Source organism: Syntrophotaleaceae bacterium (assembly GCA_041390365.1).
Classification (GTDB): Bacteria; Desulfobacterota; Desulfuromonadia; order Desulfuromonadales; family Syntrophotaleaceae; genus JAWKQB01.
Genome location: JAWKQB010000003.1, coordinates 172,171 through 229,841, shown reverse-complemented (window position 1 = coordinate 229,841; position 57,671 = coordinate 172,171). Strand labels below are relative to the sequence as shown.

Annotated in this window: 48 protein-coding genes and 1 pseudogene (2 of these 49 only partly in view); 40 read left to right on the top strand and 9 right to left on the bottom strand. The window is 49.6% G+C overall.

Annotated features, from left to right (window positions below):
• From R2940_13500 to R2940_13420, 17 genes are all read left to right on the top strand, one after another.
• A protein-coding gene (locus R2940_13500) for an SLBB domain-containing protein (GenBank protein MEZ4600798.1) crosses the window boundary here: on the top strand, positions 1-645 show its 3' end. Its footprint begins 1,863 nt before the window's first position; only the last 645 of its 2,508 coding nucleotides appear in the window; the start codon falls outside the window, past its left edge; it ends in the stop codon at positions 643-645.
• Between the two features lie 500 nt (positions 646-1,145).
• Entirely contained in the window at positions 1,146-1,526 is a 381-nt protein-coding gene (locus tag R2940_13495) for a GxxExxY protein (protein MEZ4600797.1), read from the top strand.
• A 705-nt stretch (positions 1,527-2,231) separates the two neighbouring features.
• Positions 2,232-3,464 carry a Wzz/FepE/Etk N-terminal domain-containing protein gene (locus R2940_13490; protein ID MEZ4600796.1) on the top strand — a complete coding sequence of 411 codons (1,233 nt, stop codon included), beginning with the start codon at positions 2,232-2,234 and terminating at the stop codon, positions 3,462-3,464.
• Positions 3,465-3,570: 106 nt separating this feature from the next.
• Positions 3,571-4,476: a sulfate adenylyltransferase subunit CysD gene (cysD, locus tag R2940_13485; protein MEZ4600795.1), complete on the top strand. Its 906-nt coding sequence runs from the start codon at positions 3,571-3,573 to the stop codon at positions 4,474-4,476.
• Between the two features lie 89 nt (positions 4,477-4,565).
• The gene (gene cysN / locus R2940_13480) at positions 4,566-6,452 is read left to right on the top strand and encodes a sulfate adenylyltransferase subunit CysN (GenBank protein ID MEZ4600794.1); all 1,887 of its coding nucleotides are present in this window, start codon (positions 4,566-4,568) and stop codon (positions 6,450-6,452) included.
• Positions 6,453-6,935: 483 nt separating this feature from the next.
• Positions 6,936-7,700, top strand: a complete 765-nt coding sequence (cysQ, locus tag R2940_13475; GenBank protein MEZ4600793.1) for a 3'(2'),5'-bisphosphate nucleotidase CysQ — start codon at positions 6,936-6,938, stop codon at positions 7,698-7,700.
• Positions 7,701-7,759: 59 nt separating this feature from the next.
• Positions 7,760-9,088 (top strand): flippase, encoded by a 1,329-nt coding sequence (locus tag R2940_13470; GenBank protein MEZ4600792.1) that lies wholly within the window; start codon positions 7,760-7,762, stop codon positions 9,086-9,088.
• A gap of 158 nt (positions 9,089-9,246) precedes the next feature.
• Entirely contained in the window at positions 9,247-10,140 is an 894-nt protein-coding gene (locus tag R2940_13465; GenBank protein ID MEZ4600791.1) for a sulfotransferase, read from the top strand.
• Complete coding sequence (locus tag R2940_13460) at positions 10,100-11,077, top strand: sulfotransferase (protein ID MEZ4600790.1); 978 nt, start codon at positions 10,100-10,102, stop codon at positions 11,075-11,077. Before R2940_13465 ends, R2940_13460 begins: the two co-directional genes overlap by 41 nt.
• Positions 11,028-12,446, top strand: a complete 1,419-nt coding sequence (locus R2940_13455) for an O-antigen ligase family protein (GenBank protein MEZ4600789.1) — start codon at positions 11,028-11,030, stop codon at positions 12,444-12,446. The genes R2940_13460 and R2940_13455 overlap by 50 nt, the downstream gene beginning before the upstream one ends.
• Entirely contained in the window at positions 12,439-13,800 is a 1,362-nt protein-coding gene (locus R2940_13450) for a hypothetical protein (GenBank protein ID MEZ4600788.1), read from the top strand. The genes R2940_13455 and R2940_13450 overlap by 8 nt, the downstream gene beginning before the upstream one ends.
• 2 nt (positions 13,801-13,802) lie before the next feature.
• Entirely contained in the window at positions 13,803-14,789 is a 987-nt protein-coding gene (locus R2940_13445) for a sulfotransferase (GenBank protein ID MEZ4600787.1), read from the top strand.
• A gap of 87 nt (positions 14,790-14,876) precedes the next feature.
• Complete coding sequence (locus R2940_13440) at positions 14,877-16,091, top strand: glycosyltransferase family 4 protein (protein ID MEZ4600786.1); 1,215 nt, start codon at positions 14,877-14,879, stop codon at positions 16,089-16,091.
• An 11-nt stretch (positions 16,092-16,102) separates the two neighbouring features.
• Complete coding sequence (locus R2940_13435; protein MEZ4600785.1) at positions 16,103-17,053, top strand: radical SAM protein; 951 nt, start codon at positions 16,103-16,105, stop codon at positions 17,051-17,053.
• A gap of 35 nt (positions 17,054-17,088) precedes the next feature.
• Complete coding sequence (locus R2940_13430; GenBank protein ID MEZ4600784.1) at positions 17,089-18,189, top strand: glycosyltransferase family 4 protein; 1,101 nt, start codon at positions 17,089-17,091, stop codon at positions 18,187-18,189.
• Between the two features lie 227 nt (positions 18,190-18,416).
• The gene (locus R2940_13425; protein MEZ4600783.1) at positions 18,417-19,832 is read left to right on the top strand and encodes a sugar transferase; all 1,416 of its coding nucleotides are present in this window, start codon (positions 18,417-18,419) and stop codon (positions 19,830-19,832) included.
• Between the two features lie 21 nt (positions 19,833-19,853).
• Positions 19,854-21,608, top strand: coding sequence for an SLC13 family permease (locus R2940_13420; GenBank protein ID MEZ4600782.1), 1,755 nt, complete (start codon positions 19,854-19,856; stop codon positions 21,606-21,608).
• A gap of 13 nt (positions 21,609-21,621) precedes the next feature.
• Here R2940_13420 and R2940_13415 read toward each other — a convergent pair whose 3' ends face one another.
• Positions 21,622-22,881, bottom strand: a complete 1,260-nt coding sequence (locus tag R2940_13415; GenBank protein MEZ4600781.1) for a sigma-54 dependent transcriptional regulator — start codon at positions 22,879-22,881, stop codon at positions 21,622-21,624.
• Positions 22,882-23,330: 449 nt separating this feature from the next.
• Here R2940_13415 and R2940_13410 point away from each other — a divergent pair, with 449 nt between their 5' ends.
• The 10 genes and pseudogenes from R2940_13410 to R2940_13365 all read left to right on the top strand — a co-directional run bounded on the left by R2940_13410 (position 23,331) and on the right by R2940_13365 (position 32,105).
• The gene (locus tag R2940_13410) at positions 23,331-24,353 is read left to right on the top strand and encodes a sulfate ABC transporter substrate-binding protein (protein ID MEZ4600780.1); all 1,023 of its coding nucleotides are present in this window, start codon (positions 23,331-23,333) and stop codon (positions 24,351-24,353) included.
• Positions 24,354-24,382: 29 nt separating this feature from the next.
• The gene (gene cysT / locus R2940_13405) at positions 24,383-25,216 is read left to right on the top strand and encodes a sulfate ABC transporter permease subunit CysT (GenBank protein ID MEZ4600779.1); all 834 of its coding nucleotides are present in this window, start codon (positions 24,383-24,385) and stop codon (positions 25,214-25,216) included.
• 11 nt (positions 25,217-25,227) lie between these two features.
• Complete coding sequence (gene cysW, locus R2940_13400) at positions 25,228-26,112, top strand: sulfate ABC transporter permease subunit CysW (GenBank protein ID MEZ4600778.1); 885 nt, start codon at positions 25,228-25,230, stop codon at positions 26,110-26,112.
• A complete protein-coding gene (locus tag R2940_13395; protein MEZ4600777.1) occupies positions 26,103-27,230 on the top strand; it encodes a sulfate ABC transporter ATP-binding protein in 1,128 nt (375 codons plus the stop codon). Before cysW ends, R2940_13395 begins: the two co-directional genes overlap by 10 nt.
• Before the next feature lie 291 nt (positions 27,231-27,521).
• Positions 27,522-28,580, top strand: coding sequence for a dTDP-glucose 4,6-dehydratase (rfbB, locus tag R2940_13390; protein MEZ4600776.1), 1,059 nt, complete (start codon positions 27,522-27,524; stop codon positions 28,578-28,580).
• Positions 28,581-28,582: 2 nt separating this feature from the next.
• Complete coding sequence (rfbD, locus tag R2940_13385; protein ID MEZ4600775.1) at positions 28,583-29,476, top strand: dTDP-4-dehydrorhamnose reductase; 894 nt, start codon at positions 28,583-28,585, stop codon at positions 29,474-29,476.
• 1 nt (position 29,477) lies between these two features.
• The gene (gene rfbA / locus R2940_13380) at positions 29,478-30,359 is read left to right on the top strand and encodes a glucose-1-phosphate thymidylyltransferase RfbA (GenBank protein MEZ4600774.1); all 882 of its coding nucleotides are present in this window, start codon (positions 29,478-29,480) and stop codon (positions 30,357-30,359) included.
• Positions 30,356-30,901 (top strand): dTDP-4-dehydrorhamnose 3,5-epimerase, encoded by a 546-nt coding sequence (gene rfbC / locus R2940_13375; GenBank protein MEZ4600773.1) that lies wholly within the window; start codon positions 30,356-30,358, stop codon positions 30,899-30,901. Before rfbA ends, rfbC begins: the two co-directional genes overlap by 4 nt.
• A 170-nt stretch (positions 30,902-31,071) precedes the next feature.
• Positions 31,072-31,695, top strand: coding sequence for a formylmethanofuran dehydrogenase subunit E family protein (locus tag R2940_13370; protein ID MEZ4600772.1), 624 nt, complete (start codon positions 31,072-31,074; stop codon positions 31,693-31,695).
• 131 nt (positions 31,696-31,826) lie between these two features.
• Positions 31,827-32,105 (top strand): annotated as a pseudogene (locus R2940_13365) (nucleotidyltransferase domain-containing protein).
• A gap of 31 nt (positions 32,106-32,136) precedes the next feature.
• On the opposite strand, the gene R2940_13360 reads toward R2940_13365, so the two are convergent.
• Positions 32,137-32,733, bottom strand: coding sequence for a DNA-3-methyladenine glycosylase I (locus tag R2940_13360; protein MEZ4600771.1), 597 nt, complete (start codon positions 32,731-32,733; stop codon positions 32,137-32,139).
• Between the two features lie 107 nt (positions 32,734-32,840).
• Positions 32,841-35,963 (bottom strand): methylmalonyl-CoA mutase family protein, encoded by a 3,123-nt coding sequence (locus R2940_13355; protein MEZ4600770.1) that lies wholly within the window; start codon positions 35,961-35,963, stop codon positions 32,841-32,843.
• A 327-nt stretch (positions 35,964-36,290) separates the two neighbouring features.
• Here R2940_13355 and R2940_13350 point away from each other — a divergent pair, with 327 nt between their 5' ends.
• Positions 36,291-36,944, top strand: a complete 654-nt coding sequence (locus R2940_13350) for an epoxyqueuosine reductase QueH (protein MEZ4600769.1) — start codon at positions 36,291-36,293, stop codon at positions 36,942-36,944.
• A 118-nt stretch (positions 36,945-37,062) separates the two neighbouring features.
• On the opposite strand, the gene R2940_13345 is transcribed toward R2940_13350, so the two are convergent.
• Positions 37,063-37,476 carry a gamma-glutamylcyclotransferase family protein gene (locus tag R2940_13345; GenBank protein ID MEZ4600768.1) on the bottom strand — a complete coding sequence of 138 codons (414 nt, stop codon included), beginning with the start codon at positions 37,474-37,476 and terminating at the stop codon, positions 37,063-37,065.
• Between the two features lie 2 nt (positions 37,477-37,478).
• Entirely contained in the window at positions 37,479-38,600 is a 1,122-nt protein-coding gene (rdgC, locus tag R2940_13340) for a recombination-associated protein RdgC (protein MEZ4600767.1), read from the bottom strand.
• Between the two features lie 235 nt (positions 38,601-38,835).
• Here rdgC and R2940_13335 point away from each other — a divergent pair, with 235 nt between their 5' ends.
• The gene (locus R2940_13335; protein ID MEZ4600766.1) at positions 38,836-41,655 is read left to right on the top strand and encodes a GPMC system transcriptional regulator; all 2,820 of its coding nucleotides are present in this window, start codon (positions 38,836-38,838) and stop codon (positions 41,653-41,655) included.
• Between the two features lie 203 nt (positions 41,656-41,858).
• Positions 41,859-43,088 (top strand): tyrosine-type recombinase/integrase, encoded by a 1,230-nt coding sequence (locus R2940_13330; GenBank protein MEZ4600765.1) that lies wholly within the window; start codon positions 41,859-41,861, stop codon positions 43,086-43,088.
• A gap of 20 nt (positions 43,089-43,108) precedes the next feature.
• Here the strand turns inward: R2940_13330 and R2940_13325 are convergent, their stop codons facing one another.
• The gene (locus tag R2940_13325) at positions 43,109-43,858 is read right to left on the bottom strand and encodes a metallophosphoesterase family protein (GenBank protein ID MEZ4600764.1); all 750 of its coding nucleotides are present in this window, start codon (positions 43,856-43,858) and stop codon (positions 43,109-43,111) included.
• A gap of 3 nt (positions 43,859-43,861) precedes the next feature.
• On the bottom strand, positions 43,862-44,689 hold the full coding sequence (locus R2940_13320; protein ID MEZ4600763.1) for a hypothetical protein: 828 nt from the start codon (positions 44,687-44,689) through the stop codon (positions 43,862-43,864).
• A 274-nt stretch (positions 44,690-44,963) separates the two neighbouring features.
• Here R2940_13320 and R2940_13315 point away from each other — a divergent pair, with 274 nt between their 5' ends.
• The 3 genes from R2940_13315 to R2940_13305 all read left to right on the top strand — a co-directional run bounded on the left by R2940_13315 (position 44,964) and on the right by R2940_13305 (position 50,971).
• On the top strand, positions 44,964-46,346 hold the full coding sequence (locus R2940_13315; protein ID MEZ4600762.1) for a hypothetical protein: 1,383 nt from the start codon (positions 44,964-44,966) through the stop codon (positions 46,344-46,346).
• A 19-nt stretch (positions 46,347-46,365) separates the two neighbouring features.
• The gene (locus tag R2940_13310; protein MEZ4600761.1) at positions 46,366-46,671 is read left to right on the top strand and encodes a hypothetical protein; all 306 of its coding nucleotides are present in this window, start codon (positions 46,366-46,368) and stop codon (positions 46,669-46,671) included.
• Between the two features lie 1,309 nt (positions 46,672-47,980).
• Positions 47,981-50,971 carry a glycosyltransferase family 2 protein gene (locus R2940_13305; GenBank protein ID MEZ4600760.1) on the top strand — a complete coding sequence of 997 codons (2,991 nt, stop codon included), beginning with the start codon at positions 47,981-47,983 and terminating at the stop codon, positions 50,969-50,971.
• Between the two features lie 14 nt (positions 50,972-50,985).
• On the opposite strand, the gene R2940_13300 is transcribed toward R2940_13305, so the two are convergent.
• Positions 50,986-52,151, bottom strand: a protein-coding gene (locus R2940_13300) for an IS3 family transposase (GenBank protein MEZ4600759.1) whose coding sequence is annotated in 2 segments (ribosomal slippage) — positions 50,986-51,887 and positions 51,887-52,151 — 1,167 coding nt in all. Because the reading frame shifts where the segments join, the coding sequence is not laid out codon by codon here.
• A gap of 67 nt (positions 52,152-52,218) precedes the next feature.
• On the opposite strand from R2940_13300, the gene R2940_13295 reads away from it, so the two are divergent.
• The 5 genes from R2940_13295 to R2940_13275 all read left to right on the top strand — a co-directional run bounded on the left by R2940_13295 (position 52,219) and on the right by R2940_13275 (position 55,692).
• Entirely contained in the window at positions 52,219-53,058 is an 840-nt protein-coding gene (locus R2940_13295) for a glycosyltransferase (GenBank protein MEZ4600758.1), read from the top strand.
• Positions 53,033-53,932 carry a radical SAM protein gene (locus R2940_13290; protein MEZ4600757.1) on the top strand — a complete coding sequence of 300 codons (900 nt, stop codon included), beginning with the start codon at positions 53,033-53,035 and terminating at the stop codon, positions 53,930-53,932. Before R2940_13295 ends, R2940_13290 begins: the two co-directional genes overlap by 26 nt.
• A gap of 64 nt (positions 53,933-53,996) precedes the next feature.
• On the top strand, positions 53,997-54,209 hold the full coding sequence (locus R2940_13285) for a metallophosphoesterase family protein (protein ID MEZ4600756.1): 213 nt from the start codon (positions 53,997-53,999) through the stop codon (positions 54,207-54,209).
• Positions 54,206-54,709 (top strand): hypothetical protein, encoded by a 504-nt coding sequence (locus R2940_13280; GenBank protein MEZ4600755.1) that lies wholly within the window; start codon positions 54,206-54,208, stop codon positions 54,707-54,709. The genes R2940_13285 and R2940_13280 overlap by 4 nt, the downstream gene beginning before the upstream one ends.
• A gap of 800 nt (positions 54,710-55,509) precedes the next feature.
• A complete protein-coding gene (locus R2940_13275) occupies positions 55,510-55,692 on the top strand; it encodes a hypothetical protein (GenBank protein MEZ4600754.1) in 183 nt (60 codons plus the stop codon).
• Between the two features lie 165 nt (positions 55,693-55,857).
• Here R2940_13275 and R2940_13270 read toward each other — a convergent pair whose 3' ends face one another.
• Positions 55,858-56,565, bottom strand: a complete 708-nt coding sequence (locus R2940_13270) for a hypothetical protein (protein ID MEZ4600753.1) — start codon at positions 56,563-56,565, stop codon at positions 55,858-55,860.
• Positions 56,566-56,934: 369 nt separating this feature from the next.
• Between R2940_13270 and R2940_13265 the strand changes: the two genes are divergently transcribed.
• Complete coding sequence (locus R2940_13265; GenBank protein MEZ4600752.1) at positions 56,935-57,273, top strand: helix-turn-helix domain-containing protein; 339 nt, start codon at positions 56,935-56,937, stop codon at positions 57,271-57,273.
• Positions 57,266-57,671, top strand: the 5' portion of a protein-coding gene (locus tag R2940_13260; GenBank protein MEZ4600751.1) for a type II toxin-antitoxin system HipA family toxin. The gene runs 833 nt beyond the window's last position; 406 of the gene's 1,239 nt are visible here — the first part of the coding sequence; it begins with the start codon at positions 57,266-57,268; its stop codon lies off the right edge, out of view. The genes R2940_13265 and R2940_13260 overlap by 8 nt, the downstream gene beginning before the upstream one ends.

Here is a 57,671-nt window from a genome sequence, read left to right as displayed (position 1 = left end):
GACACTCAGCGGCAGCATGTTCAGAAACTGATCGACGAACAGGAGCGGCAAATCGCAAAAGTCTCCCAGGAGATGGCTGCCGGGGCCATGACTCCCGAGGAGGCAAAGGCGGCCCAAACCACCATTGCAAGCCAGCAGGCTTTGCTTGACAAATTGCGAAACACGCCCGTGACTGGTCGCCTGGTGGTGCAACTGAAGCCGATCGGGCAGCTCAAGGAATCCGCGGATAATGTCGCTCTGATGAGCGGGGATGAAATCTATATTCCGAAGGATCCGCAGACGGTCAATGTCCAGGGCATGGTTTACAATCCCGCGGCTCTGACCTGGAAGCCCGGCAAGAACGCCAACTATTACCTCAGCAAGGTCGGCGGTCCCAAGGAGGACGCCAAAACCGAAGAGATGTTCATCGTCCGCGCCGACGGCACCGTCGTCAGCCAGCAACAAGCCGGCATCGGCATCAGTTGGGACAGCGACAACTGGCGCTGGACCTTCGGCGGCCTGCAGTCCACCCGCATCTACCCCGGCGACTCCATTTTGGTCCCCGAAGATTTCGAGGAAAAGACCGACTGGATGAAGGAGTTCAAGGACCTGAGCACCATTATCTATCAGATGGCGTTGGGTGCGGCGGCGGTGGCTTCCTTCTAGCCGGAGGCTAGGAGGAATAAGCCGAAATCTAAACCGGTATTGAACGCAGATAACATCTGATAAAGGCGGATGAAAGGCGGGATGGAGTTAAGATCAAAGATAAAAGGTTGAAGGTTTCATCTGTGAAAATCCGCCCTTATCTGCGTTCGAAAAAGGCTTTGACTGCTGATTTTCAAGGTTAAAACAAAAATCAACACCCGAATTGAACGCAGATAACATCTGATAAAGGCGGATGAAAGGCGGGATAAAGTCAAAATCAGGAATAAAGATTTAGGGTTTTATCTGTGTAAATCCGCCTTTATCTGCGTTCGAAAAAGGTTTTGACTGCTGATTTTCAAGGTTAAAACAAAAATCAACACCCGAATTGAACGCAGATAACTTCTGATAAAAGCGGATGAAAGACGGGATAAAGTCAAAATCAGGAATAAAGATTTAAGGTTTTATCTGTGTAAATCCGCCTTTATCTGCGTTCGAGACAGGTTTTGGTTTAGGAGGAGCAAATGGTTCGAGATGAAGCCTTCCTCAATAGCATAACCGAACAAATCATCGGGTGTGCTTATAGGGTTGCAAATACACTCGGGCCTGGATTCCTCGAAAAAGTGTATGAAAATGCTCTTTATCATGAAGTAAAAAAATCGGGCTTGATCGTCGAGAGACAACATCCAATAAATGTATTTTACGATGGTGTAATAGTTGGTGAATTTTTTGCAGACTTACTGGTTGAAAAAGAAGTGATTGTGGAGTTAAAGGCAGTCAAAGCTTTAGATGCTAGCCATTTTGCTCAGGGCATGAACTACCTGAAAGGAACAGGAAAAAAGATCTGCCTTCTGATTAATTTTGGATCAGAAAAAGTAGAAATTAGAAGAATAGTGAATTTTTAAATCTTGAAAGTCAAGACAAAGGCATATTTGAACGCAGATAAGATCTGATAAAGGCGGATGAAAGGCGGGATGCAGTCAAAAACAAAGTCTAAACCGGTTTAAGGTTTTATCTGCGAACATCCGCCCTTATCTGCGTTCGAAATGGACTTAGATTTTCAAGTTTCCAAGACCGGGGTCAAAAAGCAAACCCGAATTGAACGAAGATAAGATCTGATAAAGGCGGATGAAAGGCGGGATGAAGTCAAAAGCAAAGTCTAAAAGTTTTAATGTTTTATCTGGAACATCCGCCCTTATCTGCGTTCGAAACAGATTTTTGATTTTCAGGCCTCTGAGATCACGACCAAAAAGTAAACCTGGACTGAGTGCAGATAAAACCTGATAAAGGCGGATTAAAGGCGGGATGAAGACTGAATCAGAGATAAAAGTTTAAGGTTTTATCTGCGAACATCCGCCCTTATCTGCGTTCGAAATGGACTTAGATTTTCAAGTTTTCAAGACCAGAGTCAAAAATCAAACCCGGAATTGAACGCAGATAAGAACTGATAAAAGCGGATGAAAGGCAGGATGCAGTCAAAAACAAAATCTATTAGTTTTAAGGCTTAATCTGTGAACATCCGCCTTTATCTGCGTTCGAGATAGATTTTTTGTGTTTGTGTTAATGGCCCTTACAGATTTTTATGAAATCTATTGCTAAAAGAGCAAACAATGACTGAAGAACAAGAAGATCAGAGCCGTGAATTTGCCCGCCCCTACGAGGCGGAAGACGAAATCAACCTCCTCGAATACCTCCTCGTCATCGTCAAGCACAAGAAGATGATTCTAAAGTCCTGCGCAGTGGCTTTTGTGCTGGCCTGCATCATTACCTTGCTGATGCCCAACATTTATACGGGTACAGCTCGAGTTCTGCCGCCGAGCGAAAGCAAAGGGGGGCTTTCCGCGATGCTGGGGGGTATGAGTGATTTGGCAGCTCTGGCGGGGGTTTCGGTTGGTGGGAGTACCGGGGAGCTTTATGTCGGCATGCTGAAAAGCCGTACGGTAGCGGACGCCATTATCGATCAATTCGATTTGATGGAGGTCTACGATCAGGAATATCGCGTCAAGACCTACGCCAAGCTCGAGGACCATGTTCAGATCGCTCTCGGCAAGGACGATGGCATCGTCACCGTCTCTGTCGAGGATAAGGATCCGGAGCGGGCCGCTGCGATGGCCAATGCGTTTGTCGAGGAATTGAAGAAGGTCAACGTCAAGATCAATCTCAGCAGCGCCGGACGAGAGCGGCTTTTTCTCGAAGAGCGCCTGAAATTGGTTAAAAAGGATCTGCTGGCAGCCGAAGAACGTCTGCAGAACTTCCAGAAGGAAAACAAGGCCATCAAAATCGACGATCAGGCCAATGCCATCATCGAGGCCATTGCTCAGTTGAAAGGGGAACTGGCCAGCAAGGAAGTTCAACTCGGTGTTCTTCGCTCTTCACAGACGGAGCAGAATCCTGAAGTGATCGCCCTGAAGGAAGCCGTTGCCCAAATCAAAGCCCAACTGAAAAAGCTGGAACAATCCCCGGGTGGCAAGGGGGTTTCGGAAGATATATTCATCGCCACCTCCGCTGTACCTGAACTGGGTATCCAGTATGCGCGGGTGTTGCGGGATTTTAAAGTTCAGGAAACCCTGCTGGAGCTGCTGACCCAGCAGTATGAAGTGGCCAAAATCAACGAGGCCAAGAATACTTCCACCATCCAGGTGCTCGACGATGCCATCGTTCCCGACAAGAAAACCAAACCGAAACGGAGTCTGCTCGTTTTGGCCGCCACTTTCGTAGTTGGCTTCGGAGCCCTCCTGGCAGCCTTTGTCCGGGAGTATTCGGAGCGAATGCCGGAAGAAGATAAGGAGCGTTGGGAGGAGATCAAGAGGGCGGTGAGATTAAGGGCCCGAGGCCAAAGGTAACGGCTAAACACCTGTTTTTACCTCGGGCCTTTGGCTTGTTGATAGATTTACTTCGGCTTTTGGCCTCTGGCCGTTTGCCTTAATAACAATGATAGGACGGATCAGCATGAAACTAAACAAAACCCATCTTCGTCAACTTGAAGCTGAAAGTATCCACATCATTCGGGAAGTTGCGGCTGAATTCGAAAATCCGGTGATGCTTTATTCCATCGGTAAGGACTCATCGGTCATGCTACATCTGGCGCGCAAGGCCTTTTATCCGGCCAAACCGCCTTTTCCGTTGATGCATGTCGATACCACCTGGAAGTTTCGCGAAATGATCGAATTTCGCGATAATATCGCCGCCGAATATGGTTTCGATCTCCTTATTTACACCAATCAGGACGGGATCAGACAGGGTGTCAGCCCCTTCACCCACGGTTCGGCTCTCTACACCGATGTCATGAAGACCGAGGGGCTCAAGCAGGCCCTGGACAAGTACAAGTTCGATGCCGCTTTCGGCGGCGCACGGCGGGACGAAGAAAAATCCCGGGCCAAGGAACGGATCTTTTCCTTCCGGACCGCTCAGCACCGGTGGGATCCAAAGAACCAGCGGCCGGAGTTGTGGAACCTTTACAACACAAAGGTACGGCAGGGGGAGAGCATTCGGGTCTTTCCCATTTCCAACTGGACCGAACTCGATGTCTGGCAATACATCTACCTCGAAAATATCCCCATCGTGCCCCTCTATTTCGCAAAAGAGCGACCGGTGGTCGAACGGGACGGGATGCTGCTGATGGCCGACGACGAGCGGCTGGTGCTGCGTCCGAAAGAAAAAATCGAACAACGAACGGTGCGCTTCCGCACCCTAGGCTGCTACCCTCTGACCGCCGCTGTAGAATCGACCGCCGCCACCCTTCCGGAAATCATCCAGGAAATGTTGCTCACCCGAACATCAGAGCGCCAGGGCCGCCTCATCGACTTCGACCAGGCTGGATCGATGGAAAAGAAGAAGCAGGAAGGATATTTTTAGGGACAAGGGACAAGGGGTAAAGTCACTGGACCAAGACCTTAAACCTTAAGCCTTGAACCTTGAGCCTTAAGAAATCGGAGATTTCAAATATGACCCCCCAATCCGCACTTATCGCAGAAGACATCCACGCCTATCTTAAGGCACAAGAAGAAAAGAGCATGCTGCGCTTCATTACCTGCGGCAGCGTCGATGACGGCAAAAGCACTTTGATCGGCCGTCTGTTATGGGACTCGAAGTTGATTTACGAGGACCAGTTGGCTGCTCTGGAGGCCGACAGCAAGCGCTGCGGCACCCAGGGGGAGGAGATCGACTATGCCCTTCTGCTCGACGGGCTGCAGGCCGAGCGCGAGCAGGGGATTACCATAGATGTCGCCTACCGCTTCTTTTCTACGGACAAGCGCAAGTTTATTGTCGCCGATACCCCGGGCCACGAGCAGTACACTCGCAATATGGTGACCGGGGCTTCCACTGCCGAGGTGGCCGTGATCCTGGTCGATGCCCGGAAGGGTATCCTGACCCAAACCAAGCGTCACAGCTACCTCGTCTCACTTGTTGGAATCCGAAATGTGGTGCTGGCAGTTAACAAGATGGACCTTGTCGAATTCGGTGCTTACCGGTTTCGAACCATTATCGAGGAGTACAAGGCCTTCGCCGCAGATCTCGGTTTCGAACAAATCATCTGCATCCCCATATCGGCTTTGAAGGGCGACAACATCATCGCTCGGAGTGAGAACATGGGGTGGTACGAAGGGCCGACCCTGCTGGAATATCTTGAGACGGTGCAGGTTACCGACCTTGCGGTTGACCGCCCCTTTCGTATGCCGGTGCAGTGGGTCAATCGGCCTAACCTCGACTTTCGCGGCTTCTCCGGCACCATCGCTTCGGGAACCGTGCGTCTCGGCGACCCGGTGGTGGTGACCTCCTCCGGTCAGCAAAGTCGGGTGGCGCGTATCGTCACGATGGATGGAGATTTGTCGGAGGCTTCCGCCGGCGAGGCGATCACCTTGACTTTGGAAGACGAGATCGATATCAGCCGGGGGGACATGCTGGCCGCAGCGACAGCCCGGCCGGACCATGCCGATCAGTTTGCGGCTCAGGTGGTCTGGATGCATGAAGATTCTCTTCTACCGGGACGAAGCTATCTTCTGAAGATCGGCACTGCCGTTGTCCCGGCTCAGGTCACCGATCTCAAGTACAGCGTGGACGTCAATACCCTCGAGCACCACCCAGTCAAAAAACTCGGACTGAACGAGATCGGCATCTGCAATCTGAGCGTTTCCAAAGCGATCTCCTTCGATCCCTACAGGGACAATCGAGCCACCGGCAGTTTCATCCTCATTGACCGTTTTACCCATGCCACGGTCGGTGCCGGAATGATCAACTTTCCCCTGCGGCGGGCCAGCAACATCCACTGGCAGGCGCTCGACATCGACAAGGCCAGCCGTGCCGCCCTCAAGGGGCAGAAGCCCCGGGTGCTCTGGTTCACCGGCCTGTCCGGTTCGGGAAAATCGACCATCGCCAACCTGGTGGAGAAGAAACTGCATTCCATGGGTAAGCATACGTATCTGCTTGATGGGGACAACATTCGTCACGGCCTGAACCGCGACCTGGGCTTTACCGATGTCGACCGGGTGGAAAACATCCGCCGCATCGCCGAGGCCGCCAAGCTTTTCGTCGATGCCGGAATGATCGTCCTGACATCGTTCATCTCACCCTTCAGGAGCGAACGGCAGATGGCCCGAGACCTGCTGGAGAAGGGTGAGTTCATCGAAATTTACGTCAACACCCCCCTCGAAGTTTGCGAAAAGCGTGACCCCAAAGGCCTTTACAAAAAGGCCCGCGCCGGTCAACTCAAAAACTTCACCGGCATCGATTCGGCCTACGAGGCCCCGGAAAGTCCTGAGATTGTTGTCAACGGCGCGGAGGCAACTCCCGAGGAATTGGCGGAGAGGATTGTGAGGGAGATTTTCGGATAAAGAAGGGACGAGGAACGCGGGACGAGGATTTTAAAGGCGTACTGCCCGCAGCGAAGCGGAGGGTAGCATGCGATTCGAGGATCTGGAGGTTTGGAAGCGTTCAGCGCGTTTGAGTGCCGAAATCTATAAAGCCTTAGCGAATGTCGGGACTACGGGTTTCGGGATCAGATCACAAGATCCGGTCTGTCTATCCCCAGTAACATTGCCGAAGGGATCGAACGGGCCAGTCCCAGGGATTGTATAAAGTTTCTGCTTTATGCCAAAGGCTCGTGTGGCGAGCTTCGGACCCAGGTCTATATTGGCATTGAGATTGACTACATTGAAAAAAAGACAGGAAAGAAGTGGGTCGAAGAAACGGAGGCGATCTCTTCACTTTTACGCGGCCTGATCAGGGCCAAAAGAAAATCGATTTAGTAGAACGCGGCCATAGAGAGATTTTGACTTCCACGTCCCCCGTCCCGCGTCCCTGCAAGGAGAAATTTTTTGAATAACATCGACATCAAGGCACTCTGCACTCTCGCTAAAAGGGCGGGAACGGCAATAATGGAAATCTATAACGGCGAAATCACCGTCGAAATCAAAGACGACAAATCCCCTTTAACCGCCGCCGATAAAGCCTCGCACGCGGTCATTGTCGCCGGTCTTCAGGAATTGACGCCCGATATCCCTGTTTTGTCAGAAGAGGGGAAGGATATCCCCTACGAAGTGCGGAGGAACTGGAGGCGTTTCTGGCTGGTCGATCCTCTGGATGGAACCAAGGAATTTATCAAGCGCAATGGCGAGTTCACGGTCAATATCGCTTTGATCGAGGGACAGGAGTCGGTTTTGGGGGTGGTTTATGTACCAGCCCAGGACAAGATGTTTTGGGGAGGAAGAGGACAAGGGGCTTGGTGCCGTGAAGGGCAGGGCGAGGCTGTCGCCATCCAGGTGCGAAAGGCCGATCCTGAAAAGGGCCTGACGGTCGTTATGAGCCGCTCTCATCCTTCCCCAGAGCTCGAAGAATACCTGAAGGATATCAAAGTGGCCGATGCACTGCCGGTGGGTAGTTCCCTAAAGCTTTGTGCGGTAGCGGAAGGACGCGCAGATCTTTACCCCCGGCTCGGCCCGACGATGGAGTGGGATACGGCGGCGGGTCATGCGGTGGTTGAGGGAGCTGGTGGGACAGTGAAAACCCCGGAGGGGATGCCACTGTTATACAACAAAGAAAACCTTCTTAATCCATTCTTTATTGTAGAAGGATTAGGTTGAATTTACCTCGGTCCTCGGCCTGGAACCTTTAAACTATGGTCCAAATCTTTCACAGGAAAATGAGTAAAATCCTAGCAGATAAAAAATTTTCCGAGATCCTCACTGGCTCAGCCTTTGCTTTAACGGGAAAGATGTCGGGGGTCGGACTGGCTTTGCTGTCGAACGTTCTCGTCGCCCGATTTTATGGGGCCAGTATGATGGGTGTGTTGGCGATTGTCCAGGCCTTCATGATGATGGCCTCTATCTTCGCAGTGATGGGAACGAACGTCTCGATTTTACGCCTGATTCCAGAGCATCTTACCAAGTACTCGGTGACCTCGGCTTTCAATATATACCGTAAAACACAGTATCTTGTGGCTGTAACCTCACTTTTGGTTGGAGGAGCTCTATATTTTTGTTCTAATCTGATCGCACAGAAAGTTTTTACTAAGCCTGATTTAAATTTTTACATAGCTGTGACAGCTCTCAGCGTTATTTTCAAGGCGCTGATGGATCTTAATACAGAAGCGGTTCGCGGTCTTCGATTAATTCGCATCTTTGCTTTTATGCAAATTCTTCCACATGCGATGATGCTGTTGATTCTATTAGCGCTGATGGCGATCTCAAAGCAGCCCAACGATCCCTTTTACGCACAATTGGCGGCTTGGGGAGCGACGGCGATTACAGGGGCTCTTATTATGGACAGAGCCTTCCGTTGCCAAATGCGGCCTGATGATCAGGTTCGGCCGCTCAAGTTGGTCGAACTGCTTTCAATTTCAGCCCCTATGTTGATGACCGCGTCTATGAATTTTATCATCGGCCAGGTTGGCGTCCTTGTTTTGGGAGTATACCGCCCAGCGAGCGAAGTGGGGTTTTACGCCATCGCTGTAAAATTGGCAACTTTAACTTCGTTCGTACTGCAAGCGATAAATTCCATGGCCGCGCCAAAATTCTCAGAGCTTTTTCACACCGGGAAGCTTGACGATCTATTCTATGTTGCAAAGAAGTCCACAAGGCTGATTTTTTGGACAACGACCCCAATACTTTTGTTCCTCGTGGTCTTCGGCCGCCCCATTCTAGCCCTATTTGGAGAGGATTTTACAGTCGCTTACCTTCCGATGTTGATTCTCGTGGTAGGCCAGTTTGTCAATTCAGTATCGGGCTCCACAGGGTATTTTATGAATATGACGGGACAACAGAAGGCTTTCAGAAACATTATTGCGATATCTTCCTCTATAAATATATTTCTCACTTTGTTTTTGATACCAAAATTTGGACTTTTAGGTGCGGCGTTGGCAGGGACCTCAAGTATGGCTCTTTGGAATTGTATGACATTATTTTTCATAAAAATAAAGTTTGGAAAAACAATAGGTTATATCCCATGGTTCAAAAATTTTTCATCGCCGTAAGTAAAATATAATTAAATTTTAGCTTTTATGTGACTTGGATTCAAGAAATTGTACTATGATGGGCAAGATGAGAAGATAAAGTATTTCGAGAAAATCTTTAAAAAAATTTCTAGTTTTCCCTATTGATTGGAAACAGAGTTAAATTTTTGGATATGATTATGAAATCAACTCCTAAAAAGCCAAATTTTTTTATTGTTGGCGCAGCTAAATCTGGTACGACGTCAATGGCTTATTACCTAGCACAACATCCAGAAATTTTTATTTCGGCAAGAAAAGAGCCTTTCTTTTTTATAAAAGATGCAGGAATGAACAATATTAATGAATATTATTCACTTTTTAAAAATAGTAAAAAAGCTAAGGCTATAGGTGAAGCATCAACAGGATACCTCTTTGAAAAAGAATCTGCACAATTAATAAAAGAATTTTCTCCAACTGCAAAAGTAATAATAATTCTTCGAAATCCAGTTGATATGGCTTATTCCTACTGGAAATACATGTCTTTGATTGGCAATGAGGAAAAATCATTTGAGGAAGCTATTAGTCATAATGAAAGAATTTTCCGAAATACAGAAAAATTCAAAAGATCTTCCTTAAGGTGGTGGGCTAGTTATCTCTACCTCGAAAGAGGTCTATATTATAATCAGGTAAGAAATTATTTAGAAGTTTTTGGAAGAGAAAATGTAAAGATATATATCTTCGAAGAGTTTTTTTCGAACTTAAGTTATTTTTGTCAGGATATTTTTGCATTTTTGGGCGTAAATCGAGGGTTCTCTCCAGATTTTAAAAAACTCAATGAAGGTGGGGAAATCAGGTTTAAGTTTTTGCATAAGATCAGAAATCGAAGATATCCGCTACTCAAAAAATTCTTACCAGTAGCGATAAGAGTTAAAATTCAAACTACATTACTGAATTTAAACATAAAAAAAGGCAAAAAAGAATCAATGCAAGCAGAAACAAGGAGTTATTTGGAAGAATTCTACAAAGATGACATAGTAAATCTTGAAGGCTTGCTTGGCAAAGAAATCAATTTTTGGAAATATAAATTACAATAGGTTTGAAATGAACAAAACAATAAATATTAACTCCCCTGTTTTCCTTATTGGTATGCCACGCAGCGGAACTAGCATTATTTCCGAAGCTATATCACTTCATGATGATTTGGGATGGATCTCTAATTGGGTAAATGCCTTTCCTAGATGCTATTGGTTGTCTGCATTAAATAGGGCCAATTCCCTTCCAGTTCTAGGAGCACATCTAAGGGGGAAGAAAAAGCAGAAAGAAGATATTTCAAGTACCCTACGAAAGTTTCTTCCCTATAGCATTGAAGCTTTTCCGGTTTGGGAATTTCTTTGTGGCAAAAAGTTTTCCTACCAATACCTTATTGATAGTTGTGCTACTGAAATCGAAAAAAAAAGAGTACTCAGTTACATAAAAAATCTCTTATTTTTTCAAGGAAAACAAAGATTCTTTTCCAAATTTACAGGACCGCCGCGTATTAATTTTTTAAATAGTATATTTGAAAGACCTTTTTTTATTCATGTGACTAGAGATCCAAGAGCTGTTGTTTCTTCGCTTCTAAATATAAGTTTCTGGAGGGAAAATGGATTGCAATCCCCTTGGTGGGAAGGCGGTCTTCCGGAGAATTATATCCTTGAGTGGATTGAAAGCGGAAAATCTTCTGCAGTTCTTGCCGCCATTCAATGGAAACGGATTCTCGAAATTTCATGGCAGGAGAAAGAAATTGCAGGCGAGGATAGGTATTTGGAGCTAAAATACGAAGATTTTGTTAAGTCTCCGCACGAGCATTTAAATAAAATTTACGATTTTGTAGGACTATCTGAATCTAAAAAAGCACATGAATACCTAAAGTCAGTCGGAAAAATGAAAGACATGAATTACAAATATAAGGAAAACCTTTCTGAAAAGGAAATAATAAGTATTGAAAGGACAACCAGAATCGTTGCTCGCAAGGCAGGATATGAATTCTAATTATCCGGTTGACAAAGGGGTCATTTGCGATGAGAAGAAATCCCTGATTTACCGAAGGATTAAATTTGCAAGAGTGTTAAAAGGAGTTGCCGTCTTTATTTTGGTTTTGCTCCCATTTCAGAAATTTCCTGAGACGGTCATTTCGGGGGGAAAAGACCAAGTAGCAATTCCTTTACCAATAAAAATGTTTGGCCAGATTGACGAAGCTAGTTTTTTATTTTTTACATTGGTTCTAGTTTCCTTTTTGTTACTTAATCCCAGAAATTATCGCCTTAATAATTATCCATTTTTCAAATGGATCATTTCTTTCCTGTTTTGCGGAATTCTATGGGTATTTGTTAATAACACGGGAAGCATGCAAGGGTTTTTGGGAATTTACGGATATTTAAAAAATGTAGCAGTAATCATTCTTTTTGCATGGTTAAGTTTTGATATAAACGATTTTAGAAAATGCGTAAGCGCTACAATTCTAGTGGCCGTAGTTTTATCTTTTGGGGGTATTATCGGCGAAATATTAGCTTTAGGTTTTAATTTAGGAATAAATATTCTCGTTGATGATACCCAGAGATTCGGCCTGTATAGAGTAATCTCGTTCACTGGAAATGGTAATTGGAATTATATAGGTATCTATGGGGCACTAGCTTTTTTCTTAGTTTATGCAAAAAATAAACAAAAATTTTATTATTCTAAACTTACTTTAATTTTAATTCTTGTATTACTATCTTTGTCAAGACAAGCATGGATCTGTTTCATTCTTATGTTTTTGGCGATAGTTAAAATAAATAAAAAAATAGTTTGCATAATGACGCCTTTAATTGTTTGTGCAAGCATTGCAGTAATTGTTTATTGGGGAGGTATCACAAGTTCGGCAAATATGTCTGGCTCGTTGGACGAAAGCAGATATTTTAGATATTTTACTTTCTTGCAGGCAATCGAGATAATAAATGACCATCCTTTTTCGGGTATTGGACCTGGCATGTTTGGTGGCGTAGCATCTGTCATTTTCGAAAGCCCTTACTATGATAAATGGCCGAAATCCTTCAAAGAGCAAGTTTATCAACAAAAAGGCCTCGATCAATTCTGGGTAGGCCTTTTTGCGGATATGGGTATAATTGGAGGAATCTTATTTGTAGCTATCTTTGTATCAATCTTTTTGGTCCTAAGGAAAGCCAGTAGATTTTATAAAAGAATTGATAATAAGGAAATGGAGATTTTCGGGAAGACATTTTATGTATTTATTTTTTGTATATTTATCATGGGATTGGCTGGTGGTATAAATTGTGCGTTCCTCACATTTACGTATTTTTCTTTGTCTGGAATTTATATATCTATTTATAATAAAAATAGAAAGGAGGAATACTTTGGATAAAGTAATTTTTCTTTCTTTAATTGTATTGATTTTTGTAATGCCAGAAAAGGCTGGCGCGCAAAGACCATTACAAAAGGGCTATCTCCTTGTTCAGTTTCTATCGACAAAAGATAATCTAAAAGGGAACGAAGTTCATAATATTAAAGATGCTAAGGAAATTTTTAGTAAAATAGAAGGAAAAATTGATGGTCTGGAGTTTTATCCAATAAAATACACACCTGAGGATGTTGAGTTGCATAGGTCGGTAGCTCAAGAAGCTGAAAAATTTAAAATAGATCTTTGGATTTCTTCATGGAGGTTAACGGAACGGTTCTTACAAAATTATGAGATACCGTGCGAATTTCAAGCTTATGTTATGAAGCCAGATGGGACCATTATTAAAGCAAAAAAAAATGGATCTGCGGTTTTTGATAAGCTAAATCCAGCAGCAGTTCAATGGTTTTTGAGAGAATATGAGGAAAAATATCTTAGAAAAATGCAAGGCTTAGTGAGTGGATACTTTTTTAACGAAGATCACATACCATACTTGGGCAAAAGAAAAAATAACCTTCGCTTCAATTATTGGGAAACGGCGAGTTACAGCCCGGCAGTTTATAGTTCTTGGAAATCATATTGTGTCAATAATGGAGTTTATTACAGAGGAAAAATTGTCGATAAATTCCCCGTATCTAAACCTGAAATGGTTCCGAATGGTAAAGGGCAAACCAAATATTTTCCTGGGTATGATGTTCCTGAAAAAATTAAATCTGGCCAAAAATTTGTTGATATTGCAAAGCCAACGGGCGTATGGAAGGCATGGTATGATTTTCTTTGCGAGCAATTTTTAAAAAATTGGATTGAGCCGGTTGCTGAAATTGTAAATAAAAATAATTCAAATAATCCTGAGTGGTATGGGGTAATGTATTTTGGTCTACATCAGTGGCTTCTTTCATATCACAAAATTGAAGATCCTAGTTTTAAAGTGTCCAAAGTACACAACCTTGGTGCATGGGGTAGGGAACGAGGGGTAGACCTTTTAAAATTGAGTAAAAGTCCCTTTATCGATTTCATCTCTTTAGAGACCCTTCCGCCCATACAAGGTGCAAATATTGAATCTTTTGTCAAAGAGTTTAAATCTCAAATCTCTGGTTCAGATAAAAATTTCGGTTTAATGGTTCACAGAGATGATCGCTGGAAAATGAGCATTTCTGAAGAAAAAGAAAGATGGCTTTTGATTAATAAATATAAGCCAGACATTATCTTGAGGTATAAATTGCATAACATGATTCCTGGGGGAGAATATTTCTCATCCGAAATCGAAAAAAATTTCATGGATAATCTGAAAAATTACAAAAAAAATAACAATTTAAAGTGAGAATGGTGAAAGAAAAAATGGAACCTTTTTTCATTATCGGATCTCAAAGATCAGGTACAACATTATTTCGTCTTTTACTAAATGCTCATTCACAGGTGGCGATCCCAGAGGAGGGAACTTTCTGGATGCCTTTGTTAAAAACCAAAACACTTATATGTTCAGACCCCTTGAAGGGAACTAAACTAAAGAAATTTTTGACTTATCTTAAAAAAAACTCGCAACTTGTGGAATGGAATATAGACCATGAAAAAATACTGAAAGAACTTTTCGATAAAAAAGAATGTCCTTTGGATTTTCTTTTCTCTTCGCTTTATCATGAATTTGCTAGATCCACAGGAAAATTATATTGGGGAGATAAAACGCCTAGTTTTTTTAGGAAAATTGAGCAACTTTCTAAGATATTTCCAAAGGCGAAATTTATTCATATTATAAGGGATGGACGAGACGTTTATTTGAGCCGGCGAAAAATGGCCGGTCGGAAAAACATTTCTGTTGCTGCACTAGAATGGAAACATAAAGTTTTAAAAGCAAGGAAATCATTAGCTAAATTCCCCCCAGGCCAATCCATGGAAATCCGATTTGAGGATGTTCTTGTTTCGCCAAATGAAATTTTGCAAAAAGTCTGTTCCTTTTTAGGCCTCAAATATGAGGAGGAAATGCTTAATTTTTGGAAAACAAGTCATGATTTTATTGGAACTCATCACTCAGACCTGATTTTCAAACCCATCAGCCCTTCGTCCTCTGGTAAGTGGAAGAGCAAAATGTCTGAAAAGGAAATTTTGCAGTTCGAATGTATTTCCGGCGACTTGTTAAAAAGTTTGAACTATGAAGTTTCCTCCAAAAGAGTTAATGCTTTTGAAACAGTTAAATCATATCTGTCTTTGATTTATGGATTTCCCGTGCGTCTTTTCGAAGTTTTCCGAATTGCAACTATGCTTCGCATATGTGCCCTTCTCGGTTTAAAAACAAATGCCGCTGGTGGGAAATAAGTCACATTTTGTCCGTTATTGAAATTCCGGAACAATGGTCAAGTATTAATGTTTTATAGAGAAGCATAAAGGTGTAAAAAAGTTAATATGCGCATTTTATTAATAAATAAATTTTTTTGGCGTAAAGGCGGGAGCGAAGTTGTTTTCTTTGGCGAAAAAGAGTTACTAGAGCGTAATCGCCATGATGTTGTGCCTTTCTCCATGAAGCATCTAAATAATGTTCCATCTGAATTTGAAAGGTTTTTTATCGAAAATATTGATTATGAAAAAAATGATTTTTTTGCGAAATTTTCTTTAGCTACAAAAATTATTTACTCTTTTGAAGCAGTGAGTAAAATCAAAAATCTCTTAGAAAAGAAAAATTTTGATATAGCGCATTTACATATTTTTCAACACCAGATTTCTCCTTCCATCTTTGGGCCTTTAAAAAACAAGGGCATTCCCCTTATTTTAACACTTCACGACCTAAAACCTATTTGTCCAAATTATAAAATGCTCGTAAAGCAATCAATTTGTGAGCGTTGTAAGGATCGCAAGTTTTATAATTGTCTTTTGCATAAGTGTTCAAAAGGATCTTTATTTAATAGTCTAATTAATACCATCGAAATGTATTTTCATTATGCAATGGGCTATTATCAGGGTGTTGATCAGTACATTGCTGTTAGCCGATTTTATCGAGATAAAATGATTGAATTTGGCTTTGAGCCTAGACAAATTTCATATGTTCCAAATTATATTGATGCATCTTTTTATCAACCTGTCGGGCAAGATTATGGTTATGGTTTATATTTCGGTCGGCTCTCAGAAGAGAAGGGATGCATGACTTTGCTACAGGCTTTAAAATTGAATCCCGATTTACCATTTTTATTTATCGGGACTGGTCCACAGGAAGAGGCGTTAAAGAAGAAAGCAGCAGAGCTTAATTTATTAAACGTTAAATTTCTTGGATTTAAAAGCGGGGAAGAGTTGAAAAAATTGATTGGGGAGGCAGCCTTTGTTGTAATCCCCTCCGAGTGGTATGAGAACTGTCCTATGTCAGTTCTCGAATCGTTCTCTATGGCAAAACCTGTCATTGGTGCCAACATTGGTGGTATCCCAGAATTAATTGAAGATGGTGAAGATGGATTGACATTTGAAGCTGGGAACGCTGAACAGCTAGCACTGAGAATTCGTGAGCTATCAATGGATGCAACCAAGCGGGAGTTAATGGGAAAAGCAGGCCGACGGAAAGTGCAGCTTAAATTCAATCCCGATTTGCACTATGAGCGGCTGATGGAGGTCTATAAAGCCGTCCAAAAATGAGGAGAAATTCTGTGGAAGCTTGTATCATCGTTACTTACCGTTGTAATGCCCAATGTCATATGTGCAACACCTGGCAATTTCCTTCAAGGCCAGAAGATGAAATTTCTCCCGATATTGTCCAGAAGCTGCCGAATGGTCTGAAATTTATTAACATTACGGGCGGTGAGCCTTTTATAAGGGAAGATTTGGAGGATATCGTTGCTATAGCTTTAAAAAAGGCTGCCCGGGTTGTCATCTCTTCCAACGGATATTTTACTGAAAAAATGATCCAATTAGGCAAAAGGCATCCCGATCTCGGATTCCGTGTTTCTATTGAAGGTTTGCCTGCTGCCAATGATAAACTCCGTGGGATTCCTAACGGTTTTGATCATGGCTTGAGATCTCTTTTGGGGCTACGCGCAATCGGGCTGAAAGACCTCGGGTTCGGTATCACCGTCTCGGATGTTAATGCAAAGGACATGATCGACCTCTATCGCCTTGCTGATGCAATGGGGCTTGAATTTGCTACAGCCTCTACACATAACTCCTACTATTTTCATAAACATGACAATGGATTCAACGACTGTGAGATGATAGCTGGTGAGTTCGAAAAAATTTCATGTGAGCTTTTGAAGACATGGAAAGTCAAAAATTGGTTTCGGGCTTATTTCAATCATGGCATGGCAAATTATGTACGAGGTGGCAAACGTTTTCTCCCCTGCGAGGTAGGCACAGACATGTTTTTTCTCGACCCTTTCGGAAAAATTATGCCTTGCAATGGCCTCGATCAAGAGATGTCCATGGGTGATTTGAAAAAACAATCTTTTTCTGAGATCTGGACCAGTGAGCAAGCACAGCGGGTAAGGGATGTCGTAAAAAATTGTCAGAAACAATGTTGGATGATTGGAAGTGTCTCGCCGGCAATGAAAAAAAATGTCCTGACGCCTATTAAATGGATACTGCGTCAGAAACTCGCACTCTGAAAAAATTTTATTCCATTCAGTTATTGGAGGGAACAATGAAAATTGCCGTTCTGGGTTTACGCGGCATACCTGAAGTTATGGGTGGAGTTGAGAGGCACTGCCAGGAACTTTACCCCCGTTTGGTAATAAAAGGTCATCAAGTTACCCTTTTTGCCAGAAAAGGATACGTCCAATCGGAACCCTACGAATACCGGGGTGTTCGGGTCTTCCCTCTCTGGGCTCCCAGAAAGAAGAGCCTTGAGGCTATTTTTCATACCGCCTACGGACTTCTTATTATCAGCCTTCGCCGGAAGGAATTTGACCTGGTTCATATTCATGCGATCGGTCCATCTTTGATGGTGTTTCTCGCGAAGATTCTTGGTCTTAAAGTTGTCATGACGCACCACGGACCCGATTACGATCGTAAAAAATGGGGCAGGATAGCAAAATTTGCTCTTAGAATGGGTGAACAAGTCGGGTGCCGCTTTAGCAACGCTGTCATAACCGTTTCTCAAAATATTCGGCAAAGCATTAATAGGATGTATCATCGAGAGGGAGTTTACATTCCTAATGGGGTTCCCCTCCCTGAAATATTAAACCCAGGTGAGTATCTAGAAAAATACCACCTTTTATCTGGAAAATACCTTTTGACAGTAGGCAGATTTGTCCCTGAAAAGGGCTTTCATGACCTATTGAATGCGTTTAAAAAAATAGATACGGATTGGAAATTGGTGATAGCTGGTGATGCCGACCACGAGGATGAATACAGCCAAGAGCTGAAAATAATGGCTCTGCGGGATAAGAGGGTGGTTTTGACTGGCTTTATCAAAGGCAGTGAACTTGGCGAGATCTATTCCAATGCTGGTCTTTTCGTTCTTCCCTCCTATCATGAAGGACTGCCAATCGCGCTTCTTGAGGCTATGAGTTATGACCTACCCATTTTGACCAGCGATATTCCAGCAAATTGTGAACTATCTTTGGAAGAAGAGAGGTTTCCTGTAGGGAACGTCGCTGCTCTCCGCGAAAAAATTTGTCATTTCCTAGATGGCTCTTTTGAAAAAAGGGGAAGTAGGGATTTTGTGGCGAATCATAACAACTGGGATGTCATTGCCGAAAAGACTGAAATTGTTTACTGCGATATTCAATCCGCCGCTTGATGCAATAATATCCTCGGATAACTCACCCCTGATGACAGGTAAACCAATTTTATAGCCGTCATCGGTAGTACGGCGTTTTTTTTAATCACTCTCTCTGATGGTAACCCGGCAAGTTTCGGCAATACATAATAATAAGTTTCAACTGCACTGCATTGTTGGGGCAAAATGACAGGAGATGGTAAAGAGCCCCTTTTGTCTTATTCTTAATTGGTCTCTGAGGTAACATAATGCTCAAACAGCAAGCAAAACTCATTCGCAAACTGGTTATCCTGGTCGATGCCATTCTTCTGCTTGCCGCCTTTTTCGTCGCCTATCTCATTCGGGACCAACTCCAGGGTGGGCTTTCACGCCCGGCGCACGGTTACCTTTGGATCATGCTTGTCGTCATGCCGGTCTGGTTCTTTCTTCTGATCAGGGCCGGCTTTTACTCTTCCGTTCGCAGAATTTCAAGCTTTGAATTGACCTACCGTCTGTTCAACATCCATTTGATAGGCGGAGCTTTGGTGGCCTCCATTATCTATTTTACTGATAATTTTGGATTCAGCCGCGGTCTTTATCTCATCTTCCTCGGTAACTCTTTCCTGCTTCTCGCCTTAGAGAAGATACTCCTGCGTAACGGGTTGATGTGTCTGCGGCGGCGCGGCTACAATTACCGTAACCTGCTGATCGTCGGGACCCGTGAAAAAGCAATACGTTTTCACGAGCTGGTCGAGGACCATTCCGAATACGGTCTTAAAATTCTTGGTTTTATCCAGGTTTTCGATGGATCCTTTCCTGAGGAGATCAGCGGTCATCGGGTGCTCGGGCATGTTCGAGACCTGACGGAGATCTGCAAGCAGCATCCTGTGGATGAAGTTATTTTTTGTCTCCCGAAGGATCATCTTGTCAATGCCGATGAATACCTGAAGGACCTGGAGGAATTAGGGATCACCGTACGAATGGTTCTCGATTTTTTCGAGGTCTATCGTTCTCGGCGAGAGCTCAGTTTTTTTCACAACGAGTTGCCTATCCTGACATTTCACTCCAAATCCTTTGATGCCGGGCAGCTTCTGGCCAAGCGCGTTTTCGATATCGTGGGTGCGCTTGCTGGACTGACCATAACGGCTCTGCTTTTCCCTTTTATCGCCTATGCCATAAAAAGAAGTGATCCCGGTCCCGTTTTTTTTGGTCAAGAGCGGGTCGGGATTTCCGGACGGACATTTAAATGCTGGAAGTTCCGTTCCATGTATATCGACGCCGAGGAGCGAAAAAAGGAGCTGATGGCACAAAACGAAATGAAGGGGGCGATCTTCAAGATCAAGAACGATCCCCGTATCACCCCGGTGGGTCATTTTCTGCGAAAGACCAGTCTCGATGAGCTGCCCCAGTTCTGGAACGTCCTCAAAGGGGAAATGAGTCTGGTGGGAACCCGGCCTCCCACGCCTGGCGAAGTGGCCCAGTACGAGAACTGGCACCGGAGACGCATCAGCATCCGTCCTGGGATCACCGGCATGTGGCAGGTCAGCGGCCGCAACCGGATCGATGATTTTGATGAGATCGTCCGCCTCGATCTGAAGTACATCGATGAATGGACTATCTGGCTGGATCTCAGAATTCTCTTCAAGACCGTAGCGGTGGTTTTTGCCCGGGAGGGGAGTTGTTAAGCTGTGTCATTTGATGCAATCGTGACCCTCGTTGTGGTCGGCCTCATGCTTCTTGCGTTAATCCGGGAAATCCTTGCCCCGGATGTCATAGTTTTCTCCGCTCTCGGCGTGTTGCTGCTCACAGGTGTTTTGACTCCTCAGGAAGCTCTCAGCGGTTTTTCGAACAGCGGAGTGTTGACCGTCGGCATTTTGTTCATTGTTGCATATGCAGCCCAGTCCTCTGGTTTGCTCGAATTTTTTGCGGACCGGGTTATGGGGAAGAGCCGCAATGGACGAAAGTCCCTTCTGAGAATGATGGTACCGGTTATCGGTGCTTCGGCCTTTCTCAACAACACTCCTATCGTTGCCATGTTCACTCCAACGATTCGAGATTGGGCCATACGCAATCGGCTGGCTCCTTCAAAATTTCTGATACCGCTTTCATACGCATCGATTTTCGGCGGAATGAGCACGCTGATTGGAACCTCAACCAATCTGGTTGTCAACGGCATGCTGCAGCAGTCATTGGGAAGGTCCTTATCCATGTTTGAATTGACCTGGATCGGGATCCCCTGCGCACTCGCCGGAACGGCCTTCATTTTATTCTTTGGCTATCGGCTGTTGCCCGATAATACGGATCTCGGAGAAGACTTCCAAAGAGCCGGTCGGGAATATCTGATCGAAATGCATGTTCCAGAGGGCAGTTCTCTGGCGGGCAGAACGATTGAAGCAGCCGGTCTGCGTCACCTCGTCCAGGCCTATCTGGCGGAAATCGTGAGAAATGGGGAGACTCTGGCACCGGTGAGGCCGGAGGAGATATTGAAGGAAGGCGATACCCTCTTTTTTTCCGGGAATGCTGAGGCGGCCATGCGTTTGCAGCAGGTGGCAGGGTTGTCGCGTGGTGAGGAACCAATTAATCTCGGTCTTGTAAAATCCGGGCGGGTGCGAGTACTGGAGGCAGTTGTTTCCCGATCATCACCCATGTTGGGGAAAACCTTGAAGGAGGGGAATTTTCGTGCCCGCTACGACGCAGCGGTTCTCGCAGTGCATCGCCATGGCCATCGTCTTCAAGCCGGTCTGGGGCTTTTGGAACTCAAGCCTGGCGATACCCTGCTTCTGCTGGCCGGCGACGACTTTTTCAAGCGTTGGAAACACTCGCGCGAATTTTATATGGTGAGCAAGGTTTCCGACATGCCGGTGTTAAACCGGAAAAAAACGATGATCTCCTTGGGGTCTCTGTTTGGCATGGTCGCTCTTGCCGCCTTTGGTTTTCTGGACATTCTGCAGGCCGCAATTCTTGCTGCCATTGTTTTGTTGCTTACCCGCAGCATCACGGTCGTGGAGGCGCGGCGCTCCATAGAACTTAATGTCTTGATTGTCATTGCCGCCGCATTGGGGATCAGTCGAGCCCTGGAAAAAACAGGTTCAGCTTCCCTGCTTGCTGATTGGATTATCAGCAGCGTAAAAGACTTTGGACCCATTGGATTGCTGGCTGCCATCTATTTGGCCACTTCGCTGATGACGGAGTTGATCACCAACAACGCGGCCGCAGCCCTGGTATTCCCCATTGCAATAGCTGCAGCCGGTCAGTCTGGATTTGACCCGATGCCTTTTGTGATTGCCGTCGCCATAGGGGCATCTGCCAGCTTCTCCACCCCCATCGGATACCAGACCAATCTGATGGTCTATGGTCCTGGGGGCTATCGCTTCAAGGATTTTCTGCGGGTAGGCATTCCCTTAAACCTATTGTTCATGGCCGTCGCCATTGGCATCATTCCACTGATCTGGAAATTTTAAAACCATCATTCTTTCAAAATTCTTCCTGCCGCTGACCTGCCTGTCTGTTATTCTTCCCTGCAATACCTAGTTTTCGCATTCGCGCTCTCAATGTACTGGGGTTGATAGACAACAATCCGGCCGCACCGCTGGGCCCGTCGATGCGACCTGCCGTCTTCTGCAGGGCGGTTTTGATATGTCTGGCCATCGCCTGGTCGAGTGTTTCGATTTTCGCTGTATGAACTGTCGGTTGGGTCGTGGCGAAGGGATCCTCCAGGTGAGGGCAAAATTCACTGCCTAAAGCTTGTCTTATTTTTAGACAGCTGCCATTGCCCAGGATGGCTGCCCTTTCAATCACAGCTGCAAGTTCACGGATGTTTCCAGGCCAGGGGTAGTTCATGAGGTACTGCATGTCTTCACTGGTCGGGATAAGTGGCGGGGCCCCGAGTCTCTTGGCGGCACCGAGCGCAAAATGAGTGGCAAGGGCAGGGATATCCTCTCTACGTTCGCGCAAAGGCGGGATGGGAATAACAAAAACGGCGATGCGGTACCAAAGATCCTCCCGGAAGCTTCCCTGCCGAACCATTTCTCGTAAATCGCGATGAGTTGCGGCGACGATTCGAAGGTCTGTTTTGATGGATTTTTGCCCACCGACCCTTTCAAAAGTGCCATCCTGCAGAATGCGCAGCAGACGAACCTGGGCGGGAAGGGGCAACTCAGCGATTTCATCCAGAAAAAGGGTGCCTCCGTCGGCCCGCTCAAACCATCCTTTTTGTGAACTGTGAGCGCCGGTAAAGCTGCCTCGTTCATGCCCGAACAGTTGTGAATCGATAAGTTGCGGAGGGATGGCCCCGCAATTTACCCGAATGAAAGGCCCTTCCTTGCGCGGCGAAAGCGTGTGTACGGCTCGAGCCACGACTTCTTTGCCCGACCCGGTTTCGCCCAACAGCAGCACAGGGACATCGGCCTGGCTGACCTGCCCGACACGCTCCATGACGGTCCTTAACCCGGTTTCGGAGCCTACGATTGAATCGCTGATATCCTGTCTGTCAAGTCGAAACAAAAGTTTCTGCCGATCTGCCTCGGCGGCCTCCCGCAGTTTTTTCAGTTCCTGCCATTGCCGGTGGTTTTGAAAAGCCACACCGAATGCTTCGGCGAGCTGTTCACAGGTTTTCAGGACCGGTTTGGGAAGAGCGTGGGCGGTAACCAGCAGTAGGCCCGGTGGATATTCCTGTCCGGAAAGGGGCCCGATCCAGAATTCCCCCAGTGGCGGTCTGAAAAGTAAACCCTGCATCAGGATCGGAGCGTCCGCTGCCAGGCCATGGATAGACCTTCCGTTAGTGAAATTTCCGGTGAAGCATTGAAAGCTTTGATCACTCCAGACCGGTTCCGGTGTAGTGGGCCTGTTGGTACGTCTGGCAAGCAGGCCTATTTGCCTCCGGGCCAAATCTGTTTCATACAGATGCAGTTGCAGCTGAAACCCGGAATTCTCAAAAAATTCACCGGAAAAATCCAGTAATGACTCCAGGGATGCATGTCTGGCGACTTTTTTCCAGAGCGTGATAAAAAATTTTTGCTGCTCTTTCGTCATATTTCAAGACCTCCAGTCATATATGGCGAAAAATTCTATCATATATGATAGGGAAAATCATTTTTTTTCAAAATCTTAAATAAAACAGTGATTTAGGTTTTGGTATGGTTGCTGCTTTTGTTGGATTGCCACCACTATTCAGGAGACATGATATGAAAAGCAGGAATTGGTTCGGAATTTTCGCGTTTGCATTGATTTTTGGACTGTATTTGAGCCACGCAGGTTGGGCGGAGGAAATAAAACTCCTCAATGTATCCTATGACCCAACGCGGGAACTTTATCAGGAATATAACGTCGCTTTCGCTCAGTATTGGAAGGAAAAAACCGGAAACATCGTTACCGTTCGCCAGTCACATGGGGGGGCCGGAAAGCAGGCCCGGGCGGTTATCGATGGATTGGAAGCCGATGTCGTAACGCTGGCCCTTGCATATGATATTGATGCCATTGCCAAAAAGACCGGGTTCCTGCCTTCAGATTGGCAAAAACGTCTTCCCCACAACAGCTCTCCATACACCTCGACCATCGTATTTCTGGTACGCAAGGGCAATCCCAAAAAAATCGTGGATTGGAATGATCTGGTCAGACCAGGCGTTTCGGTCATTACGCCGAACCCGAAAACATCCGGCGGTGCTCGATGGAATTATCTGGCTGCCTGGGGGTATGCCCTGAAAAAATACAAGAATGATGAAAAGAATGCCAGGGCGTTCGTCACACGGTTATACCGCAATGTGCCAATCCTTGATTCCGGTGCCCGCGGAGCCACGACGACATTTGTCAGGCGAGGCATGGGCGATGTGCTTTTGGCCTGGGAGAATGAAGCCTTCCTTGCGGTTAACGAACTGGGGCCGGACAAGTTCGAGATTATTGTTCCCAGTGTCTCAATTCTGGCGGAACCGCCGGTGGCGCTCATGGATAAGGTGGTTGCCAAGCATGGTACAAAAGAGGTAGCCAAGGCGTATCTGGACTACCTTTTCAGTCCCGTTGGGCAAAAACTTGCTGCCAGGCACTATTATCGACCGGCCTTGCCGCAGCATGCAGATGTCCATGATCTACAGAGATTCCCGAAAGTTGATTTGTTTACAATCGATGAATTGTTCAATGGATGGCAGGCAGCTCAGAAGTTACATTTCGATGATGGTGGGGTGTTCGATCAGATTTATGGCGCAGCCTTGTAAAGTAAACGTACTGTATTGGAAATACTGTTATGAGTTTTTTTAAAAGAAAACATAGTGTAATTCCAGGTTTTGGAGTGACCATGGGATTTACGCTTTTATACCTGACCTTGATTGTCCTGCTGCCACTTTCCGGTCTCTTGCTGAAAACGGTTCATCTGACCTGGGGTGAATTTTGGGCAACCGCAAGTTCTGCAAGAGTGTTGGCTTCCTTTCGCCTGACTTTTGGCGCCGCATTTTTAGCAGCTCTGCTAAATGCCTTTTTCGGATTACTGGTCGCTTGGGTTTTAGTTCGCTACCCTCTGCCCGGGAAGCGCGTGGTGGATGCGCTCGTAGATCTTCCCTTTGCTCTTCCTACAGCGGTTGCGGGCATAACATTGGCAGGTCTTTATTCCTCCCATGGCTGGATAGGGCGTTTTTTGGAACCCTTGGGCTTGAAGGTGGCCTATACGCCTCTTGGAATCGTGATCGCTTTGACATTTATCGGGTTGCCTTTCGTAGTACGTACCGTGCAGCCAGTGCTGGAGGATCTGGAACCGGAGTTGGAGGAAGCTGCCGCCTGTTTGGGTGCCAACCGCTGGCAGACCTTCTCCCGGATCATCTGGCCGTCTATCGCACCGGCGCTACTGAGCGGGTTCGCCCTCGCCTATGCCCGGGCGATCGGTGAGTACGGGTCGGTTATCTTTATCGCCGGAAATGTGCCGATGATTTCTGAAATCATGCCTTTGCTGATAATAACCAAGCTCGAGCAATACGACTATGCCGGTGCCTCCGCTATTGCCACCGTCATGCTCACCTCCTCATTCTTGATTCTGCTGTGTATCAATCTGATTCAATGGTACAGCCGGCGCAGGTGTGGGGGCTGAAGGAGATTTGTATGCCTATTCATTCGACAGTATCCCATCCTTCACCTGATGTGTTAACCGAGAATGTGGGAATCAGGTGGCTCTTGACGATGCTGGCACTTGGCTTTCTCTGCCTGTTTCTTGTCGTACCTCTGGCAGCCGTTTTTGTCCAGGCCCTTGAGAAAGGTTTGTCGGTTTACTGGACCGCGATAACTGAGCCTGATGCTCTGGCGGCAGTACGCTTGACCCTGTTCACGGCGGCCATCAGCGTTCCACTGAATCTTGTTTTCGGGATTGCTGCTTCCTGGGCAATCGCCAAATTTGAATTTCGCGGAAAGAGTTTGTTGAATACCTTGATTGATTTGCCATTTTCCGTTTCTCCGGTGATTTCAGGGATGATCTATGCACTCCTTTTTGGATTGCAGGGGTGGTTGGGCCCTTGGCTGGCTGCCCATGATTTGAAGATCGTCTTTGCCGTTCCAGGCATCATTTTGGCGACGCTCTTCGTGACCTTCCCTTTTGTCGCACGCGAACTGGTTCCGTTGATGCAAGCTCAAGGAAATGAAGAGGAGGAAGCTGCAATTGTCCTAGGTGCCGGCGGCTGGACGGTCTTTTTCAGAATAACGCTGCCCAATATCATCTGGGGAGTTCTTTACGGGGTGATCTTGTGCAATGCGCGCGCGATGGGCGAGTTTGGAGCGGTGTCGGTTGTTTCCGGTCATATACGGGGTTTGACCAATACTGTTCCACTGCACGTGGAAATCCTCTACAACGAGTACAACTTTGTCGCTGCCTTTGCCGTTGCCTCTCTACTGGCTATTTTGGCTCTGTTCACCCTGGCCGCCAAAACACTTCTCGATCACAAGGTTCGCCAGCAAACAGAACACACATCGGGGAGAATTGATCCATGGGGATAAAAATAGAAAAAATATCCAAAAACTTCGGTTCTTTTAAAGCTTTGGATCAGGTTGACCTGCAGGTTGTATCCGGAGAGCTTGTTGCTCTGCTTGGCCCGTCGGGTTCAGGAAAAACGACCTTATTACGTGTCATTGCGGGACTGGAGAGGCCCGACAGTGGCTGCATTCTTTTTTCCGGACAAGAGGCGACGCGCCGCCATGTGCGTGACCGGCAGGTGGGATTCGTGTTTCAGCATTATGCCCTGTTTCGCCATATGACTGTATTTGACAACATCGCTTTCGGCCTGACTGTAAAACCGAAACGGGAAAGACTGGAAAAGGCGCGCATACACAAAAGGGTCAACGAGTTGCTGCAGCTGATCCAGTTGGAGAATCTGGCAGATCATTATCCTGCTCACCTCTCAGGAGGACAGCGACAGCGGGTGGCATTGGCGCGCGCTCTCGCCACCGAACCCAAAGTCTTGCTTCTCGATGAGCCTTTCGGAGCTCTGGATGCCAAAGTGCGACAGGAATTGCGCCACTGGTTGCGGAGACTTCATGATGAGATCCATGTGACAAGCGTTTTCGTTACCCATGATCAGGAAGAGGCCCTGGAGGTGGCCGATCGAGTCGTGGTCATGAATCAGGGTCGGATAGAGCAGGTCGGGACTCCAGAAGAAGTCTATGAAAAACCGGCTAATCCTTTTGTTTTCAGGTTTTTGGGCAATGTTAACCTGTTTGATTGCCGGCAAGTGGAAGATGGACGAGCCATCGCATTTGGGACCGAACAAAGAAAGCCGGTTATTGGATATGTGCGGCCGGGGGATATACAGGTCGGACGACGCGTCGAGAGCTGTTCGGATATCAAGGCTCTTGTTCAATTTGTGCAGGGCGCCGGCCCCTTGCCACGCCTCGAGTTACGGCGGATCGATAACGGAGATATTGTGAAGGTCGATTTGCCTCGTGAGGAGTATCTTCGATTGGGTTTGCAGATGGGGGAAACGGTTTTTTTCAGACCGGTCCGGATCCGAATTTTCGAACGAGATGAAGATTCGGCAGGGAGCGCAGGGGGAATTTCCTTCAACCTCCCTGCCATTCAAAATAAGATACTCAGATCTGTAAGTCAGGGAAGCAATTGAGACTGGTCGAGCCTCAAGGTTCTTGACCTAGCTCGATTACACAGGCATGCTCTGCACATGGGGGCCTATATGGGAAATATTGCGGGACCTTCGGTTTGGGCCTGATCGGCCCCCGTCTTTCTGCGGCCGTTTTTATTCAGATTTGCCCCTGCAATAATGGCAGGATTTGGCGAAGAGCCGTTGTTGCAGCCCATTAACCTTTCCCATTGCGCCGACTCCGATTATAATGCGCGAGGTAATGGGGGGGTTAAGAGAGCGGCTGTATGTTCTTGAATGCGATGGGAGCAAATCGTGGAAAAAATCCTTGTCACTGGAGGATGCGGTTTCATCGGGTCCAACTTTATTCGCTTAACGCTTGCAGCTTTCCCAGAAGCGCAAATCATCAACCTGGATAAACTCACTTATGCCGGGAACGCGCATAATCTTACCGATGTAGCGTCTGATCCCCGCTATTGTTTTTATAACGGCGACATTTGCGATGCAGAACTGGTCGACAAAATTTTTTGCGATGAGGGAATAAACACGGTGGTCCATTTTGCCGCCGAATCCCATGTCGACCGCAGTATCTCCAGCCCCGCCGCCTTTATCCAAACCAATGTCGTGGGGACCTTCACTTTGCTGGAAGCAGCACGCAAGGCATGGTCGGGCAAGGGAGAGAAATGCCGTTTTCTTCATGTTTCAACCGACGAGGTTTACGGCTCCCTCGGTGAAGCCGGGTTGTTTTCCGAACTTACCCCCTATGACCCCCGCTCCCCCTACTCAGCCAGCAAGGCTTCATCCGATCACCTGGTCAGAGCCTATCACCATACCTATGATCTGCCGGTGCTTATTACCAACTGCTCCAACAACTATGGTCCTTATCAATTCCCCGAAAAACTCATTCCCCTGATGATCAACAACGCCTCGCATGGTAAAGAGTTGCCTGTGTACGGGGATGGCGGGAATATACGGGATTGGTTGTTTGTCGGGGATCACTGCGAAGCCCTGTTGACTGTTCTGAAGAGAGGGATGATCGGGCGGACCTATAATATCGGCGGGGATTGTGAAAAGCTGAACATCGAGGTGGTACGACGTATTTGTGATCTGATCGATGAAATGGCGGGACCCCTTCCCTCAGGAAAACGCCGTCAGGATTTGATCCGTTTTGTCGAGGACAGGTTCGGGCACGATCGACGTTACGCGATCGATGCCGGCCGCATCAAAAGTGAACTGGGATGGGAACCCTCTGTAACCTTCGATGAAGGTCTTCGCATGACCGTGAAGTGGTATTTGGACAACCGGTCATGGTACAAAGCGATTCTAAACGGATCCTGTGGGCCCAATTCCGAACAACTGTTCGCGGCTCTCTGAAGATGCGACATCCTGCGAAAATAGCCCTTGTCGGCGGCCGCGGCATGTTGGCTCAGGCCGTTTTGAAAGCTGCACCGGCAGCTTATCAGGTGCATGTGCTCTCCCGCCCCGAAATCGACATTACCGACGCCGGACTGGTATTCAGGGTTCTGCGGGATCTGCGGCCCGATATCGTTATCAACTGCGCCTCCTACACCCGGGTGGATGAATGCGAGGCGCAGGCTGAAACGGCCATGGCAGTGAATGGGGAGGGGCCCAAAAACCTGGCTTTGGCAGCAGGCGAAACAGGGTCAACCCTCGTGCACGTATCATCCGATTACGTCTTTTCCGGAGAGAAGGATATTCCTTACCGGGAGTCAGATTTACCGGGGCCGCTTTCCGTTTATGGCAGAAGTAAGCTCGCCGGAGAAGAAGGAGTCTTTAACTCCGGCCTGGAAAAGTACTTCATCGTTCGTACCGGCTGGCTCTACGGGCCCGGTGGAAGGAATTTCGTCGAAACGATGGTCCGACTGGGCAAGGCACGTGAAGAGCTTCGAGTGGTCGCGGATCAGCAGGGGACTCCCACGGCAACCCGCGATTTGGCCCGTGCTATTTTTAACCTGCTTGAACTCCCGGCCGACGGCGACAATGCCTCCTACGGAACCTATCATTTTTCCAATGAGGGGACCTGCTCCTGGCACGGCTTTGCCAAAACCATTCTGGAAGAAGCCCGGGCCGCCGGTGAGCCGATTATAGCCCGACGGGTTGTTCCCATAGACTCTGCGGAATATGCCTTGCCTGCCAAGCGGCCTCAATACTCGGTTCTGTCCACTGACAAATATCGTAAAGCGACAGGGGCTCCCGTCCCCCATTGGCGGGAGAGCTTGGCCTTTTATTTTCGCAAGGAGAGGAAGTAGGATGGCAGGGATTCGCAAAGGGATCGTGCTCGCCGGAGGTGCCGGGAGTCGGCTGTACCCATTGACGTTGATCGCCAGCAAGCAGCTTCAGCCCGTTTACGACAAACCGATGATCTACTACCCCCTGGCGACGCTCATGCTGGCGGGAATCGACGAAATACTGATCATTTCCACACCTCAGGATACACCTCGTTTTGCAGCGCTGCTCGGTAACGGCGACCGGTTCGGCATCCGTTTGCAGTATGCGGTCCAGCCGGAGCCCAAGGGGATAGCCCAGGCTTTTTTGGTGGGTGCGGAATTCATCAATGGCGATCCGGTCTGTCTGATCCTCGGGGATAACATCTTCTATGGAAAAATGGGACTCGACGCTATCGTCCGTGATTTCAAAAGCGGAGGCCAGGTTTTTGGATATCCGGTGCAGAATCCCGGCAGATATGGCGTGGTCGAGTTCGATAAGACCGGCAAGGTACTGTCCATCGAGGAAAAACCGTCAGCCCCGAAATCACACTATGCTGTTCCGGGTTTGTACCTCTATGATTCGAAGGTTGTAGAGATCGCCGGGAATCTCAAGGCGTCGGCCAGGGGGGAGTTGGAAATCACCGATGTCAATCTGGAGTACCTGCGGCGCGGCGAACTGCGGGTGGAGAAGCTCGGCCGCGGCATTGCCTGGCTCGATACCGGGACTCACGAAAGCCTGTTGGAGGCAAGCCACTTCATAGGTACCCTGGAGGTCCGCCAGGGTCTCAAAATTGCTTGTCTCGAGGAGATTGCCTTTCACAGGGGTTTTGTGGATAAAGCCGGTTTTGAAAAAGTCATCGCCGAGACCCCTGAATCCGGATATAGGAATTATCTGGAAATGGTATTGAGGGACAGTTTGCAATGAAGGTCATTCAAGCGGCCATACCGGCGGTTTACATCATCGAGCCCAAGGTTTTTGGTGATGACAGGGGCTATTTTTTCGAGAGCTTTAACCAGCGGCAGTGGGAGGAAGCTACCGGTGTGCAAGCTTCTTTTGTTCAGGATAACCACTCACGCTCAACAAGGGGGGTATTGCGCGGACTGCACTACCAGATAAAACAGGCTCAGGGAAAACTGGTTCGCTGTGTCTTGGGAGAGGTGTTTGATGTTGCGGTCGATATCCGAAAATCCAGCCCGACCTTCGGGCAGTGGACAGGGGTTATCTTGTCCGCAGAAAACAAGCGGCAGTTGTGGATTCCGGAGGGCTTTGCCCATGGATTCCTCGTTCTCTCGGATGTCGCAGAGTTTTTCTATAAAGCAACAGATTACTATGCCCCGGAGCATGAGCGTTGCATTATCTGGAATGATCCTGATATCGGAATCAAATGGCCGTTAGGCAATGAACCCAAGCTTTCCAGCAAGGATGCACGGGGTTTATTTTTAAAATCATCGGAAGTATTTTTTTAATCCGACTTCTCATCAGGGAGGACCCAATGATTTATAGGACGACAGATAGCAGAGGGTATTCAGGCAGGGGGGCAAGGATATTTCCTTCGATAAGACTGGCCTGTTGTCTGAGTATTTCGATACTCTTCTGTTCCATCTCATGTCTTGCAGGATTTGTCCGGGCGGAGCCGGTGGACTGGTCCGATATGCCCACCATCACTATTCGTCTACCTGGAAAAGTGGATGCCGGGTGGAAGGAAAGATGCACCGGAGACCAGACGAGCTACAAGTGCAGCATGGACCGTTTTTTGACGCTGACCGTCGCAGATATGGAAAAATATTATGGCGAGGTCGGTCCGGGATTGGCCTTCGGTTATCGGGCCTGCCAGATCGCCTTTTCCAGGTTGTATCCGGGGGAAATTCCAACCCGCGGAGATCTGTTCGTAGTAGGCAGCCATTCAGCCTGCCCGGCCGATCCGGTGACCTTCATCACGGGAGTGCGTTACGGAAAGGATGCCCGCAACATTTTCAACGGAGACCTGGTTTTCGATGAGAAGCTGGAAAGATTTTCCTTCATATTTGTCAGTCAGGCCAGCGGCAAGGCGGTCAAGCTTACCTGCAGGTATCCTTTGCCTCAGGATTTTCTGGATCTGATGATTAAAAAAAACCAGGATCCCTCTTTGGTTGAAACCTTCTGGACCTATGCCCACTGTCTCAGCCGCTATATTTTTACGGCCCCGGAAACGGAAATTTTCGAAGTGACTCCTCTGGACAACTTCGACTGGAAACAATACCTTCCGGAGCCTGCCGCTTAGACAACCGCAAGTCGGCCCTGGCCCAGGGCGTTAAGGCGACTCTTCTCACAAGGAAAGGGCATTTTTCTTTCCAGCGATGAAAACTTCAATGTCCAAGCTGGTGAGGTACAGTCCAGAGATATCTCGCTGCTGTAAAGGAAGCTGGCATCGAGGTCGAATTTGCTGTCGTATTTGGCTCACAGGCCAAGGGAATGGCCCATCAGTGGAGCGACATCGATCTTCTGGTGATCTCTCCTCAATTCGATTCCATGCAGGACCGAAGCGCAATTAATCTCCTATGGCGTCTTACTGCCCGTATCGACAGCCGCATCGAACCGATTCCCTGCGGCTCCCGGCAATGGCTGGAGGATGATTCCAGTGCCATTATCGAGGTGGCGAGACGAGAGGGGGAAATCCTGCAGGCGGCCTAGTCGGCTGGCCGCTTCTGAGGCCGGACCAGTCTTACTCTGGGTGGTTAATTTTCTGCCCTGCCGCTTCCCTGATTTCCCGGTAGCGAAAACAGTCGGTGGTGTGATCGTTCACCATGCCGACCGCTTGCATGAAGGCATAGCAGATTGTCGATCCCACGAAATTGAAGCCAAGGCGTTTCAGGTCCCGGCTCATGGTGTCCGACTGCTCGGTCCGGGCAGGGATTTCCTTGATCGAGGTCCAGGCGTTCTGGCGGGGAGTGCCGTCCACGTAGCGCCAGAGAAAGGAATCGAAACTCCCGTACTTCTCTTTGATATCCAGCACGGATCGGGCATTGCGGATGGCTGATTCAATCTTGAGGCGGTTGCGGACAATGCCGGGATCGGCGAGCAGGCGTTCGACGTCCTCACGGTTGTAGGCGGCCATTCTTTCACAATCGAAGTCGTGAAAGGCCTTGCGGTAATTCTCCCGTTTCCTGAGGAGCGTCAGCCAGCTCAAGCCTGCCTGCGCGCCGTCCAGGATGAGCATCTCGAAAAGCCGTTGGTCGTCGTGCAGGGGAACCCCCCACTCGATATCATGGTAGGCCACGTAAAGGGGATCGCTCCCGCACCATGAGCATCTGGTTTTCATTTCACTCCTCAAGTCGTAACTCGTAAAGCATAATTCGTAATTGATGAAAAGCTTTTTCATTCAACCATTTACGCCTCACGCATTACGCCTTTCGAATATTGTTTAACTTACACCATCTTCCGAAAATGCCCTCCCACCTCGGCCAGGGCCGCCGTGATCTGGCCTAGCGTGGCGTGGCGCACCGTCTCCAGCAGTTCTCCGAACACGTTGGCGCCTTCCGCCGCCACCTGCTTCAGGCGAGCCAGATAGAGTGGAGCATCTGTCTCGTGCCGATTCTTGAAGTCCCGCACCCGGAAGAGCTGCCGCTCCCAGTCTTCCGCTCCGGGGCGGATGACTTCGACCACGGGCGGATACTTGGCCGGGTGGCCTTCGGGCAGCTCATAGGCGTTGTACCCGATGATCCGGCGCCGCGGCGGCTCCTGTTGTCTGTTGCTTCGGCGCCGCTGCTGCTCGTAGCGGGCGCTGCTTTCGGCGATGCAGCGGCGCTGATAGCCTCTTTCCGTGGCGGGCCCGACTCCACCGAGCTGGTCGATCCGGTCGAATTCCTCGAGAACCCGCTTCTGCACCTCCCGCATCAGGGCGCGGAAGGCGTAGGAGCCGGACAGCAGATTCTGAATGACGAAGCCTTCGGCTTCCTCCAGCAGGTAGTTGGGAATCAGGGTCGCCTGACGAACCCATTTTTCTCCGGGGGTGGTCATCGGTTCGTCAGCGGAATCGACGTGCAGGGAGTTGGTGTTGGCCAGCAGACCCAACAGGGCGTGGTAGGTCAGGCGAATTGGATTGAGGGTGCTCCATTCCTCGGCCTGCAGGGCCCGTCCCGAGGTCTGGGTGTGGAACTTGAGTTTCTGGGAGCGCTCGTCAGCCTGGTAGAGGTCGCGCAGGGCGATGGCCCAGATCTTTCGGCAGACGGCCCCGTAGGCAAGCCACTCGGCCTCGTGGGACACCTTGAAGAAGAAGGAGAGGTTGGGGGCGAAATCGTTCACCGCCATCCCCCGGGCGCGGAAATTTTCGATGTAGGTGAAGCCGTTGGCGAGGGTGAAGGCCAGTTCTTGGACCGGGGTGGCGCCGGCCTCGCCGATATGATAACCGGAGATGCTCAGCGAATAGAATTTGTCCACGCCATGGGCGATGAACCAATCCTGCACGTCACCGAGCAGTTTTATGGCGAAGTCGGGCTGAAAAATGCTTTCGTTCTGGGCCTGCACCTCCTTGAGGATGTCGGCCTGCACCGTTCCCCGCAACTCCTGCACGGTCTGCCGGCAGAGCTCCTTCCTCTCCTCCTCGCTCAACCGGATTCCCTGCTCCCGCTCGACCCGCTCCAATTCGCTCTCCTGTGCGGCGACGAAATACATGGCGAGGATGATCGGCGCCGGGCCGTTGATGGTCATGGAGGTGCTGATGTCCGGGATGCGGAAATCTTTCAGCACCAGCTTCATGTCCTCCCAGGTGTCGATGGCCACCCCGCCTTCGCCGATCTTGCCGATGCTGCCCGGGTCGGCGTCGCTGTCGGCGCCGTAGAGGGTGATGCCATCGAAGGCGATAGACAGGCGCGGGCGGGCCACCCCCTGCGCGAGCAGGTGCAAACGGCGGTTGGTATCCTCCGGTCCGCGCAGGCCCGCGAACTGGCGGGTGGTCTGACCGGCCGAAAGGGTGCGGTAAGGATAGATGCCGGTGGCGAAGGGGAACTGGCCGGGCAGCCCTTCTTCAAGAAGAAACCGAAGGGTTTCGGCCCTGTCGGCGGGATCGGGCAGGGCCACCCGCGGCAGGCGGAGACCATTGGGGGTTTCCAGCACCGGATCCACATGCAGTCTGTCGAGGGCCGGAGCGGACAGCTCCCGCCATCGCTCGGGCCATTCCTCCAGAAGTCTGGCGCTGGCCGGGTCGAGAAGGGACGACGCGGCCGGGTTCTCCCGCACAAGACGCAACTGCTCGGCTGTCCAACGGTCGTAGGCCCGAACCCGCTCTGCAATCTCCGCCAGATAGGCCCGCCGTCGGTGGGGCACCAGCACGTTCTGCTTGGCATAGGAGAAAATATCCTCGGCTTTCTTCTCATCCGGTTCCGGCCAGTCCAGGTTTCGGCAGAGCGCTGCGAACAACCGGTCGAGGCCGGGATCACGGGCCGTCTTGGCGGTTACCGGGAACAGCGTCGCCTCCCCGCGTCGGCCCTCCAGCAGGGCGCGGAGGTCGCCATAGGCGGCCTCGCTTCCTTCCAGGTCGGCCTTGTTCAGCACCACCATATCGGCGTCGCGCAGCAACTGATCTTTTTGCAGCTGCAGGCCGCCGCCATACTCCCGGGTTTTCACGTAGAGCAGCAGGTCGGCCCTCAGGGCGGTCAGGTCGAGCCCGGTCTGGCCGGTGCCAGGCGTTTCCACCACGATCAGGTCGAAACCGCCGCCGCGCAGTACGGCGAGCAGTTGGGGCAGGGCCGGGCTGAGGGGGGCGTAGGGGCTGCCGGTGGCGACACTGCGGAGCCAGACCCGCGGGTCGTAGATATGATTCATCCGCACCCGGTCGGCGAGCAGGGCGCTGGCGGTGCGGCCGTTGCTGGTGGTGGGATCGTTGGCAAGGATGGCGATCCGCTTGTCCGGCAGATGGGTGAGGAAACGGTGCGTCAGCTCGTCGATCAGGGTGCTCTTGCCGCTGCCGCCGTCGCCGGCAATAGCGACAACCCGGGTATTTCCCCCGTCGACTCCTTTCCAGCTCAGGGAGGCAAGCATGTCCCGCTGGTGTTCCACCAGGCTGAGTAAACGAGTGAGGTCGACAGGAAAGGAAGGGATCCAATCCCGGCCGGATGAATCTAAGCAGGGACGTCGCAGGGCGGCTTGGTCGAGTCGATCGAGGAGATCGGCGACAATGGTATCAAGCGGCCAGCCCGGTCGGTAAATGCGGGCGATTCCCTCGGCTTCGAGGGCGGCGGCTTCCTCCTCCAGAATCGTGCCCCCGCCGCCTCCGAAGACCGGTACTTCCGGTAATCCCAAATCCCTCAGGCGTTTCAGCAGGTAAGGAAAAAATTCCATATGTCCGCCGTTGTAGGAGCTGACCGCCACCGCGTCCACACCCTCCTGCAGGGCGGCCATGGCAATCTTTTCGCTGCTCATGTTATAGCCGAGGTAGATCACCTCAACCGGTCTCTCCGCGACCAGCAGTGCGGAATTCAGGGCCAGTATCGAAGCGTCATGGCCGTCGAAGGCCGCTACGGCTGTCAGAATCCTGAAAGGTCGGTTGGTCATGAAAAGCTCTCCTCCTCCCCATCGTTGCAGCAGGTGTTCATGCTGCTTAAAGTGCCGATATCTCTATATTATACCAGAGGAAGGAATTTATCGGGGTCGGGGTCAAACTGAGGCGGCTTTGGTTGGTGGCACTTTTCGTTGTCAGTGACGCGGTAGCGGAACGGTTGTCGTTGTCGTGATCGATGTGATTTATTCGGGATCTATAATTACGACAACGATAACGACAATGATTGGGAATACGGACTTGTCTTTATTTTTTCAAGAGTTGTATACTAGTTCGGACGCAACCGGCAGCCCAAAAAACCGGGTTGCAGAAGGGCAAATGTGATGAGTAACAGTTCCTCCGGGAAAACAGCTCCGCCACTGATGCCACCCGGCGGCGCCCGATCCGTTTTACTTCATTCCTGCTGCGCCCCCTGCTCGGGCGGGATCATGGAAAGACTGGTCGAAGCCGGACTGGCGTTGACGGTTTTTTTCTGCAACCCCAACATTCATCCGAAGACGGAATATCTCAAACGGAAGGAAGAGAACCAGGCTTTCGCCGAGAAGCTGGGGGTGCCCTTCATCGACGCCGATTACAGGCTGGCGCCCTGGTTCTCACGCGTTTTCGGTCTCGAGCAGGAGCCCGAGAGGGGGCTGCGCTGCACGGCCTGTTTCACCTTTCGCCTGAATCAGATAGCCAGGGAGGCGGCAAGACTCTGCATCCCCGTGATCGCCACCACCCTCGGCATCTCCCGATGGAAGGATCTGGACCAGGTCAACGCCTCCGGCCGGAAAGCCGTGGAGCAGGTGGCTGGGGTCGATTACTGGGAGATCAACTGGCGTAAGGCTGGAGGAATCGAGCGGATGATTGAGGTGTCGCGACGGGAAGGCTTCTATCATCAGGAGTACTGCGGCTGCCTCTACAGCCTGGCGGCGACGAACCGTATGCGCGAGGAAAAGGGGCGGGAGTTGATTCAGTCTGTAAAGCGTGAGGTGTGAGGTGAGAGGGGTGAGGTGTTGGAATCCAAGGCTAAGGCTATAAAAAATATACCTATTAAATATGTTTCGGCTTAAATTACTCCTCACTCCTCACTCCTCACTCCTCACTCCTCACTCCTCACTCCTCACCGAATTTCAGATAATCCCCCCCAACAATCCGTATCAGTCCGTCCGTCGGCCGGTTGTAGACATACACCCAGGCCATGACCGTTTCCCCGTTCGCCAGCGTTACTTCCACCCGCTCGCGACGATATTCGCGAGGAGCGGGAAAGCGGTCGGCGGCCTCTTCGTATTCATCCAGACGGGACAGGACCGCGATGGGATCGGTCAGTCGGTAGACCTCGCCCAGCACCTGGTCCGCGGGGTCATCCGATGGCACGGCTCCCGGGTATCCGGCAATTTCGAAAAGGCTCCCCTGCATCCGCCCGGATTCCAGCAGCTCCGCCCCTTCCGCCAAAAGCCGCAGGGCCGGATGGCGGAGGGACGGGCGCAGGGTGCCGTAGACGAAGAGATGCTCGGGGGCTGCCGTCATGCTCAGCGGTTCTCCAGATGCTGGCGCAGGAAGGCGGCCAGCAGGCTGTCGAAGAGCTGCAAGCCGGTTTCCACCAGGTACATCCGTTCAAAAAACAGGGCTTGGCGCTCGCTGTCCGGGTCGACCATGTCGTCCTTTTCCAGCTTGACCGACGGCGCCTTGAAGGAACCGAACTGGAAAAGCTCCCCCTTCAGGGTCAGTTTCCAAAGGTTTTCGTCCTGTTCCAGATAAAGGGTCGCCTCGCAGATGTTCTTGCCGTTTTCCAGCGCGGCCATCACCTCATCGAAGCGGTTCTGCGGCCCGGCCACGGTGACCTTCTGCCGTCCTTCCTCGTCTTCCCCTTCCAGTACCAGCCGGTCATTGATGTAGGCGACGAATTCTTCCCCTTCATTGGCCGGCCCGGGGCGGCTGACGCGGTAGCGGCAGCTTTCGTTCATGGTCTGGTCGACCAGCCAGCGCAGAAAGTCCCAACCCAGCCAGCGGTTGTCCTGGATCAGGTCGAGCACAGTGTCGTTGCTGGCGCGGTTGGCGGCTGCGAGGGCCTCGCTCAGATTTCCGTCCACCACCTTCCGGGCTCGGGCAAAGGGGTGCACGGCGACCAGTTTCAAGCCCTCGAAGGTGACCTTGAACAGGTCCTCGAACTGCTCGATCACCTGACTGTTGAGGGTTGCCAGAGTCAGCACGCCGTTTTCCGTGTCCCAGACGGTATCATAGGTGGCCGGAACCGGCAGGGTCTTGGCCAGCAGCGCGCCGCGGACAGCCTCCCGCAGTTCCTCCCGGCGGGGTTTGGGGACCCGCTGCAGGCCGGGGTTGGCGGCGAGAAATTCCTGTTCGGCCCGCTCCATATGGGCCTTGAACAGCCCGGCTGGCACCCGGCGCCGGTCGCGACGCAGAGTAAAGGTGAGAAACCGGTCGCGGCAGAAGGTGCGGGGGTCGGCGAAGGCGGCGGATTGAAAGTCATCCAGCTCCACCCAGCCCAGGGAAAGCTCTTCGGCGGAGTGTTCGATGGTCTGGAAAGCCCGTTTGCTGAGGCATTCGGCGGCCCATTCCCCGGCATGCCCCTCGGGAAGGGTGCCGACGACCTGGAATTGACAGCAACTGACGGTATTGGCGAGAAGGCCCATGATTGCTCCTTGCAAGTTTAATAAATAACTCCCTTTCCCTAGGGAGAGGGTCGGGTTGAGGGTGGCCCTACCTCTTACACTGTATGGTCGCTGCGGGCAAGGGTTTTTTGAAGGGCGTGAGAAGTGAGGGGGGAGGATGAGGAGTAGGACCGTCGTATGCCAAGCCTTTACATCATGTCACGATCCGCCTTATACTCATTGAGTAATTATTCTACTCATTGCTAAGGTTGCGACCATGGATCCTTTCATCAACGCCCAGCTTTCCCTTCTTTCTGCCAAGATCAACGGCTACGGCAAGGAGAGTCTCGACGATATTCTGCATGTGCTGGCCAAGGCCGTCCACCTGGTCACCGGCCGCAACATGTGCCGGGTTTATCTGGAGGACCTCACCAGCGGCAGCCTGGCCTGCGCCATGGCCACCGGCCGCCAGGCGGCGGCGATCCGCGAGCAGAGCTTTCCCATCAACAACGTCGATTATCCCGTGTCGCTGGTCTATCACACCCATGAGGAACAGCAGTTCGGCAATATGTCCGAACTCGAAAATCCGTTAGTGCGGCACATCGCGGCGCAGTTTCATACCCTTTCGAGCTACCAACTGCCTCTGATTCATCGCGGGCGCGCGGTGGGGGTCCTGTGTGTGGACAGCAGCCGTCCCGAGCAACTGGTCGATCCTGCCCAGTGCCGCCAATTGCGCAGTTTCGTTGACGGCATCGCACCGGCTGTCGACCAGGCCCGGCTCTATCATCAGCAAATGGTGCTGGCCCGGCGGGTGGACGAGGGCAAGAAGAAGGAAGCAGCCTACTACATGGTCCAGTCGGCGGTGAAGCTGATCGACAAGCTGGCCCTGGCAGCTGTGCTGGTGCCCTGTCCTCTGGGAACCGAGAATGGCGAGGAGGGGTTGCAGATCCTGGCCTCCTACTCGAATGTGCTGGAAGACAAGCAGGCCTACGAGAACCAGAAGCTGATTAACCTGGGCCCCGGCCAGTCGCTTTTGTCGCGCTACATCAACAGCGCCGGGGTGATCATCGACGAGACATTGCTCGATCCCCTCTATTTCCCCACCCTGTCGTCGGAATTCCTGCAGAAGCGCTATCTGACCGAGCAACTTGGATTGAAGTCACTCTATGTGGTGCCCCGCTACGACCCCCGCACCCGCCGGGTCATCTGCCTGGTCAATTACTACACCCGGGGAACCCACAACTTCAGCGAATTTGAAAAGGGTCTGCTTGAGGCCCACGCGGAAATGGCCCAGCGGATTATCCAGGAGATCGGCGACGAGCACATGGAAATCCAGGTGCTCTCCGAAATCAACGATCTGCTGCAGGAAAAGTTCGAGAGTCTGCCGACCTTCCTCAACAGCGTGCTGTCCAAGGCCACGGAGCTGATCGGGGCCGATACCGGCAGCATTGCCCTGGTGCGCCGCAAGCCGACGGAAAGCTGGCTGGTGGTGGAAGAGCCGGACGGCAAACTGGTGGGCGCAAAGAGCAAGCAGCGGCTGAAGAAACACATACCTCCCCTGCAGGTGGGGGGGAGGGACCTGCCACCCGAAAAGCGCAGTCTGACCGGGTTCGTGGCCTATAGCGGGCGTCCCTACGTGGTGGCGGATACGATCGAGGAAAAGCGTTCGGGAGGGTTCTATCGGGAAATCACCAACATCATCCGCAGCGAAATCGGGGTGCCGGTGATCTGCGACGATCAGGTGATCGCGGTCATCTGCCTCGACAGCCTTCGTCCCCACTTTTTCACCGACGAGCACAAGCGGATCCTGCAGATCATCAGCCGCATGATCGCCCGCCACATTGCCGACATGCAGCAGATCGAGATGCTGACTGTCGAGGTCAACCGGCTCGGCAGCGATGCAGCCTACAAAAATCCCAACGTCTCGAGCTACAAGCTGGGCAACCTGATCGGCAATTCTCCCCGGGCAACCGAGCTGGTTGAATTCATCCAGCGCATCACCCCACCGCTGTTCAATCGCATCACCATGTGGTGGCAGAGCGACGTGGCCGAGGCGACCCTCGGCCTGCCCTCGATCCTCATCACCGGCGACACCGGCAGCGGCAAGGAGTTCCTGTTCAACAACCTTTACTCCCGTCTCAACGATTTCTATCGGGACAAGATCAATCCGAGAGGGGAACTGCCGGTTAAAAAGACCAACATCGCCGCCTACAGCGGAGAGTTGACCTACTCGGAGCTGTTCGGCCACAAGCGGGGAGCCTTTACCGGTGCCCACGCTGATCGCAAAGGTATTCTCGAGGAGGCCCACGGCGGACTGGTGTTTCTCGACGAGATCGGTGATGCCGATCCGAAGACCCAGGTGCAGTTGCTGCGGTTTCTCGACAATGGCGGATTCGTGCGGCTCGGGGAGAATCTGACCCGGTATGCCCGGGTGCTGCTGGTGGCCGCCACCAACAAGAATTTGGACCGCCTGATCGAAGAGGGGGTGTTCCGCGAGGACCTCTACCACCGCCTCTCGGAATTGACCATGGAGGTGCCGTCCCTGAATGAGCGCCGGGAGGATATTCCCGACCTCGCCATCCATTTTTTGGGCAAGCTGCACAAGGTGTACAAACGTCCGGAAGAAAGCGAGGAGGACGCGCCGACCCTCTCCCGAGGTGCCCAGGAGCTGCTGGCCTCTCATTACTACACAGGCAATATAAGGGAACTGCGCAGTATTCTGGTGCGGGCTTTGTTCTTCCGTAATGGCCGGGTCATTTCGGAGCAGGACATGAAAAGGGTGCTCGGCTCCTTCGGCCGGAACGGGGACGAGCCGGCCAGCGAAAAACTGACCGGCCAGGTGGCGCGGGAGATGCTCGATTCCATCCTCGGTGGGGAAACCGATTTTTGGGACGGAGTCCACGCCCCCTTTACCGAAAAGCGCATCTCCCGCGACGTGGTCGCAGCGGTGATCGACCTGGCCCGCGCCCGGGGAGCCTCCACCATGCCGCAAGCAGCAGAGATGCTGCGCGCCTGCAGCGATCCCAACGGAGATCCCGATCAGCGGCGGCAATTCTACAAGTTCAAGAATTTCCTCTACAAAACCATAAGGATCTGATCAATTAATAACTTTTTGTAAGGAGTCATATTTATTCATAATTAGCAATAATATCAATAACTTACCTGTTGATTCAAAATTTTTTTGCTGCTAAAACTTTTGCATAGGTTTAGCAGCTTTTTTATTTCTGGTCGTACCCATTTCATACCTAGCCCTTTAAACCGGATAAAACGTGTTAAAGGTACGAACACTTGAGGAGCAATATGCCAAGGATTAAATTTACCAAAGAGGATATTGAGAACTTGCAGTTCACGGGACGACCGATTGACTATTTCGACTCTGAAACCGCTGGTCTGGGACTGAGGGTTGGCAAAATCAGCAAAACCTTTTTCTGCAAAGTAGACGTGAAAGATGCAAGTGCAAAGAGGGGATATCGAACCGTTCGCGAAATTATAGGACGCTTTGGTGACATAACCCTGTCTCAAGCAAAGAAACTGGTTGGGGGATATGATGATAGGGGAAAGACGTTTGTGCCAGGAAGACGTCTGGAACTGAAACGTAGCAAAACAAAAGTAGAAGGTTTGGATGTGACCCTACTTGAAATGTTCCATCAATATCTTTCTGAAAAGAATACTCCAAGAGGGAATAAGCGTAAAGAGGTTACAAAAACAGACTACGAAAGAAGATTCAATCAACATTTTCAATGTTGGCATAAGATGACTTTGCCAGAAATTGCAGAAAAACTTACTAATGTTTTACTGATTGATCTCCACACTAAGATCTCCATAGCCAACGGCAACTATGCGGCGCGGAACGCTTTCGTGATCCTCAATGCAGTCCTTAACCATGCCTGCTTTAAATACCCAGGTGCTATGCCTTCCAACCCCTTAAAGTCAATGATGGATAAGAAAGCCGGGATTCTGGCCCCAATTAAAACCCGCAATGAATGTCTTCGGAATGAGGATTTCAGGAAGTTTTATATAGGAATCCAGACGTTTAATCCGGCCACGCGGGATTGTTATTTGCTGGCATTATACCAAGGATTGAGAAGCCAAGAAGCTTCTGCACTCAGATGGGATCAAGTTAGCTTAGAAAAAAATGAGATACGAATTCCGGACACAAAGAACCGCGAAGACTTACATGTCCCACTTGCTCGGCAGTCAATTGAAATAATCCGTCGGCGACGGCAAGAAGTGCCTGATGAAAATCCATGGGTCTTTGCTTCTTCTTCTCGACTGAATAAAACGGGACATGTTCGACTGACGGCGCAATCTTTGAGAGACAAGACAGGACTTAAAATGACAGTGCACGGATTACGGCGTTCCTTTATTACTACAGGCCGAAAATTGCAACTAGCCAGGGAAGCAGATCGTTTGACAAATCATCTTGATCCATCCATTTCAGGTCGAAAATACGATGAGACAGAAGCAGAAGACTATAGAGAGCCACTGCAAAAAATCGTCGACTCGATGGAGCGGCTCATGAAAGACTAACCGGAAATTCTGTAGCGCTTTCATGCCTGCCAAAGGTGACCAGTATATACATCACAGGCTGTTAGTTCTCCGCCAGCTACTGCGCCGGTATCGAGTGCAATCTCAAATTTGCTGATTTGTGGGCTGGAAACCGGAGTGTGCCCGTGGACGACACACCGGTTCCAGCCGGCACAATATTGCCAAAATCCTTCCCTGGACCACAGCAGATGATAAGGATCCTGCTCTTCTAGGCTCTTGCTTGCATTTACCCCTGCATGAACAAAAAGGAAATCACCCTTCTCATAACAGAGCTGGGTAGATGCCAGGAATTCGATATGTTTGGCAGGGATTGGCTCGAATGCTCTGCGATAATCGTCCAGCCTCAAGCCTTTATGGTCTCTTTTCAGAAAAATGCCGTAACTTTTCAGAGTCGCATAGCCGTGGTTGTGCAGCCAAAGCAAAATGTTCTTGTCTTCCGAGGTGGGCATCCATGCCGTTTCCCGGTGCCAGAGGCTTGAACAGGAATTAAGTAAAGGCGTGCCTGTGTCGATTCCGGCTTCCCAGAGAGCGTCAAGCATTAGCCACTCATGGTTGCCTCGTAGACAAACCGTTTTGGGAAAATTCTCTTGGAAATTCACTAGAAATTCGATGACTTCACATGAATTAGGGCCACGATCGATATAATCCCCCAAGAAAACCAACTGGTCGTCTCGCCTCGGATCGATCTTTCCGATTAAAGTTTCGAGCTTTTCGCTACTGCCGTGAATGTCCCCAATTGCTAACAAACGCATGATTTACTCTAACCCGCTACTGAACTTCAATTTTTCAATTTCCCGCTCAGCCAGAGCCAGTGATTTTTGTAGTTCGAAATTAGTGGCCCGGAGTTCCTGAATTTCAATTTTTTGCTCGCCAATGGTATCTTTGGCTTCCTTCTTTAATTCCAACAAGGACTCTTCAAGGCCATTGCTTCGCTGTTCAGCAACAGCCCTGGCTCGTTCTGCTTGAAATTTTTCTTCCTGCATTTTCGTCAACTGAACCTCGAGTTCTCGCGCTCTGGCGTCAGCTTTTTCCAAAGATTGACAGTCAGATTCCGCCCGCGTAAGTGCTCTTGCAGCCTCCATCCTTGCCCTTTCTCCTGCTTCAATAAGATGTTTGCGTTCGGCTTCCAAAGGGCCAACACGGTTTTTTAAATCTGCGATTTCCCTGGCCGAGATTGCAGCAGTTTTTTCGGCTTCTTGTCGGCCCCGGTTTGCCTCGTCGATGACTTCTTTAAGCTGTTTCTCCAGAGTTTCGACCTTTTGTTCAGACTTGGTCAGATCCTCCAAAGCTTCGGATTCCCGCGATTGAGTTTTCTCCACTTCCTTGCGTAGACTTTCGGTAGCTTTTATTACCAAATTCGTGACTTCTGCTAAGAGGGCCTTTACCAAGGTTGGCGGCAGCTCTGCTGGCAATTCAATTCCGTCGGAATCAGCCGCTTCGATTTGTTTGAGAAGACGGTTGATTTCATTGGGGTTGCCGCCGCCCAGAAAAGTTCTTATTTTTCGTTGGGATATTCGTTCACCTTGCGATTGTAGGGTGGTAATAGCTTCTTGGACGGTTTTTAAGGTGACTCTCTTTTCCACTTCAAGCCTCTTGTTTTGATATTTATAAAAATAACGATATCCGTTATTATAATGAATAACGAAAATTTAAGGAAGATAATAGTTGAAAAGACACGATCCACTTAAAACATGACCTCGTGACGAAAATGCTTATTTCAAAATCCAGGGATATTGCAAAGGGGCTAGCTAGTTCGTAGGAAAAAGGTTCGGTAGGGCCTGAAACTAGCGATGATTATGCTGCCCATGCGATGACGACGAGTCATTGCGAGATGGCGGCCGAGCGAATGGCAAAAAGATGAAGAGCAAAAAGATTGATCGCGAGGAGTTGTTTGTTCTGATCTGGGAGAGACCTGCTACGGAAGTTGCCAAGGAGCTAGGGATTTCCGATGTGGCTCTAGGGAAATTGTGCCGTCGCCTTCAAGTGCCAAAGCCACCGAGAGGGTATTGGGCAATGGTAAAAGCGGGCAGGGTCCCCAAGCACCCGCCCCTTAGAGCATTTTGCGAGCAAACCGAAAAGCGCATAAAGCGCCGTCAGTCCAAAAAAGACGAGTCTGGGCGGAGCGCATTGATAAAACTTTCAAAGCTGCAGAAGGACTTTCTGAAAAACGTTTTGCAGGAATTGTCTATCGCCGGAGTGGAGACAACTCAATGTGAACTCGCATATGACGGTATCCGCTCCATAGACGCCGCCTTGGCCGCCCATATCCTGATTTTGGTACAAAATCGTTATGAAAAGTGGATAAAAGAGGGAAGTAACGCGGTGCGTAGTCGAACGGGGATTTTTCAGAGTATCAGTGGTCTGGTAACAAAACTCCTGCCCCTGGCCAAAGATCAGATAGTGCTTTTCCAGCGGGAAGATCGCCAAAGTGAATACGACCCAGGACCAATTATTACGCTCCGACTTTCTTCGCAGCTCCAGCAGAGAGTTGCTCACTTGTGTCTGCTGGCATATGAGAACAGGCTTCCGTACGTCACATCGGAACTCAAGGGATCTGACTTTGCTTGGTCCGTTCGCTATGTGGACACCCCTGGATCATGTGCCAGTGTGAATACTTTACTTTGCGTTTCTAATCAGGATATATGGCTTCAATGCGAGGTAAGGAGGATCTGGGATTCAAGACCCGACCGATTCGATACGGTGCATCTTCCAATACAACAACTAGTCCCGGCTGAATTACTGCCAAAAAGCAAGATTGAATTACCCGCGGTCGTGCCCCAAGTGAAGGTACGTCCCTTCGCAGATCGCTTGAGAGCCTTAAAAAAGGTTGAGCACATATACGATTCATTGGTGGCCACTTTGTATGACATGGAGAGGGGAATCCCCGATGATCGCCTGGCCTTGGCGGACAGGTTGTGGTTTGGAGAGGGAGATTCGGGCCCCTTTCTCAGTGCCCGTCGTGCTTGGCGCAAAATGGAGGAGAGGCTGGAAATTTGGGAGATGTCCCTTGAAGCTGAAAAAGCGGAGCTCTGTAGGGATGTCCTCGGAATTGAGAAAGGTGATATCGTCATTCTAAAGTCGCAGGGGCAAATGGTGCGAACGCGAATTGATGGCGCCAGTATCTATCTTTATGACTCAGAGATGTGTTTCAGGATATGGGGAACAAGATTTCGAAAGGACGGAACGCTGGGTAAGAGACAAGACTCATTTCTTTTACATGTAGAAAATGACGCAAAATAGCATGCGGAGATAAAGTCAGATGAAAACCATAACCATTGGTAATTTGCCAGGATTTTTTTGTACAAGCTTTGAAAATGGCAATGTTCTTTGCTATTGGAAAGGAGACCTTGAGGGAACATTGCTACATTTTTTCCTAATCTCCTCAAATGACACAATTGTAAACAATGGAAAAATTACGGTTCTTGCGACTTTGCAATTTGACTTTTTTATTAAAGATATGAAAAAAGCTCAGGTCTTGGCTAAGGGGAGTTGGAAAAAATATCGTGAGCATATCTTATTAGCAGACGGGGAGCGTCTGGACGCCAGAGATTTGAAGCGTAGATAATATTGTAATTTCAGCGTTTAATCTTTCCTTAAATTCAGACCCGCAAAATATCATCAGAATCATTGAAATGGTTTCAAATTTTGTCACTAGTGTGGGAAACAGAGAGTGAATTAATTACTAAAAATAGTAAAAATAATAAATTTCATAAATTTTCCAAAAATATCATGGTTTATAACTTTCCTAACATGCTGAGTCTAAATCACCACCGTGTTTGCCTAATGGCGGGACAGTTTATAAAGCGTTTACAGGCCTGTGCCTGAAAGTGAGGTGGGGTAATTGGAAAAGCAGATAATAGATCGTCGCAAAAAAGAAAATAATTTGAAAGAAATTAAGAATCCTATCAAGTACTTGCGGAAATTACTAAAGTCATAGAACTAATTTTGTTCATCTATGTTTTGGTAGCTTTTGGAAATTTTTTCCCATACTTTAGGTGTTTCAGAATATGTCGGCGGCTAACCAGTCGGTTTACCTTTGGAGTCAAGGAGGAGTTGTGATACATTCAGTCAATCTTTCCCTGGACTATATACTTAAGGCGTCTGGAGACATGTCACTGACAATTAGAGACAGTGCGTGGCTAATGAGGTTTAAACAGGCCGCATACGTTTCAGGGGGAAACCATGCAGGTTCGTGCCGCAAAGGCCTGGGGTAGTCCCCATCCAGGGACAGTCCAGGTTTAGCTGACATTCACCCATGCGGGTCAATTCCTGCGAATCACCACTCCTTAAACTCGAAAAAGCCACCCGGTTCTCCAGATGGGCTTTATTTGAAGTGTCATGAATTATGAAAAAAAATCGACCAGATCGAAAATGTCCTCGCTGCCGAGCGACAAGACAACTTGGAGGTGCTGCTTCGCATTGAAAATGCTCTTGTGTGGGATGATCTGGACGCTGGACTCCGCAAGACATATGCCGAGGAAATTCCCTACAGGCGGCGAGTAGTAAAGCACTTGGACCATTTGCTAAACTGCTGCAAACATTGGCCCGCCGCGCCGCCTGATGTTTCCGGCTCTGATCTGGCACGCGACCTGGATGATGGCCTCGACTGGCCAGAGACCATGATCATCGAGGGTATTGACGACCTGTCGAACGATGAGCAGGATTACTATGATTACATTCGGCGATGCAGTCGACGGTGGCGACTAGATCAGCAGTGATAGTGGCTTTCCCGAACCTAACTCTTTCTTTAACGCGAAATGCCCGCCTGGCTAACCGGGCGGGCATTTCACAAAGACCAGGAAAGATTTGACAGGATCTCCGATGGGCATGTCAAATCAAGATATTCGATTTAATTTGGATTTTGAAAGTTTGCCATGAATCTCTGCCCACGCAATATTCAGCTAACCCATCCAAAAAACTTGAATGCCTCTTTTGACGCGGAGGTCATCGTAGGGGTCGGGTTGCACAATCAGGCATCTACGATAAGGCGATGCCTCGATAGTATTTTTGAGCAAGAACTTCCGGGCAGGAAACTCGCTGTTGTGCTTCTGGATGACTACTCCTCAGATGATTGGCAAATTTGCGTTGATGAATATCTGACTCGCCCGGAAATGGTTGTTATTAAGGGGAATTGCGGGACCCCGGCGCGGACACGTAACGCCATTCTCGATTTCGTCGATGAAAACTTTCCCAAGGCCAAATGGATTGCTCGACTTGATGCAGATGACCGTTTTACCGGTTCAGCCTCTTTAGCTGCTGCATGTAACAGGGGAGAAATGGCGAACGCTCGATACGTCATTGGGGGAAACCGCTTAGTGCAAAATGGCCAGTTAATCTGCAGAGAAAACCCAGCAACCAAAGACCTTCTGAATGATCATTTTGTGCTTTCGATTCTTAAAGACATGGCGTCTGGAGCGGCCACAAATGAACTTCCATCATGCAATCTGCTGCTCTCTGCGCGTAGCGGCTGGCGTTATCCTGATATCAGAAGCGCAGAGGATCATTGGCTTGTGACAGACCTTTTGTTGAATCACGCGCATGAAGGGGCCATTCTTGAATCGGCATATTATTGTGACTATTCCCTAATCGGATGCGAAACAGAGCGAAATTTAGCGGCTTCCCGGCATAAATTGACGCGGCAGAAGTTGTATCAAGCCGCAGGCTTATGGGTTAAGATAAAAAAATTAGGTGGGCAAATTCTCGGGCATGGTCAGGAAGGGATTGTCCGGCGGATAGAAGGGGTTGTGGAAAAACACTTTTATCCTGAGGAGCTATCCGATGCCGGAGTTGATGAACTTAATAAAATTCTAAAAATGACATTCCCATTCCTCCCAAGTCCTGATTGGGTTTTTGCAGATGGGAGTTGGGTTTGTCGTTATCCTTATCGACCCTCAGAACCTGTCAACCAGATTTCCATTGCCCAAGCGCATGAGTTTCTGGCTTTTTGCTTAACAAAAGGATTTGTTTGCAAAAATATTAAACGCGAAAATTTCAGAATCGCTCCGGATGGGAAGCTATTTATGGCGGATATCGGCAAGGATATCGTAGCCATGAGGGCAGATTATTTCAGGGACTCGGCGGCACGTCTTTATGCAATTGCTGCCTTGAATTGTCCCGACGGGGAATTTTTGCGAAGAAAAGATCAACGTAGACAGGAGGATGTTCTCAGCGAGATCCCCGGTTTCGAGAGCTTTTACCGTGAACTTATCTTGACGCATGTACAGGCTCAATGGCAAAAAGCGACGTGTCCGGATCCAGTTGAACTGCCATGCGCGAAAGACGTCACTTTATTAATCAAGTGTTGTTCAATGGATGCCGAATCTCTGGAGCACCAGGTGCGGTACATTGTTTCGCTCTTGTCCAAGCCGCGCAAGTTCCGGGAAGTTTTGTTGCTCGTCGACCCTTACAAGGGACCTTTTTTGCGGCAACACTGCCCTGGCAATTTTGAGCTGCTCATTAAAAAGGCGAGAAGGCTAAGAGCGGCAGGGGTAATCAACCGCCTGATGGTCATGCCTGAAGATAAAGAAACTATTCGGGAGATTAATTCAAGATGGTTTGACCTTGATTGCTTGGCGTCACATACGACCAAATCTGCCCCTGTCGCATCACAGCTATGGGGTTTCGATCAGGTCAGGACGCGGTACGTCTTGCAATGTGATGTCGATGTGCTGATTGGCAGGCGTGACATGGAACATGACTACCTGACCGAAATGATTGAGGCATGTTGTGGTCAGCAGGATACATTCGGTGTCGCTTTCAACATCCCACATCCTAAAGGGACCCGGAACCCTTATGGGGCTCCCCCGGGTGAATATGTCCCAGAGGTGCGTTGTGGTCTGCTCGATCTTGACCGAATAAGGTCCTGTCTTCCCCTGCCCAATAGTGTGTTCGACGGAGCACTCAATTTGACCTGGCACCGCTCGCTTCAACTGTTTCAGAAGCGTAATTCGTTTAGAACCCTTCGAGGGGGGGATGAACGAAGTTTCTACGTTCACCCTGAAAATTTCTGGAAGAATAAATCCGACAAGTTGGCAGTTATTCGCGACCTGATTGGACAGGCAAGCCTGCCATCCTTTCAGCTGAAAGAGTGGGATTTGAAAGGAGGGGAAGAGTCATGGTCTTATGCTTTTAGGGGCGAAGATATTGTCTTCCTGCTTAAGGGTCGTAATACACCAAAAGAAAAGCTGAGGCGTTGCATCGCCAGCCTCAAGATGCAGGATGAACAGAGTTTTGGATTGGTTGTCATTGACGATGCTTCGGATACAACTGATGCTACTCTTCTCCAGCATTATTTAAAGCCCTTTGGTTCACGTGCCACCTTGATCCGTCGCCACGTGAAAGTTGGCCGAATCCCCAATTTTATCACCGGGATTAGAGATATCTGTACCAACCCAGAGAGCCTGATCGTCATCCTTGACCTTGATGACGCACTAATCAATCCAAAAACTGTGTCAATGCTGCGCGAAAAGAAGATTTCCGGACATGACGTAATTCTTGGTGGGATGTTCCGACCCGATAAACCGCTTAAGATTTACAATCCTAGTTTCGAAGATATCCGCTGGAAATGGGGTAGCGACGTTTGGATTCATCTGCGCTCTTTCCAAAAAAAGCTTTTTGATTCCCTTCCCGATGCGTATCTGAAAATTGATGAAGATTGGATTGATGAGTGCACCGATTATGCAACCATGATCCCTATGGTTGAGGCTTCTTCGTCTCCGACATTTGTCCAGGATTATTTTTATTATCACGAGCCGACTACAGTCCGCACGCCTGAGGTCCGCTTGAGAAAAGAAAGGCTGATTAAGCTGATTCTCTCCAAAGATCCGCATTTGCAGCATGAGATTCTTGACGTGTCCTGTCAATAGTGGACACTCGCATCTCAAGCGGCCGCTGTCTGAAGGTTGAAGTTTTGCAAGAACACGGCCGGCGCCAAATAGCCAAGGCGCGAATGACGCCGTTGGCGGTTGTAGAATATCTCGATGTACTCCCGGATAGAGGCTTCAGCCTCGGCCCTGGTCGCGTAGCGGCAATGATGCACCAGTTCATTCTTGAGGGTTCCCCAGAAGCTCTCCATCGGTGCATTGTCATAGCAATTGCCCTTGCGTGACATCGACGGCCTCATACCAAACTGCACAAGGAGATTTTGGTAGTCGTGGGAGCAATACTGGCTGCCACGGTCCGAATGGTGGATCAGCCCGGCCGTGGGCCGTTTCTGTTGCGCCGCCCGGAATAGCGCCCGACTGGTCAGCTCCTGCGTCATGCGCTCCGCCATGGCGTAGCCGACGATTTCGCAGGTGAATACGTCCTTAATCCCTGCCAGGTAGAGCCAGCCCTCGCCAGTAGGGATGTAGGTAATGTCTGAAACCCAGACCTCATTCGGCGCGCTGGGGGTAAAGGTTTGTTCCAGCAGGTTTTCCGCCACCGGCAGGTTGTGTTTTGAATTCGTTGTCGCCTTGAATTTGCGCCTCTGTCGACACCTTATGCCCAATTCCCGGCGTAACCGGGCAATGCGATCCCGTCCGGCGATAAAACCTTCAGCCGCCAGCTCCGGCTGTAATCGCCGCGAGCTGTAACTCTCGCGAGTACGCTTGTGGGCGGCCTTGATAGCAACCTTGAGGCGTTCATCTTCTTGCGCACGTTGGGACGGTTCTCGTGTCAGCCAGGCGTAAAAGCCGCTGCGGGACACATCGAAAACCCGACACATGATCGTAACGGGAAAGTGGAGTCGCCATTGCTTCATGAACGCGTACCGGGCAGCGACTCCCTGGCAAAGTACGCCGTCGCCTTTTTTAAGATGTCACGCTCCATGCGGGCCTCGGCAAGCTCCTTGCGCAACCGGGAATTTTCTTTCGCCAGTTCATCGGCAGAAAGCGCCCCAGGCGCTATTGAAAGGTTGGCTGCCCTGGATTCCGCTACCCAGTTCGCCAGTGTGCCCTTGGGTATCGAAAGCCGTTTGGCTGCTTCCGGCTGCGATAGACCCTGTTCCGTTACCATTTTCACCGCCTCAGTGCGAAACTCAGGCGTATACCGTTGCTGTCTTTTCATTGTCACTCTCCTGCCTGGCAGTTTACCAAGCGAGAGTGTCCACTGTCACCAGGATACATCATCTGGCATGACAAGCAGACCGAGTTATATTTGCGCCGCCCTTGTTGCAACGAAGGACCGTTGGGAACTTCTGACGCAAAGGGCTTTGCCGAGCATTCGAAGCCAAACTCTGTCTCCCGATCTGGTTGTTCTGGTAAACGATGGTAGGCCTATAGAAGAAGATAGATTGCTTGAATTGCCAAAGATCTTGGGCGACATCCCGATCGAAATCATGCCTAACAAGAGAAGCCCAGGTGCGGCAGGCGCTTGGAATACCGGCTTGAGGTACCTGAGAAATTACGGATTTGATGGTTATGTCGCAATCCTTGATGATGACGATGAGTGGGACAAAGACCACATCGCGCTGAATATGTTTCAGGCTAGGGAAACGGGAGCGGACCTTGTCGTCTCAGGCCTTCGACGCGTCGCTTCGGGAAAGGCCAAACCACGCATGTTGCCAACCGGCCTGCAAGACTCTGATTTCCTGCGCGGGAACCCAGGCTTACAAGGATCCAATACCTTTGTTTCCTTATCTGCATTGGAGAGAGCCGGGGATTTTACCGATGGCTTGCCGAGCATGAACGACCGGGATCTGGCTGTCAGGCTACTGCGATCATCCATTAAAGTGGCATACACTAAGCAGTGGACAGCCACCTGGCATCATGGTGTCGAAAGACAAACGTTATCCTCTCCTCGCTCAAGGGAAAAAGTTCTAGGGCTTCAATGGTTCTGGCGAAGATACAGCTGTGAGATGAATGATGAAGAGATAGCTGCTTATCTTGATCGCGCTTTCAAGTGTTTCGGTGTGACGTCTGAAGAGGTTTTAGACAACTGGGGAATTGATGGAATTGGCGCGAAAAAAATGTGACCGATTGGCGGGAAGCTTCAAACGAAGTTCAGTTTATCCGTCCAAATGGCTTTTTTGGGGGAAGTTTTGGTACGGTCTGCGCTCCAGGTATCGGAAATGTCGAGTTTCCAAATTCTTAACCGAAATACTGGGTCCACAGTACAGGCGTAGCCGGAATTTCATAGAGATCGATATTACTTACCTTTGTAACTTGCATTGCCTGAACTGCAACCGCTCAGCCTCACAAGCGCCTCAGACATTGCATATTTCGATGAAGAGAATTGAGGATTTCGTTGATGAATCGATTGCTTGCAAGCATCGCTGGGACCGCATCAGAGTCCTTGGCGGCGAACCTACCCTGCACCCCCAATTTCACGAAATCATAGAACGTCTGCTCAGATATCACAAATGGAACCCTGGTTGTTTGATTGAGGTTGTGACCAATGGTTACGGAGAGAAGGTCCGTTCTGTTTTGGCTTTACTGCCTAAAGATATCTGGATTGAAAATTCCAGAAAAACAGGGCAGGTTCAAAGCACCTTCGGCCCCTTCAACCTCGCACCATGCGATGATCCAAGCTTTTCTGGTGCAGACTACCGGAATGGCTGCGCGATTATGGAAGAATGTGGTATGGGGTTGACGCCGATGGGATACTATCCCTGTGCAATTGCTGGTGGCATCGACAGGATAGCGGGCTGGGGTGTCGGTTACAATAAGCTCCCTGCGTCAGAAGATGACATGCTGGAATTGGTTGATAGGTGTTGCACATTTTGCGGTCGGTTCCAATCAGGACATTTCATTCCAAAGAATCTTCGACCGAATTTGCTTGAAACCAAAATGTCAGCTTCTTGGTTGAATCTTTACAGAAATTGGGAAGAGACTAGGAAGATTAGCTAAGTGACCACCTTTGCCAAACCGGCAAAAACAGCTTTAACCCATCGCCGATCATCAAGGTGTAACTATGAAGCTCATTGCAATCGGCGACATCCATGGACACTTGGCAAAACTGGAAAGACTGCTGGAGATCGTCGGGCCAGAAACAAATGATCGCCTAGTGTTCCTGGGCGACTTTATAGATAGGGGACCGGACAGCAAGGGGGTGATAGATTACCTTCTGAGCATTGCCGATCGTTTTCCTGCTACGGTTTTTCTGCGAGGAAACCATGAGAGATGATGTTGGATGCATTGGCTTTCGACAGCCCTGCTCGTCTTCCTCGCTGGAAGCGGCTAGCCGAGTTAGACCGAGGCTACCACATACAGACTCGGCACAGATCGGATTTAGAAATCTGGGTCGGCAATGATGGTTTCGATACCCTTGAAAGCTACGGTGTAAAAAAGGAACAAATCCGCAACCAGGAGATCCCCTGGGATTTAATCCCACTTACGCACGTCGATTTTTTGGCTCAAACAAAGCTTTGGTATAGGGAGGGCGAGTTCCTGTTTGTTCATGCCGGGGCCATTGAGGGGCGCTCCCTGGCGGAGCAAAAGGAAACATTGCTATGGGAGAGATATTGTCCACCAGGGAAGGCAGCGATCCACGTGGTCGGGCACCATCCTACACCTGACGGTGAGCCGTATTTTGAGGCTGGCCGCTATTCCATCGACACTGGGGCCGCGTATGGACGGAAGCTGACTGCCTGCGATGTGTTGACCCGGAAGTTTTGGCAGGAATGAGGCATTGGGCTTTTCCTAAAATAAACCAATCGTCAGATGCGAAAGGCCCACCAGAAGAATCGTCGGGCCTTTCCTATTTCTGAGGGTCCTTGACTAAGGATTCGAGGACTCTGAGCTTGAAACGACAACTTATCGGTTTAAAGCGGATCCTCAGATTTCTAATTTCCTGAAAATACGCGAAAACCTTGTATACAAGAATGTTGTATACAAAAATGTATATTATGCGTGCCTCATTTCGCGAGAGGGGGCTTCTTTCTGAGTGATCGCTATTTTTAAGCCGCCCGCCGTGCAGGGTCATGTATCGATCCTTTTGTTTTGAGAGCGACGATGGCGCCTATCGGCCCCCACTGCACTCAAAAATTCAGAGTGATACCATACAAAATCCAAGCTGTATGGTAAATTTCGTGTAACATGTTGAAATCTTGAAACTTTTACTTTTTCAGGTTGAAAATTTCGCGCTATGGATTCCGTATCTTATTTAAAGATACTGCCGTAAGTTTAAATAAGTGCTTTTCTTATTTAAGTTTCCTCGGCGCATTAATTAGACGATTAGACGAATGCGGCCTCCCAGATTACCGGACGCAGGTGTCTGGCGGGAATTATCGCTAACGCCTAAAAAAGACGGGGTGCTAGCATGAATGCTTTCGCCTGGTGAAATATCGATGGTCAACCAAATCTAGGATATTCCTATGAAAAAAGGTCGAAGAGCGCAAGCGTAGAGAGAACAGAGAAGCCATCGCCGCCTATAATGCGCATATCGAAAAGGATGTTATTTTCGGTTCCAGCAAAAGGAGGTTTTGATGGCTGATGGGGATCGAAACGAGTCCATCACCCGGGGCTTGCAGGAACTTCGCACCGGTGAAGAAGAGATCGTGGCTGAGAAGGATGAGTTCTTCGAAACTATCAAGCGGGAGACCCGGGAGCGCCAGAAGGGACCGGGTTGTTGCAGGTATGGCGAAATCGGATATGGTCCGCTTATGTGATACTGGTGGCAGACAAGCAGAAGGGATTAACGCCTTAATTGTTTGCAGAAGCGTATTACATGTCCGAGCGAGTTTGGACTGGAAAAAAGGGAGCAAAATCACCACAAATGGCATTTGTGGCGCGGCTCATGGTGTTTCTCCTTGTCAGAAAAAAATTGGCAAAGCTCATAATGACGATCGATGTAATGCCCTGGCGTCGTCGAGGGCATGATGCCGCCGGCCGCCGCCAATGAAAAAGGCCTCCCGGACTTCGTGATTAATTGTGAGCCCGAGGTCCGATAGAAGACCGAAGTACAGGTCCGGGGGAAAGCCCCCCAAAGAACGCAAGAGTCTCTGGGCAACTTGGTGGTCGAGCGGACTGTCGGCGATTATCCGAACAGGGCCATGAAATTCAGCAAACCAAGTGGCCAGTTCTTTTGCTGCCTGCCGGCGGGTGCGCCCAACTTTCCCTTTGATCAATTCGGCCAGTTCCAATCTAGATAGAGACTCTGCTAGGCGAGGGATAGCCGCGGCCGGTAAATCGATCATTCCAGTGTGTTCAAGTGCCCAGCGATGCTCATGAAGCATTGCGCGTTGAACTGCCGGGCTAGCGAGGAGCATTCTTCGTTCATCAAGATTCTCGGCCGTTAGCCACCGCAACACGTCGAACAAATCTCCTAGACAACTGCGAAGGACTGTTTTTGCATCTTCATTGTCGAGCAAGGGCAGTACTTGCCCCAGGACAAACAAGCTACAATCCTGCAGGCCCCAACCATCGGTCAACTCGGCATAGAATTCCCGGCCACATATAGACACAAGGCCGATGCTGATGAGTTTGGGGGCATCAAGATGAGTGAACTCTGTATCCAAAAAAACAGTGGTCATCTTTTCCATCTCTTCTTTCCTTGCGGCTTTCGGCGATATTTTGGCGGAAAGTTCACTAAACTTTTTTGCAATAGGGATCAGTTTTGTCCGGTTAGCTTATTGCAGACACGGCAATTTGCAAAAAATAGCATAAAAATGGCGCCTTATAAAATTTCTGTTTTTGAAACCTCTTGAAATTATAAGAACATGAGACACGAGGTCACTAAAGTGAAGGTAGTGTCTAGAAACTTTACAATAAAAGGGCCTTGTGTTAACTTTTATTATCGTTATGATCGAGTGGTCTCATTTTAAGAGCCCGGGAAAACCAGGGCGCTCACAAGCGACAATGTAAATAAAAATTGACATTTTTTCTGTCTATTGTTATTTTTTATTATCGTTATGCCAAAGAAAACAACACACATTTATCCCGGCTCGAAACGGGAACTCGAAGCACTCGGACAACGGCTCCGGGAAGCGCGACTGCGCCGACGGTTTTCCGTGGAAACAGTCTGTGTCAGGGCCGACATTTCACGTCCGACGCTCTACAAGGTGGAAAAGGGCGACCCGTCCGTCGCCTTGGGCATCTACGTGCAGGTCCTGCGCGTATTAGGGTTGGTCGACGATTTGTCCTTGGTGGCTAAGGAGGATGCTGTCGGTCGGCGCCTTCAGGACGAGTCGCTGCCTCTGCGGCGCCGTGCCCCCCGACGTAAGGGCACAACAGGCAACGATAATGACTAGAGCCCGAAACGAAGAACTCTGGGTTTGGCTCGATGATCCGGCCTTCGGCCCTCTTCAGCGCATCGGGACCCTTTCGCGAGGCGATCGCGGCGCCATTCGCTTTGCCTACGAGCCAGCATGGCTCAAGCATGCTCATGCCTTTCCCCTCGACCCGGAAATTGATCTATTTCCCGGTGAGTTCTTCCCAGCCCAATCCAACTTCGGCGTGTTTATGGATTCATGCCCCGACCGCTGGGGGCAGGTTCTGATGAAACGCAGAGAGGCGATTGAGGCCAAGGAAGAAGGCCGGCCGCCGAAAACACTCGGGCCATGGGATTTCCTACTAGGGGTTCAGGACTGCACACGCATGGGCGCCCTGCGGTTTACCCTTCCGGGCGCCCCCACGTTTCTAGCCGACG

Bases quoted from the DNA above. Each gene is read 5' to 3' on its own strand.
- R2940_13495 (MEZ4600797.1), top strand. From the start codon at position 1,146: ATGGTTCGAGATGAAGCCTTCCTCAATAGCATAACCGAACAAATCATC.
- R2940_13285 (MEZ4600756.1), top strand. From the start codon at position 53,997: ATGAAGCTCATTGCAATCGGCGACATCCATGGACACTTGGCAAAACTG.
- R2940_13445 (MEZ4600787.1), top strand. From the start codon at position 13,803: ATGGTGAAAGAAAAAATGGAACCTTTTTTCATTATCGGATCTCAAAGA.
- R2940_13275 (MEZ4600754.1), top strand. From the start codon at position 55,510: ATGGCTGATGGGGATCGAAACGAGTCCATCACCCGGGGCTTGCAGGAA.
- R2940_13430 (MEZ4600784.1), top strand. From the start codon at position 17,089: ATGAAAATTGCCGTTCTGGGTTTACGCGGCATACCTGAAGTTATGGGT.
- R2940_13410 (MEZ4600780.1), top strand. From the start codon at position 23,331: ATGAAAAGCAGGAATTGGTTCGGAATTTTCGCGTTTGCATTGATTTTT.
- R2940_13270 (MEZ4600753.1), bottom strand. From the start codon at position 56,565: ATGGAAAAGATGACCACTGTTTTTTTGGATACAGAGTTCACTCATCTT.
- R2940_13440 (MEZ4600786.1), top strand. From the start codon at position 14,877: ATGCGCATTTTATTAATAAATAAATTTTTTTGGCGTAAAGGCGGGAGC.
- R2940_13315 (MEZ4600762.1), top strand. From the start codon at position 44,964: ATGAAGAGCAAAAAGATTGATCGCGAGGAGTTGTTTGTTCTGATCTGG.
- cysD (MEZ4600795.1), top strand. From the start codon at position 3,571: ATGAAACTAAACAAAACCCATCTTCGTCAACTTGAAGCTGAAAGTATC.
- R2940_13425 (MEZ4600783.1), top strand. From the start codon at position 18,417: ATGCTCAAACAGCAAGCAAAACTCATTCGCAAACTGGTTATCCTGGTC.
- cysN (MEZ4600794.1), top strand. From the start codon at position 4,566: ATGACCCCCCAATCCGCACTTATCGCAGAAGACATCCACGCCTATCTT.
- R2940_13415 (MEZ4600781.1), bottom strand. From the start codon at position 22,881: ATGCAGGGTTTACTTTTCAGACCGCCACTGGGGGAATTCTGGATCGGG.
- R2940_13310 (MEZ4600761.1), top strand. From the start codon at position 46,366: ATGAAAACCATAACCATTGGTAATTTGCCAGGATTTTTTTGTACAAGC.
- rfbA (MEZ4600774.1), top strand. From the start codon at position 29,478: ATGGCAGGGATTCGCAAAGGGATCGTGCTCGCCGGAGGTGCCGGGAGT.
- R2940_13335 (MEZ4600766.1), top strand. From the start codon at position 38,836: ATGGATCCTTTCATCAACGCCCAGCTTTCCCTTCTTTCTGCCAAGATC.
- R2940_13305 (MEZ4600760.1), top strand. From the start codon at position 47,981: ATGAATCTCTGCCCACGCAATATTCAGCTAACCCATCCAAAAAACTTG.
- R2940_13360 (MEZ4600771.1), bottom strand. From the start codon at position 32,733: ATGAAAACCAGATGCTCATGGTGCGGGAGCGATCCCCTTTACGTGGCC.
- R2940_13490 (MEZ4600796.1), top strand. From the start codon at position 2,232: ATGACTGAAGAACAAGAAGATCAGAGCCGTGAATTTGCCCGCCCCTAC.
- cysT (MEZ4600779.1), top strand. From the start codon at position 24,383: ATGAGTTTTTTTAAAAGAAAACATAGTGTAATTCCAGGTTTTGGAGTG.
- rfbC (MEZ4600773.1), top strand. From the start codon at position 30,356: ATGAAGGTCATTCAAGCGGCCATACCGGCGGTTTACATCATCGAGCCC.
- R2940_13350 (MEZ4600769.1), top strand. From the start codon at position 36,291: ATGAGTAACAGTTCCTCCGGGAAAACAGCTCCGCCACTGATGCCACCC.
- R2940_13325 (MEZ4600764.1), bottom strand. From the start codon at position 43,858: ATGCGTTTGTTAGCAATTGGGGACATTCACGGCAGTAGCGAAAAGCTC.
- rdgC (MEZ4600767.1), bottom strand. From the start codon at position 38,600: ATGGGCCTTCTCGCCAATACCGTCAGTTGCTGTCAATTCCAGGTCGTC.
- R2940_13470 (MEZ4600792.1), top strand. From the start codon at position 7,760: ATGAGTAAAATCCTAGCAGATAAAAAATTTTCCGAGATCCTCACTGGC.
- R2940_13290 (MEZ4600757.1), top strand. From the start codon at position 53,033: ATGGAATTGGCGCGAAAAAAATGTGACCGATTGGCGGGAAGCTTCAAA.
- cysW (MEZ4600778.1), top strand. From the start codon at position 25,228: ATGCCTATTCATTCGACAGTATCCCATCCTTCACCTGATGTGTTAACC.
- R2940_13280 (MEZ4600755.1), top strand. From the start codon at position 54,206: ATGATGTTGGATGCATTGGCTTTCGACAGCCCTGCTCGTCTTCCTCGC.
- R2940_13395 (MEZ4600777.1), top strand. From the start codon at position 26,103: ATGGGGATAAAAATAGAAAAAATATCCAAAAACTTCGGTTCTTTTAAA.
- R2940_13265 (MEZ4600752.1), top strand. From the start codon at position 56,935: ATGCCAAAGAAAACAACACACATTTATCCCGGCTCGAAACGGGAACTC.
- R2940_13295 (MEZ4600758.1), top strand. From the start codon at position 52,219: ATGACAAGCAGACCGAGTTATATTTGCGCCGCCCTTGTTGCAACGAAG.
- R2940_13345 (MEZ4600768.1), bottom strand. From the start codon at position 37,476: ATGACGGCAGCCCCCGAGCATCTCTTCGTCTACGGCACCCTGCGCCCG.
- rfbD (MEZ4600775.1), top strand. From the start codon at position 28,583: ATGCGACATCCTGCGAAAATAGCCCTTGTCGGCGGCCGCGGCATGTTG.
- R2940_13465 (MEZ4600791.1), top strand. From the start codon at position 9,247: ATGAAATCAACTCCTAAAAAGCCAAATTTTTTTATTGTTGGCGCAGCT.
- R2940_13330 (MEZ4600765.1), top strand. From the start codon at position 41,859: ATGCCAAGGATTAAATTTACCAAAGAGGATATTGAGAACTTGCAGTTC.
- R2940_13355 (MEZ4600770.1), bottom strand. From the start codon at position 35,963: ATGACCAACCGACCTTTCAGGATTCTGACAGCCGTAGCGGCCTTCGAC.